General features: G+C 69.6%; 61 protein-coding genes and 3 tRNA genes (2 of these 64 only partly in view). 29 read left to right on the plus strand and 35 right to left on the minus strand.

Annotated features, from left to right (window positions below; all coding sequences use genetic code 11):
* The 11 genes from Y09_RS06660 to Y09_RS06710 form a co-directional block, all read right to left on the minus strand.
* Positions 1 to 153, minus strand: partial view of a hypothetical protein gene (locus Y09_RS06660; protein ID WP_053917034.1) — the beginning only. 198 nt of this gene lie to the left of the window's left edge; the window shows 153 of its 351 coding nt (coding positions 1-153); the start codon lies at positions 151 to 153; the stop codon falls past the left edge of the window.
* Positions 150 to 368, minus strand: coding sequence for a hypothetical protein (locus Y09_RS06665; RefSeq protein ID WP_053917035.1), 219 nt, complete (start codon positions 366 to 368; stop codon positions 150 to 152). The genes Y09_RS06660 and Y09_RS06665 overlap by 4 nt, the downstream gene beginning before the upstream one ends.
* Complete coding sequence (locus Y09_RS06670; protein WP_053917036.1) at positions 365 to 889, minus strand: hypothetical protein; 525 nt, start codon at positions 887 to 889, stop codon at positions 365 to 367. The genes Y09_RS06665 and Y09_RS06670 overlap by 4 nt, the downstream gene beginning before the upstream one ends.
* On the minus strand, positions 876 to 1499 hold the full coding sequence (locus Y09_RS06675; protein WP_053917037.1) for an ERF family protein: 624 nt from the start codon (positions 1497 to 1499) through the stop codon (positions 876 to 878). The genes Y09_RS06670 and Y09_RS06675 overlap by 14 nt, the downstream gene beginning before the upstream one ends.
* The gene (locus tag Y09_RS06680) at positions 1496 to 1732 is read right to left on the minus strand and encodes a hypothetical protein (RefSeq protein WP_053917038.1); all 237 of its coding nucleotides are present in this window, start codon (positions 1730 to 1732) and stop codon (positions 1496 to 1498) included. The genes Y09_RS06675 and Y09_RS06680 overlap by 4 nt, the downstream gene beginning before the upstream one ends.
* Positions 1732 to 1920, minus strand: a complete 189-nt coding sequence (locus Y09_RS06685; RefSeq protein WP_053917039.1) for a hypothetical protein — start codon at positions 1918 to 1920, stop codon at positions 1732 to 1734. The genes Y09_RS06680 and Y09_RS06685 overlap by 1 nt, the downstream gene beginning before the upstream one ends.
* Before the next feature lie 109 nt (positions 1921 to 2029).
* Positions 2030 to 2263 (minus strand): helix-turn-helix domain-containing protein, encoded by a 234-nt coding sequence (locus tag Y09_RS06690; protein WP_053917040.1) that lies wholly within the window; start codon positions 2261 to 2263, stop codon positions 2030 to 2032.
* The gene (locus Y09_RS06695) at positions 2263 to 2610 is read right to left on the minus strand and encodes a hypothetical protein (protein WP_053917041.1); all 348 of its coding nucleotides are present in this window, start codon (positions 2608 to 2610) and stop codon (positions 2263 to 2265) included. Before Y09_RS06695 ends, Y09_RS06690 begins: the two co-directional genes overlap by 1 nt.
* A 127-nt stretch (positions 2611 to 2737) precedes the next feature.
* On the minus strand, positions 2738 to 3115 hold the full coding sequence (locus Y09_RS06700; protein WP_053917042.1) for a hypothetical protein: 378 nt from the start codon (positions 3113 to 3115) through the stop codon (positions 2738 to 2740).
* A 151-nt stretch (positions 3116 to 3266) separates the two neighbouring features.
* Complete coding sequence (locus Y09_RS06705) at positions 3267 to 3455, minus strand: hypothetical protein (protein ID WP_053917043.1); 189 nt, start codon at positions 3453 to 3455, stop codon at positions 3267 to 3269.
* A gap of 66 nt (positions 3456 to 3521) precedes the next feature.
* Positions 3522 to 3749: a helix-turn-helix domain-containing protein gene (locus Y09_RS06710; protein ID WP_053917044.1), complete on the minus strand. Its 228-nt coding sequence runs from the start codon at positions 3747 to 3749 to the stop codon at positions 3522 to 3524.
* 178 nt (positions 3750 to 3927) lie between these two features.
* Here Y09_RS06710 and Y09_RS06715 point away from each other — a divergent pair, with 178 nt between their 5' ends.
* Genes Y09_RS06715 through Y09_RS06725 form a run of 3 tightly spaced genes read left to right on the plus strand, consistent with a single transcriptional unit; the run spans position 3928 to position 5250 of the window.
* Positions 3928 to 4368 (plus strand): helix-turn-helix transcriptional regulator, encoded by a 441-nt coding sequence (locus tag Y09_RS06715; protein ID WP_053917045.1) that lies wholly within the window; start codon positions 3928 to 3930, stop codon positions 4366 to 4368.
* Positions 4369 to 4390: 22 nt separating this feature from the next.
* Positions 4391 to 4708 (plus strand): ImmA/IrrE family metallo-endopeptidase, encoded by a 318-nt coding sequence (locus tag Y09_RS06720; protein ID WP_053917046.1) that lies wholly within the window; start codon positions 4391 to 4393, stop codon positions 4706 to 4708.
* Positions 4708 to 5250, plus strand: coding sequence for a hypothetical protein (locus Y09_RS06725; RefSeq protein ID WP_148639565.1), 543 nt, complete (start codon positions 4708 to 4710; stop codon positions 5248 to 5250). The genes Y09_RS06720 and Y09_RS06725 overlap by 1 nt, the downstream gene beginning before the upstream one ends.
* Positions 5251 to 5292: 42 nt before the next feature.
* On the opposite strand, the gene Y09_RS06730 is transcribed toward Y09_RS06725, so the two are convergent.
* Both Y09_RS06730 and Y09_RS06735 read right to left on the minus strand, forming a co-directional pair.
* Positions 5293 to 6408 carry a site-specific integrase gene (locus Y09_RS06730; RefSeq protein WP_053917048.1) on the minus strand — a complete coding sequence of 372 codons (1116 nt, stop codon included), beginning with the start codon at positions 6406 to 6408 and terminating at the stop codon, positions 5293 to 5295.
* Positions 6409 to 6491: 83 nt separating this feature from the next.
* A tRNA-Glu gene (locus Y09_RS06735) sits at positions 6492 to 6564 on the minus strand.
* A 153-nt stretch (positions 6565 to 6717) separates the two neighbouring features.
* Between Y09_RS06735 and Y09_RS06740 the strand changes: the two genes are divergently transcribed.
* On the plus strand, positions 6718 to 7083 hold the full coding sequence (locus tag Y09_RS06740) for a metallopeptidase family protein (protein WP_053917049.1): 366 nt from the start codon (positions 6718 to 6720) through the stop codon (positions 7081 to 7083).
* Between the two features lie 79 nt (positions 7084 to 7162).
* Here the strand turns inward: Y09_RS06740 and Y09_RS06745 are convergent, their stop codons facing one another.
* Positions 7163 to 7831 (minus strand): response regulator transcription factor, encoded by a 669-nt coding sequence (locus Y09_RS06745; protein WP_053917090.1) that lies wholly within the window; start codon positions 7829 to 7831, stop codon positions 7163 to 7165.
* Positions 7828 to 8961 (minus strand): sensor histidine kinase, encoded by a 1134-nt coding sequence (locus tag Y09_RS06750; protein ID WP_234695656.1) that lies wholly within the window; start codon positions 8959 to 8961, stop codon positions 7828 to 7830. Before Y09_RS06750 ends, Y09_RS06745 begins: the two co-directional genes overlap by 4 nt.
* A 156-nt stretch (positions 8962 to 9117) precedes the next feature.
* Here Y09_RS06750 and Y09_RS06755 point away from each other — a divergent pair, with 156 nt between their 5' ends.
* From Y09_RS06755 to Y09_RS06780, 6 genes are all read left to right on the plus strand, one after another.
* Complete coding sequence (locus Y09_RS06755) at positions 9118 to 10053, plus strand: ABC transporter ATP-binding protein (protein ID WP_053917051.1); 936 nt, start codon at positions 9118 to 9120, stop codon at positions 10051 to 10053.
* Between the two features lie 30 nt (positions 10054 to 10083).
* The gene (locus tag Y09_RS06760) at positions 10084 to 10818 is read left to right on the plus strand and encodes an ABC transporter permease (protein ID WP_053917052.1); all 735 of its coding nucleotides are present in this window, start codon (positions 10084 to 10086) and stop codon (positions 10816 to 10818) included.
* 129 nt (positions 10819 to 10947) lie between these two features.
* The gene (locus Y09_RS06765; RefSeq protein ID WP_053917053.1) at positions 10948 to 12603 is read left to right on the plus strand and encodes an alpha/beta hydrolase; all 1656 of its coding nucleotides are present in this window, start codon (positions 10948 to 10950) and stop codon (positions 12601 to 12603) included.
* A 142-nt stretch (positions 12604 to 12745) separates the two neighbouring features.
* Positions 12746 to 12818, plus strand: a tRNA-Thr gene (locus Y09_RS06770).
* Positions 12819 to 12942: 124 nt separating this feature from the next.
* Positions 12943 to 13377, plus strand: a complete 435-nt coding sequence (locus tag Y09_RS06775; protein ID WP_053917054.1) for a Fur family transcriptional regulator — start codon at positions 12943 to 12945, stop codon at positions 13375 to 13377.
* 102 nt (positions 13378 to 13479) lie between these two features.
* Positions 13480 to 14991, plus strand: coding sequence for a catalase (locus Y09_RS06780; protein ID WP_053917055.1), 1512 nt, complete (start codon positions 13480 to 13482; stop codon positions 14989 to 14991).
* Between the two features lie 98 nt (positions 14992 to 15089).
* Here the strand turns inward: Y09_RS06780 and Y09_RS06785 are convergent, their stop codons facing one another.
* A complete protein-coding gene (locus tag Y09_RS06785) occupies positions 15090 to 15473 on the minus strand; it encodes a universal stress protein (protein WP_010550469.1) in 384 nt (127 codons plus the stop codon).
* Positions 15474 to 15538: 65 nt separating this feature from the next.
* Positions 15539 to 16210, minus strand: coding sequence for a 1-acyl-sn-glycerol-3-phosphate acyltransferase (locus tag Y09_RS06790; RefSeq protein WP_053917056.1), 672 nt, complete (start codon positions 16208 to 16210; stop codon positions 15539 to 15541).
* A gap of 208 nt (positions 16211 to 16418) precedes the next feature.
* On the opposite strand from Y09_RS06790, the gene Y09_RS06795 reads away from it, so the two are divergent.
* From Y09_RS06795 to nrdE, 4 genes are all read left to right on the plus strand, one after another.
* Positions 16419 to 18041 carry a Gfo/Idh/MocA family protein gene (locus Y09_RS06795; protein ID WP_053917057.1) on the plus strand — a complete coding sequence of 541 codons (1623 nt, stop codon included), beginning with the start codon at positions 16419 to 16421 and terminating at the stop codon, positions 18039 to 18041.
* A gap of 639 nt (positions 18042 to 18680) precedes the next feature.
* Positions 18681 to 18938 (plus strand): glutaredoxin-like protein NrdH, encoded by a 258-nt coding sequence (gene nrdH / locus Y09_RS06800; RefSeq protein ID WP_010550466.1) that lies wholly within the window; start codon positions 18681 to 18683, stop codon positions 18936 to 18938.
* Positions 18939 to 18958: 20 nt separating this feature from the next.
* Positions 18959 to 19357, plus strand: a complete 399-nt coding sequence (gene nrdI, locus Y09_RS06805; protein WP_010550465.1) for a class Ib ribonucleoside-diphosphate reductase assembly flavoprotein NrdI — start codon at positions 18959 to 18961, stop codon at positions 19355 to 19357.
* A 5-nt stretch (positions 19358 to 19362) separates the two neighbouring features.
* The gene (gene nrdE / locus Y09_RS06810) at positions 19363 to 21495 is read left to right on the plus strand and encodes a class 1b ribonucleoside-diphosphate reductase subunit alpha (protein ID WP_053917058.1); all 2133 of its coding nucleotides are present in this window, start codon (positions 19363 to 19365) and stop codon (positions 21493 to 21495) included.
* Positions 21496 to 21573: 78 nt separating this feature from the next.
* Here the strand turns inward: nrdE and Y09_RS06815 are convergent, their stop codons facing one another.
* Positions 21574 to 21960 carry a hypothetical protein gene (locus tag Y09_RS06815; RefSeq protein WP_053917059.1) on the minus strand — a complete coding sequence of 129 codons (387 nt, stop codon included), beginning with the start codon at positions 21958 to 21960 and terminating at the stop codon, positions 21574 to 21576.
* Positions 21957 to 22496 carry a hypothetical protein gene (locus Y09_RS06820; protein WP_053917060.1) on the minus strand — a complete coding sequence of 180 codons (540 nt, stop codon included), beginning with the start codon at positions 22494 to 22496 and terminating at the stop codon, positions 21957 to 21959. The genes Y09_RS06815 and Y09_RS06820 overlap by 4 nt, the downstream gene beginning before the upstream one ends.
* 113 nt (positions 22497 to 22609) lie before the next feature.
* Between Y09_RS06820 and Y09_RS06825 the strand changes: the two genes are divergently transcribed.
* Complete coding sequence (locus Y09_RS06825) at positions 22610 to 23026, plus strand: hypothetical protein (protein ID WP_053917061.1); 417 nt, start codon at positions 22610 to 22612, stop codon at positions 23024 to 23026.
* A gap of 559 nt (positions 23027 to 23585) precedes the next feature.
* Here Y09_RS06825 and Y09_RS06835 read toward each other — a convergent pair.
* Positions 23586 to 24977, minus strand: coding sequence for a DUF418 domain-containing protein (locus Y09_RS06835; protein ID WP_053917063.1), 1392 nt, complete (start codon positions 24975 to 24977; stop codon positions 23586 to 23588).
* 205 nt (positions 24978 to 25182) lie between these two features.
* On the opposite strand from Y09_RS06835, the gene nrdF reads away from it, so the two are divergent.
* From nrdF to Y09_RS06850, 3 genes are all read left to right on the plus strand, one after another.
* Positions 25183 to 26151, plus strand: coding sequence for a class 1b ribonucleoside-diphosphate reductase subunit beta (gene nrdF / locus Y09_RS06840; RefSeq protein WP_053917064.1), 969 nt, complete (start codon positions 25183 to 25185; stop codon positions 26149 to 26151).
* Between the two features lie 77 nt (positions 26152 to 26228).
* Positions 26229 to 26933, plus strand: coding sequence for a hypothetical protein (locus tag Y09_RS06845; RefSeq protein WP_053917065.1), 705 nt, complete (start codon positions 26229 to 26231; stop codon positions 26931 to 26933).
* Positions 26930 to 27550: a 4'-phosphopantetheinyl transferase superfamily protein gene (locus tag Y09_RS06850; RefSeq protein WP_053917066.1), complete on the plus strand. Its 621-nt coding sequence runs from the start codon at positions 26930 to 26932 to the stop codon at positions 27548 to 27550. The genes Y09_RS06845 and Y09_RS06850 overlap by 4 nt, the downstream gene beginning before the upstream one ends.
* A gap of 98 nt (positions 27551 to 27648) precedes the next feature.
* On the opposite strand, the gene Y09_RS06855 is transcribed toward Y09_RS06850, so the two are convergent.
* Both Y09_RS06855 and Y09_RS06860 read right to left on the minus strand, forming a co-directional pair.
* Complete coding sequence (locus Y09_RS06855) at positions 27649 to 29013, minus strand: M1 family metallopeptidase (RefSeq protein ID WP_053917067.1); 1365 nt, start codon at positions 29011 to 29013, stop codon at positions 27649 to 27651.
* A complete protein-coding gene (locus Y09_RS06860; RefSeq protein ID WP_053917068.1) occupies positions 29010 to 32990 on the minus strand; it encodes a Pls/PosA family non-ribosomal peptide synthetase in 3981 nt (1326 codons plus the stop codon). Before Y09_RS06860 ends, Y09_RS06855 begins: the two co-directional genes overlap by 4 nt.
* Before the next feature lie 442 nt (positions 32991 to 33432).
* On the opposite strand from Y09_RS06860, the gene Y09_RS06865 reads away from it, so the two are divergent.
* Positions 33433 to 33717, plus strand: coding sequence for a GlsB/YeaQ/YmgE family stress response membrane protein (locus Y09_RS06865; protein WP_053917069.1), 285 nt, complete (start codon positions 33433 to 33435; stop codon positions 33715 to 33717).
* A 125-nt stretch (positions 33718 to 33842) separates the two neighbouring features.
* Complete coding sequence (locus tag Y09_RS06870) at positions 33843 to 34184, plus strand: hypothetical protein (protein ID WP_053917091.1); 342 nt, start codon at positions 33843 to 33845, stop codon at positions 34182 to 34184.
* Between the two features lie 19 nt (positions 34185 to 34203).
* Here Y09_RS06870 and Y09_RS06875 read toward each other — a convergent pair whose 3' ends face one another.
* Entirely contained in the window at positions 34204 to 34857 is a 654-nt protein-coding gene (locus tag Y09_RS06875) for a YigZ family protein (RefSeq protein WP_053917070.1), read from the minus strand.
* 149 nt (positions 34858 to 35006) lie between these two features.
* Here Y09_RS06875 and Y09_RS06880 point away from each other — a divergent pair, with 149 nt between their 5' ends.
* On the plus strand, positions 35007 to 35696 hold the full coding sequence (locus tag Y09_RS06880; protein ID WP_234695657.1) for a hypothetical protein: 690 nt from the start codon (positions 35007 to 35009) through the stop codon (positions 35694 to 35696).
* Positions 35697 to 35863: 167 nt separating this feature from the next.
* Here Y09_RS06880 and Y09_RS06885 read toward each other — a convergent pair whose 3' ends face one another.
* The 3 genes from Y09_RS06885 to ectA all read right to left on the minus strand — a co-directional run bounded on the left by Y09_RS06885 (position 35864) and on the right by ectA (position 38332).
* The gene (locus Y09_RS06885; protein ID WP_053917072.1) at positions 35864 to 36256 is read right to left on the minus strand and encodes an ectoine synthase; all 393 of its coding nucleotides are present in this window, start codon (positions 36254 to 36256) and stop codon (positions 35864 to 35866) included.
* Positions 36257 to 36474: 218 nt separating this feature from the next.
* The gene (ectB, locus tag Y09_RS06890; RefSeq protein ID WP_082358671.1) at positions 36475 to 37797 is read right to left on the minus strand and encodes a diaminobutyrate--2-oxoglutarate transaminase; all 1323 of its coding nucleotides are present in this window, start codon (positions 37795 to 37797) and stop codon (positions 36475 to 36477) included.
* A 94-nt stretch (positions 37798 to 37891) separates the two neighbouring features.
* On the minus strand, positions 37892 to 38332 hold the full coding sequence (gene ectA, locus Y09_RS06895; RefSeq protein ID WP_053917073.1) for a diaminobutyrate acetyltransferase: 441 nt from the start codon (positions 38330 to 38332) through the stop codon (positions 37892 to 37894).
* A gap of 443 nt (positions 38333 to 38775) precedes the next feature.
* Between ectA and Y09_RS06900 the strand changes: the two genes are divergently transcribed.
* The 5 genes from Y09_RS06900 (at position 38776) to Y09_RS06920 (ending at position 43102) form a co-directional block, all read left to right on the plus strand.
* Positions 38776 to 40284: a sodium:alanine symporter family protein gene (locus Y09_RS06900; protein ID WP_053917074.1), complete on the plus strand. Its 1509-nt coding sequence runs from the start codon at positions 38776 to 38778 to the stop codon at positions 40282 to 40284.
* 185 nt (positions 40285 to 40469) lie between these two features.
* Positions 40470 to 41645 carry an acyltransferase gene (locus Y09_RS06905; RefSeq protein WP_159419641.1) on the plus strand — a complete coding sequence of 392 codons (1176 nt, stop codon included), beginning with the start codon at positions 40470 to 40472 and terminating at the stop codon, positions 41643 to 41645.
* A gap of 26 nt (positions 41646 to 41671) precedes the next feature.
* A tRNA-Lys gene (locus tag Y09_RS06910) sits at positions 41672 to 41744 on the plus strand.
* Positions 41745 to 41843: 99 nt separating this feature from the next.
* Entirely contained in the window at positions 41844 to 42596 is a 753-nt protein-coding gene (locus tag Y09_RS06915) for a hypothetical protein (protein WP_053917076.1), read from the plus strand.
* Between the two features lie 17 nt (positions 42597 to 42613).
* Positions 42614 to 43102: a hypothetical protein gene (locus Y09_RS06920; protein ID WP_053917077.1), complete on the plus strand. Its 489-nt coding sequence runs from the start codon at positions 42614 to 42616 to the stop codon at positions 43100 to 43102.
* A gap of 33 nt (positions 43103 to 43135) precedes the next feature.
* Here Y09_RS06920 and Y09_RS06925 read toward each other — a convergent pair whose 3' ends face one another.
* From Y09_RS06925 to Y09_RS06965, 9 genes are all read right to left on the minus strand, one after another.
* On the minus strand, positions 43136 to 43768 hold the full coding sequence (locus Y09_RS06925) for a metallophosphoesterase family protein (RefSeq protein WP_053917078.1): 633 nt from the start codon (positions 43766 to 43768) through the stop codon (positions 43136 to 43138).
* A complete protein-coding gene (locus Y09_RS06930; RefSeq protein ID WP_053917079.1) occupies positions 43758 to 44510 on the minus strand; it encodes a hypothetical protein in 753 nt (250 codons plus the stop codon). Before Y09_RS06930 ends, Y09_RS06925 begins: the two co-directional genes overlap by 11 nt.
* 2 nt (positions 44511 to 44512) lie before the next feature.
* Entirely contained in the window at positions 44513 to 44962 is a 450-nt protein-coding gene (locus Y09_RS06935; protein ID WP_053917080.1) for an HD domain-containing protein, read from the minus strand.
* An 18-nt stretch (positions 44963 to 44980) separates the two neighbouring features.
* Positions 44981 to 45478 (minus strand): hypothetical protein, encoded by a 498-nt coding sequence (locus Y09_RS06940; RefSeq protein WP_053917081.1) that lies wholly within the window; start codon positions 45476 to 45478, stop codon positions 44981 to 44983.
* Between the two features lie 94 nt (positions 45479 to 45572).
* The gene (locus tag Y09_RS06945; protein ID WP_053917082.1) at positions 45573 to 46727 is read right to left on the minus strand and encodes a tyrosine-type recombinase/integrase; all 1155 of its coding nucleotides are present in this window, start codon (positions 46725 to 46727) and stop codon (positions 45573 to 45575) included.
* Positions 46724 to 46909, minus strand: a complete 186-nt coding sequence (locus tag Y09_RS17490) for a helix-turn-helix domain-containing protein (protein WP_053917083.1) — start codon at positions 46907 to 46909, stop codon at positions 46724 to 46726. The genes Y09_RS06945 and Y09_RS17490 overlap by 4 nt, the downstream gene beginning before the upstream one ends.
* Entirely contained in the window at positions 46884 to 48359 is a 1476-nt protein-coding gene (locus tag Y09_RS17495; protein ID WP_053917084.1) for a replication initiator, read from the minus strand. The genes Y09_RS17490 and Y09_RS17495 overlap by 26 nt, the downstream gene beginning before the upstream one ends.
* Positions 48356 to 49795, minus strand: a complete 1440-nt coding sequence (locus tag Y09_RS06960) for an FtsK/SpoIIIE domain-containing protein (protein WP_053917085.1) — start codon at positions 49793 to 49795, stop codon at positions 48356 to 48358. Before Y09_RS06960 ends, Y09_RS17495 begins: the two co-directional genes overlap by 4 nt.
* Before the next feature lie 107 nt (positions 49796 to 49902).
* On the minus strand, positions 49903 to 50322 hold the full coding sequence (locus tag Y09_RS06965) for a hypothetical protein (protein ID WP_053917086.1): 420 nt from the start codon (positions 50320 to 50322) through the stop codon (positions 49903 to 49905).
* A gap of 133 nt (positions 50323 to 50455) precedes the next feature.
* Between Y09_RS06965 and Y09_RS06970 the strand changes: the two genes are divergently transcribed.
* From Y09_RS06970 to Y09_RS17180, 3 genes are all read left to right on the plus strand, one after another.
* Positions 50456 to 51223, plus strand: coding sequence for a GntR family transcriptional regulator (locus Y09_RS06970; protein WP_053917087.1), 768 nt, complete (start codon positions 50456 to 50458; stop codon positions 51221 to 51223).
* Between the two features lie 305 nt (positions 51224 to 51528).
* On the plus strand, positions 51529 to 53475 hold the full coding sequence (locus tag Y09_RS06975) for an N-6 DNA methylase (RefSeq protein ID WP_053917088.1): 1947 nt from the start codon (positions 51529 to 51531) through the stop codon (positions 53473 to 53475).
* Between the two features lie 407 nt (positions 53476 to 53882).
* Positions 53883 to 53967, plus strand: partial view of a hypothetical protein gene (locus Y09_RS17180; protein WP_159419642.1) — the start only. Its footprint extends 920 nt past the window's final position; 85 of the gene's 1005 nt are visible here — the first part of the coding sequence; the start codon lies at positions 53883 to 53885; the stop codon falls past the right edge of the window.

A 53967-nucleotide genomic window follows, 5' to 3' on the forward strand; every position in this document is an offset into this window, starting at 1 on the left:
CTCACCGTTCACGTACGCGGTCGCGTACGCCTTCCGATGCTCCGACCATGCGATGACAGCGGCGTGGTCGAGGTGCTCGATCTTCCGGGACAGCTCGTCGAGCTCGCGGCCGATTCTGGACAGCTCGAGGACGATGTTCGTCGTGCCGCTCACGCCGCCCCGCCCTTTGGGTGGATCTTGATGCGGTACTCATCCGACCAGAGAGCGACGAGGATGGTCATGCCGTACTTCTCGGACCAGCCACCGGCGGTGATGCCGAGCTTGTACTGCCACCCGCCGCCGAAGCGCCCCATGAACTCTCCCTTGGACCGCTTGCGGCCGCCGTAGACGGAGACTCGGCCGATGCGGTGCTCGGTGCGGGCGCTCATGCTTGGACGTCCAGCATCGGCAGGCCCGTGTCGCCGAGCAGGTCCCGCAGATCCCCGGACCGGATCGCGTCAGCGACCACGTCCTTCCCGTCGCTCTTCGCATCCCACCGGAGCGACTGATACGGCGCACCCGCCGGCGCCTCCACGATCCCGGGGAGGATCTCCCCGTCCTTCGTGACCGCGCCGTCGTCCGTGACCTCTACGATCGAGGCGAGGACGTCCTTCGACGCCCACGGCTTGAGCCGCTTCACCGTCTCGACCATCTCGGGATGCGCGGCCTCGAGGTGCTCAGCGAGGGCCTGCTCGTCGGCGATCTTCGGCCCTCCGGCGCGCTGGGCGAGGGTCACCGACGCGACCTTCTCCCCGCCGAGGGTGACGGTCCACGACTTCGCCCCCGAGTCCTCAGCAGAGGTCTCGAGCGCGTCGAGGTGGTCGGCCTTCTCGGCCTTCATCGCGTCGGCGACGATGTCCGCGATCAGCTTGAGCGCGGCGTACCGCAGGTTCCTGTCACGCAGCAGCATTGGGGTTCTCCTTCGGCTTCGCGGCTTCCTCACGGACCCGCTGAATGAACGCACGGATCAGATCCGCGCGGCTGGTGTTGGCGAGGTTCTCGCCGGTGCCCCTCCCGAACTCGGCCACAGCCCAGTTCGGATCGAGCTTGAGCTCCCCGCACATCTGCCGGAGCTCGGCGCGAGCCCGGTCCGCGTCCGCTGTAGCGGGCTCGGAGTAGGACTGCGCGTCCGGATCCGGTTCATCGGTGGGGAGAGTCAGCGCCTGCAGCAGGTAGGTGCGGAACGCGACCGACATCGCCTTCGGCACGGACTTGTCGCCCATGTCCTGCGACTCACCGACCGAGACGCCGGTGATGATCGACCCGTCTGGGCCGTGCCAGTGGTACGCGACCTCGACGACGGTGGAGGTGGCCTTCCCGCCGTACTGCCGCTCGACCTTCCGGACTTCGGGCACGATCACGGCACCGACCTCTCGGAGGGCGGGGCCGACAGCGTTCATCACGTCGTCGATGCCACGGAACTGGAACCGGAAGTGGTCGTTCCGCTGGTGCTTGCCGAGGCCGCGCACGCGCTCCATCACGGCGACCATCGACTGCGCAGCGGTCATCTTGTCGCTCACGCCGTCACCTCCTCGCGGGGAGCGAGGACGGACACGAGCCCGCCCTCCACTTCGACCTCCGCGATGCTGTACCGCTCGCGATCCCGCCACTCGAACGGCGGGAGCCCCGACCGGTCGTGGTAGTTCAGCTCGATGCGGTGCACGTACTCGGTGTGGTGCAGGGACATGCTGGCCGGCTCGGGCATCTCGTTCGCCTTGAGCCAGGCCATTGCGGTGGTGAACAGGTCGGTCATCATTGGTTCTTCCCCTTCCGGGAACGTTGGTTGTCGATTCGCCCAGGGATGTGCTTCGCCGGGTCGCCGTACTCCCACCAATCCCGCTCCTGGCGGGACTGCGCGATCCGGCGCTCCCTGGCGAGCTCGTCGGAGTAGTTGGCGCGGCGCTCGATCGCGTCCCAGATCGCCTGCTGCAGGTCGTTCATCGGCCCCTCCACGCAGACGGGAGGACGGCGGCGCAGAACCCGGCAGCACCGACCAGGACGGCCAGCCCGACCACGTTCGAGAGCGCGTCGACGGTGGCGACTAGGGCGCTCATGCGGCACGTCCCCGCCCGTACTGCGACGCCGACCGTGCATTCCGCGGGGGGAGCAGTACCTCAGGGTCCGGCTCGAGCGACTTCAACGCCTCCGCAGGGATCCGCCACGGCGACCCGGGACGGGCCCGGAACGCGCCCGGGAGTACCTTCCGCTTGCAGTAGTCCGAGACGGTCGCGGGCTTGAGCTTGAGCTGCTCCGCGACCTCCCGAGTGGTGAGGTAGGTGCTCATCACTCCACCGCCTTCCAGATCGTCGACGCGCACCGCGCACCGTCGAGGCGGACCATCTCGCCCGAGTCGTCCACTAGCCCGTCGTCGACGAGCTGCGCCCGCACAGTGCGGATCCGCTGCGGCGACAGTCGCCGCGGCACGATCCCCAACCGGGCGAGGTGCGTGTGCTCCCGGTGGATGTAGTCGTCAGGGAGCGGGCCGAGCTCGCGGAGGATCTCGAGGACGGCGCGGCGGGTGCCGTTCACGTCGGTCACCTGCTCGGCGGCGAGGACGGAGGTGAGGCGGTCGTTCTTCCGGGCGAGGCCGGCTTGCATGCTCGCGTAGATAGGCGTGTCGGTGGCGGTCATCGCCACCCCTCCTCTCGGTGTCGCCGCACCCACGGCGGCTCGTAGTCCTTGATCTCGTCCCGGTATTCCTGCGTGTAGCCGACTGGGCGGCGGCAGACCTCACAGGAACCGGATGCGCAGCACTCGTTCATCGGGTCTCCTCGTCTCGTCGGGCGGCACGGGCGAGCATGTCGGCAACGTGTGCGGCATGCAGTCGGTCCGCATCCCTATGCGCGTTGTCCTCGGCAGTCATCGGGCCCTCCGGCCCCACGCCGTAGACCTGCTCGCCGCACTCGCACGTGAGGGTGACGCCGAATCCGACGGAGCGGTAGCCCTGTCGATGCTGGTCGATGATCTGCGCGGCGTCGGTCGGCTCCTGCGCAGCGGCCCACAGTGCGCCGATCTCGAAGCCGATGCGTCGGCTACTGCGGGCGTGGCCGGGAAGCGGGCGGCCGTCCGCCTGGTCTCGGGACCATCGCCGCTCGGCTTCTGCGCGCGCGGCCGCGATGAAGTTGTCGGTGGTCATCGGGGGTCCTCCTCGTCGAGGTAGTCGAAGTGGGCGGCCGAGGTCTGCTCGGTCCAATGGGTGGTGACGGTGCGGGACAGGTCCATGCGGGCCTCCTGGGCATACGAGAAAGGCCCCCGCCGTGTGGCGGAGGCCCTGGGGTGGGGGTGGGTCAGCGAGTGCCGGCGAGCGCCGTCGGGTCGGGGTGGATCCCCAGCACGCGGAGTGCGGCGTAGAAGTCGTTCTCGGTCTGCATGCGCTCGGCGCGGTGGGCGAGCTTGCGGGCGATCTTCTTGACCTGCCCGCGGGAGAGGTTGGGGGCGGCAGCGGCGATGCGCTTCTCGAACCCGGTCGTGGACATGAGTCCTCCTGGGGGAGACGTCGTCGGCGAACCAACGAGCGGGGGTGCTGCAGGGGTGGGGTGGGGTCAGGCGGCGTCGACGCCGGGGATCACGTACGTGACTGCGTCGAGGGGGACGCCGAGCTGGACGGCGATCTCACGAGCCTTCGTGGGGGAGGGCTGCTTCCGACCGGCTTCGAGGTTGGAGAGGAAGCCGGGGGTGATGTCGCAGCGGATCGCGAGGTCCGACTGCTTGATGCCGTATGCCTCTCGGAGGGCCTTCACGGCGGGTCCGAGGATGAGTCTCTGGGTCATGGCAAGAGCATAGGCAACTAGAGGAAAGCATGTCAAGCAGGGAAAGGAAAGCGGCCGGAAGTCGCGCCTGACCTGCACTGCAGGGGTCGAACTACACGCGTGCATTTCCTAGGATGGGCAGCCTCGGGCAGAACTTGCCCGCTAGACATTTCCAGTACTTGCCACGGAGGCTCCTGCCATGACCACCGGAGACGAGATCCGAACCGCCCGACAGCGCGCCGGACTCACCCAGCAGGAGCTCGCCAGCAAGATCGGCGTCTCCATGCGGACCATCGGCAACTGGGAACGCGGCGAGACCGTTACCCAGCGGCACGCAGCCCGCATCGCCGACGTCCTCGGCGGTCACCTCACAAGCGCCCCGAAGCCCGCCATCGAGGACTACAGCGACGCCGCCCTCCTGGCGGAGATCGCACGGCGCTTCGACCGCACCAGGAGCACCCGTGACCGCGACGCAGACCGCCAGGCAGTGGAAGATCGACCTGTCCCTCATGGCGCAACAACTCGACCGTCAGACCCCCCTCTCAGACTGCTGTCAGAAGACGCGCCACAGTTGGAGGGCCTGCCGTATGCAGCAGACGAGGAACAGCCGGGGGACGACTCCGGCGAGGACGACGACTGACCTCATCCTCCACGCCGAGGACATGGGCGCCACCGTCCACTGGGCCCTCGACCTCCCCGAGCGAGGCCGCTACTACCCCAACGGCGTGATCGTGATCCGGCACGGGATGACGGAGCGGCGCACCGTCTCCACCCTCGCGCACGAGCTCGCGCACCACTACTACGGCGACCCGCTGTGCACGCCGGCCGTGAACCGGCGTGCATGGCGGTGGGCTGCGCGCCTCCTCGTCGGCGAGTGCGACTACGCTCAAGCCGAGCTGCTCGACCCCACCCCGGGCGCGATCGCCCACCACCTCGGCGTCACCGTCGACGTCATCCACGCCTACCAGAAAGCCGCCTGATGCGACCCCGCACGATCACAGCCGCCGCCGCCGCTGTCCTCCTCCTCGCCGCCTGCAGCAGCCCTGAATCATCACCACCACCCACGACCGAAGCCACCACCACCGAGGGAGCTACGGTCGAGGAGGCAGCGCCTGAGGAGACGACGCCGGCACTCCTCGAGTACGAGATGGGACAGACGCACACGACCGAACTCGGCAGCGAAATCACTGTCCACGAGACCCGACTCGACATCCCCTGGAACTACCCGCCCGACGAGGGTGGGCTCTGGCATGCGGCCGACGTCGAGTACTGCGTCGGAGACACCACGCCGGATCCCCTCGCATTCCAGGACTTCACGTGGTCGTGGGTGATGCGCACCGACGAGGGGCACACGCTGGGCCACCCGGGCAGCTGGGAGGACGCGATGGTCTCGCCCCGCCTGGATCTCACCTCGTCTACTCCGATCCCGAACGAGTGCTACCGCGGCTGGGTGCTGTTCTCCGGTCCGGAGGACGCGACGCCCGTGTCGGTACGCCTGGACAACATGGACTGGGCGATCTGAGACGACAAGAACGCCCCCACCCTGTCCGGGTGGGGGCGTTACTCATGCCGTGAGGGTGCGCTGCAGCTCCTCGAGCCGCGCCGCATGCGTCTCCGTCGGGCGGGTCCTGGACGGGACCAAATGGCCGTACACGTTGCTCGTCGTGGAGATGTCCGCATGGCCGAGGGCACGCGACACCTCGAACAGGTCCGCGCCCTGGGCCAGCATGTAGCTCGCGGCCCAGTGCCTCAGCGAGTGGATCTTCGGGACCGGCGACAGGCCCACCGCGGTGCACGCCGGCTTCCAGTGCGACTCCCAGAACGTGGAGTGCTTCACCGAGCCGCCGCGCGCGTTCGTGAACACGAACGCATCCGCCCCGCCCCGCTCGCCGAGCATCGCGATCACAGCAGGGGTCGTGACGATGCGGCGCGACGCCCGACGCGTCTTCGGTGCCCCGAGGATCCGGCCGTGGTGCTCGTCGTGCTTCCATGCCTGCCGTACCGCGATCCAGTCGGGCCCGACGTCCCGCCACGTCAGGGCGGTTGCCTCGCCCCAGCGGAGCCCCGTCGCGCCCAGCAGCCACACCAGCGGCTTGTACCGGTCCGTGATCGCGGCGTGCAGGGCGAGGAACTCCTGATCGGTGAGCAGCTCGAGCTCGGCGTGGGTCTTCGCCGGGAGCCGCACGCCCTTCGCGACGTTCGTGCGCACCCATCCGCGAGTCTCGGCGTGAGCGAGGATCGTGGAGATCAGGCCGTGCTCGTTCCTGATCGTCTTCGGGGCCGGCGGGCGCTTCGTCTTCTTCGAGGCGGTGCGGGCGCGGGTAGCGACCCACGACTCGATGTCGGCCCGGTCGAGGAGATGCACGGGTAGGCCCGTGTCGATCCCGGATCGGGCGAGGACACGTCGGTACTCGGCGGCGGTGCCGGGGGTGACGTCGGGGGCTTGGGCGATGTAGTCCTCGAGCGCCTTGTCCAGGGTGGGGACGGCGCGAGCTTCGGCGCGTCCGCGCTTCGCCCTGGCGGCTGCGCCGCCGATCCGTTCGACGAGGGCCTTGAAGTAGTCGGCCTGCTCGGGGGTGTCGAACGTCTCGGAGACGACGGTGCCTCCGGGCTTCTCGCGGAACATGACGCGGTGGGCGACGGTGCCGTTGGCGCGTTGGCGGTGCTGGATGGATGCCATGGGGGATGCCTCTCGTGTTGCCGAGAGTGTTGCCCGCAGGTCTGACATTCGGTGTTCCGTGCCTGTGACCAGCACCGGAGCAGTACCCCCAACGGGATTCGAACCCGTGTCGCCGGCGTGAAAGGCCGGTGTCCTGGGCCTCTAGACGATGGGGGCCCGGGGCGGTCGGAACCGCCCGTGCCAGAGCATACCTGCGGGCCCGGCACCGACGCTCGCGGGTTCGGGCGAGGTGCGTCCTATCCGACACGGATCCGACCGGCCCGGAGGCCGACGGCCCCACGGCGCGGGCGGGCGTGGTTCGATGACCGCATGATCCAGATCAGCCGAGCGGAGTTCGAGGAGGCGGTCGACGACGCCCTGGACTCGCTGCCGGACGAGGTCGCCCAGGCGATCGCGGAGGCGAACGTCGCGATCCTCGTCGAGGAGGAGCCGACGCCCGAGCAGGCCCGCGGTGCCGAGCTGCTGGGCCTGTACGAGGGGGTGCCGCTGGATCGGCGCTCGGTCTTCGACGGGTTCCGCCAGCCGGACCGGATCTTCGTCTTCCGCGGCCCGCTGCAGCGCCATGCCCGCTCCCGCGAGCACCTGGTCCGCGAGATCGCGGTGACGGTGCTGCACGAGCTCGGCCACCTCTTCGGGATCAGCGACGAGCGCCTCCACGAGCTGGGCTGGGGCTGATCGACGTACTGGCGAGGGAAGAGCCGGTAGGAGATCAGCCGATCGAGCTGGGGGTAGGGCGCGTACCGCCCCGCTTCCTTCAGAGCTGGTCGGCGTCGAGGTCAGTCAGCGCGGCCTCGTGGGCGATGATCGCGATCTGCACGCGGTTGGTGCAGTCGAGCTTCGCGAAGATCTTCGAGACGTGCGCCTTCACCGTCGCCTCGCTCATGAACAGCCGCATCCCTATCTGGGCGTTGGACAGCCCCGCCCCGACGGCGCCGAGCACCTCGGTCTCGCGCTCGGTGAGCTGGTCGAGGCCTGGGTGGCGCTCCTGCCGGGAACCCGGGTTCGCGTCGGAGAAGTGGGAGAGCATCCGGCGGGTCACGGTGGGGGAGAGCATCGCCTCGCCGCCGGCGACCACGTGCACGGCCCGGGCGAGGTCCTGCGGCGGGGTGTCCTTGAGCAGGAACCCGCTGGCGCCGGCCTCGAGCGCCTGGAAGACGTACTCGTCCATGTCGAAGGTGGTCAGCATGATGATCTTCGGCGCGCCGGTCAGCGCGGTGACCGCCTTCGTCGCCGCGATCCCGTCGAGGGTGGGCATGCGCACGTCCATCAGGAGCACGTCGGGCCGGTGCTTCTGCACCAGCGGCACCGCCTCGGAGCCGTCGGCCCCCTGGCCCACCACCTCGATCCCCGGATCGGCGCCGAGGATCATCGCCAGCCCGGCCCGGACCAGGGAGTCGTCGTCGATCAGTCCCACGCGCGTCACGTCGCCGTCGGCCACGGGATCACCGCCCTCACTTCGAATCGTCCGTCGTCGGTCGGGCCCGAGGTGATGGACCCGCCCGCATGGGTCACCCGCGTCTCGATGCCGGACAGGCCCATCCTGGCCCCCGGCAGATCCGTCGTGAACCCCTTGGGGAGCACATTACTGACCTCGATCACGAGGTCGGTGCCGGGCTCGCCGATCAGCGCCACCCGGGCCCGGGTGTGCAGCGCGTGCTTGTGGATGTTGGTCAGGCCCTCCTGGACCACGCGGAAGGCGGTGCGCGCCAGGGGATCGGGGACCGGGTCGTCGATGAAGTCGAACAGGTCCACCGACACCCCCGCCTCCTGCGAGGTGGTCACCAGGCGCCGCACGTCCTCCCAGGTGGGCTGCGGGGCCAGCGGCGCCTGCTCCTCGTCCCCGCGCAGCACCCCCAGCACCTCCCGCAGCTCGGACAGCGCCGTGGTCGCGGTGCCGCGGATCAGGGAGGCGGACTGCTGGACCTGCGCGCGGCCCATGTCGGGGTTCACCTCGAGCGCTCCGGCCTGCAGGGCGACCAGCGAGATCTTGTGCGCGACGATGTCGTGCATCTCGCGGGCGATCCGGGTGCGCTCGGCGCGGCGGGCCTGCTCCTCGGCCGCGGCCCGTCCGGACTCCGCCTGCTCGGCCCGCTCGCGCAGCTCCGCCAGCAGCGCGCGCCGCACCGCCGTGTAGAGACCGATCGAGGTCGACGCCGCCACGACCAGCGTGGTCAGCACGATCGTCATCAGCGCCGCCTCGGGCTGGTCGCCCATCAACAGCAGCGGGGTGAGCGTGGCGGTGCCCGCCGCGAGCAGCGCGAACAGCAGCGTCAGCACGCGGTTCGGGCAGCGGGTGGAAAAGGTGTACGTGGCGATGATCAGCACGGTGATCGAGCCCGAGAAGGCGTTGGCGATCTGCACCAGCGGCAGCAGCCACGGCCAGTGCCGGTGCCGGGCGAGCAGCGCGACGCCCAGAAGCAGCGCGACGACGCCCTGCCAGCGGCCGATCGCGGAGGTGGCGAGCAGCGTCGTCGCCGCCGCCTCCGCGGCGACGGCGACGACGATCAGCCCTTCCTGCCAGCGACGACGGGCGGGCGCTCCTGGGTGGTCCACCCGGTCACTGTAGCGGCGCGCACCTTCCGCGCCGCCGCACGGGACGGGGTCGGCGACCATCGTCGGACGGGGACCGTCAAGGAGCCGACGTTCGTCGCCCGCGCACGGACCCGTGGTCGCTGTCGCCGCGCCGCGGCGGGGGAGGAGCGTGGAGCCATGACCTCCACCACCGCCACCGGCCCGACCCTCGAGGTGCGTGCGCTGAGCAAGCGCTACGGCGCCCGCGCCGCCGTCGACGCCCTCTCCTTCTCCTGCAGCCCCGGCACGGTCACCGGCTTCCTCGGCCCCAACGGGGCGGGGAAGTCCACCACCCTGCGGATCCTCACCGGTCTCGCCGAGGCGGACGACGGCATGGCCCTGATCGGCGGCCGTCGCTACCGCGCGCTGGAGCATCCCGCCCGCACCGTCGGCGTGATGCTCGATGCGCGCGCCCTCCACGGCGGCCGCACCGGGATCGAGACCCTGCGCCTGACCGCCCGCACCCTCGGAATGCCGCGCGACCGCGCCGAGGAGGTGCTCGAGACCGTCGGCCTCGAGCAGGCCGCGACCAAGCGCGTGGGCGGCTACTCCTACGGCATGCGCCAGCGGCTCGGGATCGGCGTCGCGCTCATGGGCGACCCCTCGGTGCTCGTGCTCGACGAGCCCGCCAACGGCCTGGACCCCGAGGGGATCCGCTGGATGCGCCGCCTGCTGCGCTCCTTCGCCGACGCCGGCGGCACCGTGCTCCTCTCCAGCCACCAGCTGCGCGAGGTCGAGGCGACCGTGGACCGGCTGGTGGTGATCTCCGAGGGGCGCCTGGTGCGCGAGGGCCCGCTCGAGGAGCTCACCGCCGTGACCGGCACCCGCGTCGCCGCGCTGGACCAGGCGGCGCTGCGCCGCGCCCTGGACGCCCACGGCATCGCCTTCGAGCTGCGCGCCGGCGGCGAGCTCGCCGTCAGCCTCGCCCCCGAGGACATGGGCCGCCTCGCCCTGCGCGAGCAGCTCGTGCTCACCTCCCTCGGCGCGGGCGCCGGCACCGGCCTGGAGGAGGTGTTCTTCGCGCTGACCGGGCACGAGGAGTCCTCCGCCGACGAACCCGCCCCCGCCCTCTGACCTCCGCCCTCCGACCGCCAGGAGACCCTCGTGCGACCCGACATCGACCTGCGCGCCTTCCTCGACACCCGAGGCGCGAAGATCCTGCTGACCCTGTCCCTGCTCGCCGTGGCCGGCTTCGCCGCGCTCGGCGGCCTGATCCAGCCCGCGCTCGTCCCCGACCGCACCGCCGATCTCGAGACGACCTTCTTCGTGATCTCGCTGCCGCTGACCCTGATCATCCCCGCCCTGACCGTGTGGATCACGGCGGGGGAGTGGTCCGACGGCTCGATCCAGATCACCCTCCTGCAGCGCCCCGGACGCCTGGCCGTCCTGGCCTCCAAGGCGATCGCGGCGCTGGTGGTGTTCGTCGCGCTGGCGGCGGTGAGCATCGGCCTGGCCGCCGCGAGCACCTGGATCGGCGGGGAGCTGATCGGCGAGGGGGCGGTGCTCTCGAGCATCGAGGGGGTGCTGACCACGCAGCTCGCGAACCTCGGTGCGACGTTCCTGTTCTCCCTCGCGATGGGCATGCTGCTGCAGTCCACCGTGCTGGGTCTGGTCGCCGCGATCGGCATCCCCTTCGTCATCGGGACCGCCTCGAACCTGGCCATGGCCTTCGGCTCGCAGACCCTGGCGGACGTCATCGCCGCGGTGGACCTCTCCGGCGCCTCGCTCGCCCTGGCGAACGGGGAGGCCGGTGCGTTCGAGCTGCTGCCGCTGGTCCTGCTCGTCCTGCTCCCCGCCGCGCTCGGGGCGCAGAGGTGGCGGCACCGGGAGATCGGCTGACGGCGGACGCACCGCCGAGGCCGGACGCTCCGCGGACGACGACGGGGCCCTGACGTCGGGAGATCGGCGGGGAAGCGTCCTAGGATGGCCGGGCCCCACGGATGCTTCCCCCATGGACAAGGACCCCGCATGACGCCCCTCCCCGGCACTCGACGCCCCCTCGCCCGCCTCGCCGCCGCGGCGGCCGTCGCGACGATGCTCCTGGCGGGCTGCACGGAGGGAGCCGCTCCGGAGGAGGACGCCCCGGCCGGCAGCGAGGCGAGCGATGCCGGCGGCGCGAGCGACGCCGGCGGCGCGGGCGAGGACTCCGCCGACGAGGGCCCGGCGCTCGAGGAGACCGGGACCTCCGCGGCGGTCGACCTGCCGACCGACCCGGCCGAGGACCCCGCCTACGAGGCCTACTACTCGCAGCAGATCGAGTGGGGCCCCTGCGAGGACGTGGACGCCGAGGGCGCCGAGTGCGGGACGATCACGGTGCCGCTGGTCTGGAACGATCCCGAGGCCGGGGACATCGAGATCGCCGTCGGCCGCCTCGCCGCCGACGGGGAGTCGAAGGGCTCGCTCGTGACCAACCCGGGCGGACCCGGCGGCTCGGGCGTGAACTTCCTGCCGTCGGCGGAGATCCTGATCTCCCCCGAGGTGCGTGCGAGCTACGACGTCATCGGCTTCGACCCCCGCGGCGTGAACCGCTCGGAGGGGATCGAGTGCCTCGACGACGCGGAGACCGACGAGTACCTCGCCGCGACCGGGGACCCCGCTGCGGAGGATGCGAGCGCACTCGCCGAGGAGTGGGGTGCGCGCGTGGCCGAGGCCTGCGAGGCGAACTCCGGCGACGTCCTGCCCTATCTCGACAGCTACTCCGCGGCCCGTGACATGGATGTGCTGCGCGCGGCGCTCGGGAGCGAGGAGCTCGACTACCTCGGCTACTCCTACGGCACCTATCTCGGCGCGAGCTACGCCGAGCTGCACCCCGAGCGGGTGGGGCGCTTCGTGCTGGACGGCGCGATCGACCCCGACATGTCCATGGACGAGTTCTCCGCCGGCCAGGCCGAGGGCTTCGAGCACGCGACCGAGGCCTTCCTGGCCCGCTGCCTCGAGGCCGGCGACGCCTGCCCCTTCCGCGGCGACGAGGCCGAGGCGAAGGAGCAGCTGCTGAGCTTCTTCGAGAGCGTGGACGAGACCCCGCTGGACACCGGGGACCCCGAGCGGCCGCTGACCGGGGCCCTCGCCCGCTCCGCCGTGCTGACGCTGCTGTACGACGACGCGCAGTGGGAGTACGGGCGCGAGGCGCTCGCCGCCGCGATGAACGGCGACGGCTCCCAGCTGCTGTACATCGCGGACCTCTCCTCCGAGCGCCGCGACGACGGGACCTACCGCACCAACGCCGCCTTCGCGATCACGGCCGTGAACTGCCTGGACCACCCCGGGGTCGCCGACGAGCAGTGGGTCGAGCAGGAGGCCGAGCGCCTCGCCGAGGAGTTCCCGACCTTCGGCCCGATGCTCGGCGGGGACGGCTGCGCCCAGTGGCCCGAGGAGCCCGTGCGCGAGCCCGCGCCGATCACCGCCGAGGGCGCCGGCCCGATCCTGGTCGTCGGCACCACCGGCGATCCCGCCACCCCCTACGCATGGTCGGAGGAGCTCGCCTCGCAGCTCGACGACGCGACGCTGCTGACCTACGAGGGGGAGGGCCACACCGCCTACGGCCGCTCGGGCGGGTGCATCGAGGAGCAGGTCGACGCCTATCTCCTCGAGGGGACCGTGCCCGAGGACGGGCTGCGCTGCTGAAGCGCGCGAGGCGGTCGACGGCTCGGCGCTCCGCCGCGGACCGGCCGTGCCGACGAGCGTGACGCGGATCGCGCCGGGACGCTTTGCGCCTGGCCAGCCAGGTCACGTACAGTGATCCGGTCCGCCGCGCGTGCGCGGCGACGCCGCCTTAGCTCAGTCGGTAGAGCGATTCACTCGTAATGAATAGGTCGCCGGTTCGATTCCGGCAGGCGGCTCCGGATCACGGGCCCGGCCCCCTCGAGGGGGCCGGGCCCGTTCTCGTCGGCGGGGGAGGGGCCGGCGTGGACGGGCCCGCTCGCTTTCTTGAGATTGTCCAGAAAGCGGGCTAGACTGGGGGCCATGACGACCACCGACCACACCTCCGCCCTGCGGAGCGTCGGCCTGCGCGTGACCGCTCCGCGGCTCGCGACCCTGGCCGCGGTCGAGGCCCACCCGCACTCCGATGCGGAGGCGATCGCCCAGGCCGTGCGCGAGAACCTCGGCACAGTCTCCCGCCAGGCCGTCTACGACGTGCTCAACGCCCTCTCCGACGCCGAGCTGCTGCGACGCGTCTCCGTCGGCGGGCGCTCCATGCGCTACGAGATGCACCGCCACGACAACCACCACCACCTGGTGTGCCGCAGCTGCGGACGTCTCGAGGACGTCCCCTGCGCCGTCGGCGCAGCGCCCTGCCTGATCCCGCACGAGGACCACGGCTTCTCGATCGAGATGGCCGACGTCGTCTACCGCGGGACGTGCAGCGACTGCCGCGAGCGCGAGGCCGCCACCCCCTGAACCCCCTGACCCGGCTCCGGCCGGATCGGGGTCCTTGACCGCCCACGACTGTCAGAGCGTTTCGTCACGACCTGTCAGAAAAACCACCCCGAGGAGAACTCAATGACCCACCTGGATCCCACGGCCCATCACGACTCGACGATCCCGTCGACCACCGAGTCCGGCGCCCCCCGCGAGTCCGATGCGCATTCGCTGAGCGTCGGCGCCGACGGCCCGCTGCTGCTCCACGACGTCGCCCTGGTCGAGAAGCTCGCCCGCTTCGATCGCGAGCGCGTCCCGGAGCGCAGCCCCCACGCGAAGGGCTCCGGCGCCTTCGGCGAGCTCGAGGTGACCGAGGACGTCTCGCAGTACACCAAGGCGGACCTGTTCCAGCCGGGTCGGAAGACCCCGCTGCTGCTGCGCTTCTCGACCGTCGCCGGCGAGCTCGGCTCGCCCGACACCTGGCGCGACGTGCGCGGCTTCGCGCTGAAGTTCTACACCCAGCAGGGCAACTACGACCTGGTCGGCAACAACACGCCGATCTTCTTCCTGCGCGACCCGATGAAGTTCCCCGACTTCATCCACTCCCAGAAGCGCACCCCGGACTCCGGCCTGCGCGACAACACCATGCAGTGGGACTTCTGGACCAACTCCCCCGAGAGCGCCCACCAGGTCACCTACCTCATGGGCGAGCGCGGCCTGCCGAAGTCATGGCGGCACATGAACGGCTACGGCTCCCACACCTACATGTGGATCAACGCCTCCGGCGAGAAGTTCTGGGTCAAGTACCACTTCCACACCGATCAGGGCATGGAGTTCCTCTCGAACGAGGAGGCGGACCGTCTCGCGGGCGTGGACGGCGACTACCACCGCCGCGACCTGTTCGAGTCGATCGAGAACGGCGACTTCCCGAGCTGGACCGTCTCCGTCCAGGTGATCCCGTACGAGGACGCGAAGACCTACCGCTTCAACATCTTCGACCTCACCAAGACGGTCTCCCACCAGGACTACCCGCTGATCAAGGTCGGCCGGATCACGCTGAACAAGAACCCCCGGAACCACTTCGCGCAGATCGAGCAGGCCGCCTTCAGCCCCTCGAACACCGTGCCCGGTATCGGGCTGTCCCCGGACAAGATGCTGCTGGGGCGCTCGTTCTCCTACCCGGACGCCCAGCGCCACCGCATCGGGACCAACTTCAACCAGCTGCCGGTCAACCAGCCGGTCGTGCCCACCAACTCCTACGACAAGGAGGGGCACATGGAGTTCCTGCACTCCGGCGATGCGCCGGTCTACGCCCCGAACTCCTACGGTCGCGGCTACCAGGACGCCCAGGGTCCGGTCGAGAACGGCTGGGAGTCCGACGGCGAGATGGTCCGCGCGGCCTACACCCTCCACGCCGAGGACGGCGACTTCGTCCAGCCCGGCATCCTCGTTCGCGAGGTCTTCGACGACGCTCAGCGTGAGGGGCTGGTCGAGACGGTCTCCGGTGCGCTGAGCACCGTCGAGGAGCCGGTGCTGTCCAAGGCCTTCCAGTACTGGAAGAACGTGGACCAGGCGATCGGTGAGCGCATCGTGCAGGCCGTCATGGCCGACCAGGGCGATGACCAGCCGGGCGGCGCCCCCACGGACGCCTGAGGGTCCGGCCTCCAGGGTCGTCCGCGGGGCGACCCCGGGACGCCGACGCGGCCCGTCCCCTGCGGGGGGCGGGCCGCGTCGGCGTCCCGGGGGAGGGATCAGACGACGAGCACGTCGCTGGGGGAGGAGAGCAGGAGCTTCTGCACGGTCAGGCCCAGCAGGTGGCGGGCGAGGTCGTTCTGGCGGCGCACGCCGAGCACGAGCAGCTCGGCCCTCTCCTCCTCGACCACCTGCAGCAGGACGTCGGCGATGTCGTCCTCCGTGGTCTCCTGGCGGAAGGCGACGCGCACGGTGGTGCGGCGGAGCTCGTCACGGGCGATCTCGAGCTGCTGCTCGTCGGCGTGGCGGGGGTCCTCCTCGACGCCTGCGCGCAGCACGTTGACCACCACCAGCGGCCCGCCGCGCTGCTCGGCCTCCTCGCGTGCCGCGGCCAGCGCCTTGAAGCCCACCTCGGTGGGGATGAATCCGACGACGACGGCCATCTGCTCTCCTGGCTGGGGTGCTCTCGGGCGACGGCCGCGACCTCGGTGTGCGGCCTGGTGCGATCCTACTGGTCCCGGGACCGTGCCGAGGGACCGTCGGCCCGGCGCTGACCGGACAGCGCCTGGATCTCATCCATGATCCGGGCGGTCAGGAGGCGTCGGCGCGCCCCCTTGGAGGCGGAGGGGTCGATCTCCTCGAGGGTGATCGGGGTGCCCACCCGGATCGTCATCTCGCCGCGGCGGGGGATCAGGGAGGAGAACATGTGCTGGGTGCCCTTGACCCCGACCGGGATCACGGGGCAGCCCGACTCGAGCGCGAGCCAGGCCGCGCCCTGCTTGCCCGGATGCAGCAGCCCGTCCTTGGAGCGGTGCCCCTCGGGGTAGACGGCGAAGCCCTCCCCGTTGCGCAGCACCTCGAGCCCGGCCTGCAGCGCGCCCTTGCCGGAGGAGAGCGCCTCGCGGTCCACCGGCACCGCGCCGACGGCGTCGAAGAACCAGCGCAGCACCACGCCGTGCGGGCCCTTCTGCGTCCACAGCGACTCCTTGGCCACGAAGCGGATCGCTCGAGGCAGGACCACCGGGATCATGAAGCTGTCGATGTTGGCGAGGTGGTTCGAGGCGATCACGAAGCCGCCCTCGGGCGGCACGTTCTCCAGCCCGCTGACCCGCGGGTTCCACAGCAGCCTCACGATCGGGCGCACGAATCCCCGCACATCGGTGTAGAAGCGTCCGACCACGGGTCCTCCTCAGGGTTCGATCAGCGCCCCACGATAGCGCCGCGGGCGGGGGCGACGGAGCGGCGTCCCTGTGATCGTCGTCCCTGCCCGTGTGGTAGAACAGGCGTGCGATCGTGCCCGGTCCAGGTGCGATGCCGGAGACGGCCCGGCGCCCGTCGTCCCGACGGCGCAGCCGCCCCTCCCTGCCGAGCCCCCGAGGAGCCTGTCGATGCCGAAGATCCTGAACATCGCCGTGGTCGGCGCCGGAACCATGGCGCAGGCCGTGCACCTGCCGGTGCTGCGCCGGCGCTGGGACCGCTTCAGCGTGGCCGCGCTGGTGGACCACTCGCCCCGTCGGCGCCGCGAGGCCTCCGAGGTGTGGGGCATCGAGGAGGAGCGCCGCTACGAGACCGTCGCGGATCTCGTCGCCGCGGTGCGCGCGCGGACCCTCTCCCTGGACGGCGTGCTGCTGTCGACCGACGGGCTCCACGTCGACGACCTGCTCGCGATCGTGCGCCGCGGCATCCCGGTGATGGTCGAGCCGCCGCTGGGCTACTCCGAGGAGGAGATCGCGAAGGTCGCCGAGTTCGAGCGGATCGCGGGACGGCGCCTGGTGATGCTGGCCCATCCCCAGCAGTACGACGACTCCGTGGCCCGGATGTCCGAGCACATCGCGACCAAGGATCTGCGGATGGTGGACCACGAGGTCCTCATGCCCGCGAGCCAGCCCCTGTTCGGCCAGGCCCACGTCACCACCTCCTCCTACGACCTGCCCACGGAGCAGCGCACGGCGCGGCGCAAGGCGCTCCAGGCCGCCGTCGAGGCGGGCACCGGCGACGGCGCCACCCAGCGCGACCGGGACCTGTACGTCAAGGGTCTGCTCACCGGTGTCGCCCATCAGATGGCGGTCACCGAGGCGGCCTACGGCCCGATCGAGAAGCTCGTCGCGGTGCGGCACTGGCCCAAGGGAGTGATCCCCGGATCGATCGAGCTGCTCGGCGAGCTCGGCAGCGGGGCGCAGGTGCGCCTGGTGTGGCACTACCTCCCCTTCGCCCCCGAGTACTCCGAGACGCTCCAGGTGCTCTCCGCCCGGCGCCGCATGCGCCTGGACCTGCCCGCGCCCTCACACGGCGACGCCCGCTCAACGGTCTCGCTGCGGGAGAAGAAGTCGGGCGTGGTCCAGGAGGTCGCGACCACCGCGCCGAAGGGCTCGGCCGAGCTGATGTGGGAGGCCTTCCACGCCTTCGTCGAGAAGGGTGAGGCGCCGCTGGCCGGCGCCGCCGAGGCGCTGCGCCAGGTGGTGCTGCTGCGCGAGGTGCTCGCCACCATCGTGGAGGCCGACGGCCGCAGCCTCGAGGCCGAGCCGGAGCAGGACTCCGGAACCGAGGAGGCGCCCGGGGCAGAGGAGGGGGCAGAGGCTGAGGAGCCGTCGGCCCAGACGGAGGAGCCGTCGGCCGAGGCGGCGACCACGGGCGCGGTCCGCGCGGACGAGGAGCCCGCCGACGGGGCGTCCGCCCCCTCCGCGACCGTCGAGGTCGAGCTGCCCGGGGCGGAGCCCGCGCCCGAGACCCTCGAGCAGCCCGTGACCGATCCTTCCGGCGAGCGGCCTGCTGCCGCGTACGCCGAGGCGGAGCCGGCCGCCGAGCCGTCGTCCGATCCGACTCCCGGACGGGCCCCGGAGGCGAGGCCCGTCGCGGAGCCCGCGCGCGAGACCCTCGAGCAGCCTGCGGCGCCGAGCACCGAGGAGGTCGTCGACGCCTGGTCCGGCGGCGCCGAGGGCGCACCGGTCGCGGCCGAGGACGCACCGCCCGCGACCGCGGACCCCGCCGTCCCGGAGGACCCGCGCCGCTGAGACGTCCCGTCGGCGCTGCCGCGCCGTCGGCCCCGGCGGCCCGCAGACCGTCGCCGAGAGCCCCCGTCGTCCCCGTCCGGGGAGGGCGGGGGCTCTCGGCGTCGGCTCCCTGCATCCGAGCCCCGGTCCGGTGGTCCGCGCCCCGGATCCGGCGCCCCGGCGGGGGACGGCCGGGGGATGGACGGGGGACGGCGGGGGACACGCCGACGACACGCCCGCGACACGCCGGGGCGCGCGCGGGACACGCCGGGAGACACCTCACTCGGAGGCCAGTTCCGACCGCTCCGGGAGGGCTGCGGAGGGTGCCTGTCCACCGTCGGCGTCGGCCGCCCGGAGCGCCGTCCACAGCGGGTTGTGCACGTATCAGCGGTGCTCGCACGGGAGGCCGCCGCTCCGTCCCCAGCGAGCACCCCTCCATCCACATGCTGTCAACAACGCGTTGTGGATGACACTCCTGTAGTTCAGTACATCTTGTGGTCGTCGCGCCGAGCCACCACTAGGTGTAGTGTTGATGTCGTCGCGGCGCACAGGGCTCCTGCGGGAGTCCACAGCCTCGCGACACGGTCCTCGGACCTCCTGAACATCTCCTTCTCGCCCCTGTCCTGCGCCTCGGCGCGACGCTCCTGAAAGGCACTTCCCTTGGACATCACCGTGTACTCGAAGCCCCTCTGCGTGCAGTGCGATGCCACCAAGCGCGCGCTGAACAAGGCGGGCGTCGCCTACGACGTCGTCGACATCACCGAGGACGCCGACGCGCTCGCGAAGGTGAAGTCCCTCGGCTACGTCCAGGCGCCCGTCGTCATCACCGGCGAGGACCACTGGTCGGGCTTCCGCCCCGACAAGATCAAGGCGCTCGCGGGCGTCGGCGCCGAGCAGCGCCGCACCGCCGCGATCTGAGAGGCCGGGGAGGCGTCGGCGTGACCCGTCTCGTCTACTTCTCCTCGGTGTCCGGCAACACCAAGCGCTTCGTCGAGAAGCTCGGCCTGCCGGCCCATCGGATCCCGCTCTACCCCAAGGACGATCCCCTCGTCGTCGACGAGGACTTCGTCCTGCTGGTCCCGACCTACGGCGGGGGCAACGGCCGGGGCGCCGTGCCCAAGCAGGTCATCAAGTTCCTCAACGACGAACGCAACCGACGGCACATCCGCGGTGTGATCAGCGCGGGGAACACCAACTTCGGGGAGGCCTACTGCTTGGCCGGGGACATCATCTCCGCCAAGTGTCAGGTCCCCCACATGTACAAGTTCGAACTGTTCGGCACTCCGCGCGATGTGACGCGGGTCCACGACGGATTGGAAGAGTTTTGGCGACACTGACCGAGATGCCCCCGGTCGAGCACAACAGGCAGCTCGACTACCACGCGCTGAACGCGATGCTGAACCTGTACGGCCCGGACGGCAGCATCCAGTTCGAGAAGGACCGCGAGGCCGCGCGGGAGTACTTCCTGCAGCACGTGAACCCCAACACGGTGTTCTTCCACTCGCTGCGCGAGAAGATGGACTACCTCGTCGAGAACGACTACTACGAGCCGGAGGTGCTCGAGCAGTACGAGTTCTCCTTCATCGAGTCGCTCTCCGAGCAGGCCTTCGCGAAGAAGTTCCGCTTCCCCACCTTCCTCGGCGCGTTCAAGTACTACACCTCGTACACGCTGAAGACCTTCGACGGCAAGCGGTACCTCGAGCGTTTCGAGGACCGCGTGGTGATGGTCGCCCTGACCCTCGCGCGCGGCGACGAGCAGCTCGCCCGCAACCTCGTCGACGAGATCCTCGACGGCCGCTTCCAGCCGGCCACCCCCACCTTCCTCAACGCCGGCAAGGCCCAGCGCGGCGAGCTCGTCTCGTGCTTCCTGCTGCGCATCGAGGACAACATGGAGTCCATCGGCCGCTCCATCAACTCCGCGCTGCAGCTGTCCAAGCGCGGCGGCGGTGTCGCGCTGCTGCTGAGCAACCTGCGCGAGTACGGTGCGCCGATCAAGCACATCGAGAACCAGTCCAGCGGCGTCATCCCCGTCATGAAGCTGCTCGAGGACTCCTTCTCCTACGCCAACCAGCTCGGCGCGCGTCAGGGCGCCGGTGCGGTGTACCTCAACGCCCACCACCCCGACATCCTGCGCTTCCTGGACACCAAGCGCGAGAACGCCGACGAGAAGATCCGCATCAAGACCCTGTCCCTCGGCGTCGTGATCCCCGACATCACCTTCGAGCTCGCGAAGAACAACGAGCCGATGTACCTGTTCTCCCCGTACGACGTGGAGCGCGAGTACGGCAAGCCCTTCGCGGACGTGAACGTCTCGGAGGTCTACCACGAGATGGTGGACAACCCCCGCATCTCGAAGAAGAAGATCAAGGCCCGCGACTTCTTCCAGGTCCTCGCCGAGATCCAGTTCGAGTCCGGCTACCCGTACATCATGTTCGAGGACACCGTGAACCGTGCGAACCCCATCGCCGGCAAGGTGACCCACTCGAACCTGTGCTCCGAGATCCTGCAGGTCTCCACGCCCTCCACCATGAACGTCGACCTCACGTACGACGAGATGGGCCGGGACATCTCCTGCAACCTCGGCTCGCTGAACATCGCCAAGGCGATGGACTCCCCGGACTTCGCCCAGACCATCGAGACCGCGATCCGCGGCCTCACCGCGGTCTCGGACACCTCCGACATCGAGTCCGTGCCCACGATCGCCGAGGGCAACCGGAAGTCCCACGCCATCGGCCTCGGCCAGATGAACCTCCACGGCTATCTCGCCCGGGAGCGGGTGTTCTACGGCTCGGAGGAGGGCATCGACTTCACCAACATGTACTTCTACGCGGTCACCTATCACGCGATCCTCGCGTCGATGAGACTCGCGAAGGAGCGCCAGGAGAAGTTCTACGACTTCGAGAACTCGAAGTACGCCACCGGCGAGTACTTCCAGAAGTACACCGAGCAGGTGTGGGAGCCGGCGACCGACAAGGTCCGCGAGCTGTTCGCGAACTCGAACGTGCACCTGCCCACCCAGGACGACTGGAAGCAGCTGCAGGCCGAGGTCGCCGAGCACGGGATGTACAACGCCTACCTGCAGGCCGTGCCGCCCACCGGCTCGATCTCGTACATCAACCACTCCACCTCCTCGATCCACCCGATCGTCTCCAAGATCGAGATCCGCAAGGAGGGCAAGATCGGCCGGGTGTACTACCCCGCGCCGTACATGACCAACGACAACCTCGAGTACTACGAGGACGCGTACGAGATCGGCTACGAGAAGATCATCGACACCTACGCCGCGGCCACGCAGCACGTGGACCAGGGCCTGTCGCTGACGCTGTTCTTCAAGGACACCGCCACCACGCGCGACGTCAACCGGGCGCAGATCTACGCCTGGCGCAAGGGCATCAAGACCCTGTACTACATCCGCCTGCGCCAGATGGCGATCGAGGGCACCGAGGTCGAGGGCTGCGTCAGCTGCATGCTGTGACGGCCTGACCCGCGGCACACGGCCCGCTCCCGGAGAGATCCGGGGGCGGGCCGTTCGTCATGCCCGGCGGGTGCGGCGTCAGTCCAGGAACGTGTCGATCGCGGAGTCGGCAAGGGTCGCCCCGACATAGCTGCCGACCAGGTCTCCGGTGATGCCGCCGACGACGCCGCCGACGCCTGCTCCGGTGACACCACCGGCCGCCGCGCCGGGAACTGCGCCGACACCGCCTGCAGGTGCCCCCGCCGCCGCTCCGCCGCCGCCGCCGAACAGTCCACCGACCCCGGTGCCGATCGAAGTGCCGGCCATCCCGCCGACGAAGCTTCCGGCGAACGAGCCGACGAAGTTCACGCCTCCGTCGAGGATGGCCCGCGAGACCCTCTCCCCGGTCGAGAGATCGGTCCGCGTCGCGTCATCGTGCCAGCGATCGATACCGGCCGTCACGCCCGTGAAGATGTCTCCGATCACGGGGATGATGCGGGGACGCTGCCCTTTCCCATGGCGAACTCGCCGAAGTTCTTGGCGAAGCTGTGCGCGAGGCCGATGAGTCCCCCAGCGCTGTCGGCGCCGTCGATCCCGATGTTCTCCTTCAGGTTCTGCCAGAACTCCCCGAACGAGACATCACCCCAGTCGGCGCCCAGGAACGAGGCGGCAGATGACATGCCTGCTTCCATGGGGGCCGGGCCCCCGGTCGGCGCCGCGGGCTCAGAACCACCTTGTGACCCCGCAGGGGCGGAGGCGTCTTCCTGCTCCTCGACGTGGGCGTCGAGATCCCCGCCGCGGGTCCTCAGCGACTCGGCGGCGGTGGTGAGCTGACCGCGGACCGACGAGTCGAAGGCGGTGGCGAAGCCCTCCGCATCAGGTCCGATCCAGTCCGTGCCGAGGACTGCGCCGACCCGCGTGGAGAGCGACTCGAGAAGAGTGCTGAGGGATTCTGCGCGCTCGGTGAATCGGCCGGCGAGGTCGGTGACCTCGGCAGTGTTCATCCCCTGGAATACGGTCATGGCTGCTCCACCCGTCCGGCACGCATGGTTCGACTGGTCACGTCGACGGAATCCGGTGCAGGGCGAGGACGACATGGGGAGAGGTCCCCATGCGGTGATGGGAGGATGCCGGCATGGATCTCTCGCTCGCCCTGATCGCGCTGGCACTGTTCCTCCTCGGCGGTGCCCTCGCAGTCCTCGCGATGCTGTGCCGTGCCGGTCGAGGACGGGTCTTCCGCGCCTGGGTCGACACTCACGGCGTGGGGCCGGGCCGAGGATTCGCCTACGCGGAGACCACGGTGCTCGTGCTGCTGCCGCTGTGCACGCAGACCATCTTCGTGGCCGGCGGGGTGGTGGGGCTCGCCTCCGTCGAATTGCTGCGTGAGACGACGACATCGGCCCTGGTGCCTGCCGCAGTGGTCCTCGAAGTGCTGATCTGGGTCGTGGTGCTCCTCGTGATCGGCTACCGCTCCGTGCTTCCGCTGTGGATCTATCCTGCGTGGCTGCGTCCGCCGCGACGTCGTGACCGGGAACTCATCCGCGCACGGTGAGGAGGGGCCGCAACACGTCACGCGCTGCGTCGGTCGGATCTGCCCCGATGAAGCGCCCACTGCCTTCCTCGGACACGATCAGATAGCGACCGCGCACCTGCAGGAGGACTGCTCGGCGGTCGCCGTCGACCCGGCGGCGGACGAGCTGGACGGCCCGCGGCGGAGCTGCCTCGAGCGCCGGATCCGACACCGGGGGCAGCACGGTCGCCGACTCCAGCAGATAGCCCCATGCCCTCTCTCGGGAGCTGCTCGAGCTCGCCCTGGTTGAGCTCGAAGACCCCGCCGTCGCCCCGCAGATCATGCGCCGCGCCCGGCGCCTCCCACCCGACGCGCTCCCCGTCGGCCTCGACGATATGGTGCGGCCGTACCTGGACCATGAGCTCGACGAGCGCCGACTGCAGGCGGGGCTCATGCTGGAGCGCTTGGCTGAGGCTTCCGGCAAGGGGTGAGTCGGCCGACGCGGGAATCGGGGGGAGATCAGGCCGCCGAGTGCTGCATGTGGACCGTCATCGCGCCTCGGTGACGGTCCGGAGGCAGCACTCGGTGGTCTGCGACGGGCTCAGCGCGTCGCCGGCGTCTGGTCGATCTTCCCGTAGGTCATCCGGCGCAGCAGCTTCTCCGCCGGGCCGCGCATCCCGCGCGCGCCCATCCAGGCCGCGATCGGCAGCGACACCAGCCACACCGCGAAGGCGATCGCGATCGACGGGGCGGTCGAGAGCGTCCCGCCGAGCCCGAGGCCCCAGGCGGCCATCAGCGGCGCGAGCAGCAGCGACTGGAACAGGTAGAAGGTCAGGGAGCGCTGCCCGACCGCGGCGAGGGTCCGCTCGACCGCGCCGGGCTCGCGGGTGCGGGCCGGGGCGGCCTCCGCGCGGGGCACGCCGTAGGCGCGCTCGGCGGGGGAGAGGTCCCGGTCGGCCGACGGGTCGGGTCGATGCGCCTCGTCGACGGCCGTCCTCCCCTCGAGGCGGAGCGCGAGCAGCCCGAACAGGGCCGCGTATCCGATCCCGCAGGCGATGCCGGTGAGCGAGGTGAGCCCCGTCAGCATCCACGGCGCCGCGGCGGGCAGCTCGTAGAGGCCGAGGATCGCGAGAGCTTCCGGCACGCCGCCGAGCCAGCCGATCGCGATGCCGATCACCGCGGTGCGCCGAAGCAGGCGCACGTGACGCCACGGCTCGTCGAGGATCCGTCGGCGGGCCGCGAGCCAGCCCAGCAGGATCGGCAGCGGAGCTCCCATCAGCGCTGCGAAGGGCAGCGACACCGCCCACAGCCCGAGCCGGTACAGCATCGAGACGAGATAGGGAGTGTCGTAGGCGACGGGGCGGACGAAGCCGGTGCCCATGTCCGTCGCCGCCATCTCGGCAGTCACCTCGGCCGGCACGAAGTACGTCAGCGCCACGCCGCTGAGCATGCTGAACAGCGCGAACAGCGCCATCACCGCCGCGAGCACGATCACCCAGATGCGCAGGGTGCGGGAGCGCCGGCCGAAGAACCACCACACCAGCACCAGCGCGCTGACCGCGTACACCCCGAGGATGTCGCCGTAGAACAGCAGCGCAGCGTGCAGCGCCCCGAGCAGCAGCATCGCCCAGTGGCGGCGGCGCATCATCACCCGCACCGCGCCGGGGGCGAGGCCGCGGTCGATCCTCGATCGGTAGAACTGCACCATCCCGTAGCCGAACAGGAACGCGAACAGCGGCATCGCCCGGTGGTCCACCGCGACCGTCATCACCGCCTGCGCGATCGAGTCCAGCGGCCCGTCGGCCGGGATGTGCGGGGTGCCGCCGACGGACTCCGAGGAGCGCCACAGGTACCAGGAGACGTTGGCCACCGCGATCAGCGCGAGCATCAGCCCGCGCGCGACATCGGGGGCGAGGGATCGGGGCGGCGCGACCGCAGGGGCCGATGCGGACGAGGGGTCGGGAGCGTGCGCGGAGACGGGAGCGGAGGTCACGGCAGGGCCTTCCGGAGCGGCGGACGTCGTGCCCGTCACGCTAGTGCGCCAGCGCCCGCACGCCCCACGACGAAAGTCATGGATCGGGCTCTCGATCGGTGGTGGGAAGCACCTCTCCGCGGCGGGCCGGAGAGCCCCGTGCGAGCCTTCGATGCCTAGACTGGAGAGCACCCGACGACGACCCCTGAGGAGCAGTGAGGCTGCGGTGAACGACCACCTGAAGACGACGGTCCAGGCGATCAACTGGAACCGGATCCCGGACCCGAAGGACCAGGAGGTCTGGGACCGCCTGACCGGCAACTTCTGGCTTCCCGAGAAGGTGCCGCTGTCCAACGACGTCCAGTCCTGGAACCGGCTGCCCGAGTCCGAGCAGCAGCTGGTGATGCGCGTGTTCACGGGCCTGACCCTGCTGGACACGGTGCAGGGCACCGTGGGCGCGGTCTCCCTGATCCCCGACGCGATCACGCCCCACGAGGAGGCGGTGTACACCAACATCGCGTTCATGGAGTCGGTGCACGCGAAGTCGTACTCCCAGATCTTCTCGACGCTGTCGAACACCAAGCAGATCGACGAGGCCTTCCGCTGGAGCGAGTTCAACGAGCCGCTGCAGAAGAAGGCGAACATCGTCATGGACTACTACCAGGGCGACGACCCGGAGAAGCGCAAGGTCGCCTCGACCCTGCTGGAGTCCTTCCTGTTCTACTCCGGCTTCTACCTGCCGATGCACTACTCCAGCCGCGGCGAGCTGACGAACACGGCGGACATCATCCGCCTGATCATCCGCGACGAGGCCGTGCACGGCTACTACATCGGCTACAAGTTCCAGAAGGCCGTGGAGAAGGCCGACGCCGCCCGCCAGGCGGAGCTGAAGGAGTACACCTTCTCGCTGCTCATGGAGCTGTACGACAACGAGGAGGAGTACACCGAGGACCTCTACGACCCGGTCGGCTGGACCGAGGAGGTCAAGACCTTCCTGCGCTACAACGCGAACAAGGCGCTGATGAACCTCGGCTACGAGGCGCTGTTCCCGCAGGACCAGGTCGAGGTGAACCCCGCGATCCTCGCCTCGCTCTCCCCGAACGCGGACGAGAACCACGACTTCTTCTCCGGCTCCGGCTCGAGCTACGTCATGGGCAAGGCCGTCGAGACCGAGGACGACGACTGGGACTTCTGAGCCCCATTCGCCTCGGAGGCCCGGAGACGCAGCACGCTGCCTCTCCGGGCCTCCTGCTGTCCGCCTACGCTGGGGCCGTGGCCTCCCGTCGGCACCCCACCGAGCTCCAGCAGCGCGAGCACCTCGCGCTGCGCTTCGGGCTCGTGCTGCGCCGCGACGCGGGGGAGCTCGCCCGGCGGGAGCGGACCGGCCGGGCGACGGCCGCCGCGCTCGCCGTGCCCTACTACGCCCTGCTGCACCACGGGAACGTCGTGCCCCGTCAGGCCCTCGCGCAGCGCGGGCGCCTGGACGGCGTGGTCGCGGTGCGCCTGCCCGGACCCGGCGCGGACGCGGCCGAGGTGACCGGCTGTGCGGAGCTGATCGCCAGGGTGCTCATGGCCGAGCACGAGGCCCGCGGCGCGGTCTACTCGATCCGCACCGAGCGCTGGGACGCGACGACGGGGGAGGGGCTGCTCCGGATCGACGCGGCGAGCGCGCTCGGAGGGCCGACGGACGTGCCCATCGCGGACGGCGACCTCGACCCGCTGCTGCACGCCCTGTTCCGGACCGTCGATCCGCACGGGCGGGGCCTCGCGATCGTGCGCGACCCGATCGCGGTGCGGGAGTACCCGGCGACGACCTGGCGCTGGCTCGTGCCGCTGCGGGAGCAGTCCTCGCTAGAGGAGTTCGCCGAGCTCCACCGCCGGATGTCCTTCGCGGTGCTGACGGCGCTCGTCGGCGCCCCGCCGCGCGATCTCGCGCCGCTGAAGTCCGTGCCCGACTGGTACGTGGACCTGCCGTGAGCGCCGGTCTCCCCGCCGACCTGCTGCGTCTCCACCCCGTCACGGCCGACGCTGATCGCGCCCTCGCCGCCCACGTCGCCGACGTGGTGGGCGTGCAGCCCGACGAGATCCGGGTGGGACGGCACTGCCCGGCCTGCGGCGCGGTCTCCCACGGCCGGCCCTGGGCGCGGGTCGTCGGCACGGCCGACGGGGGCGCGGAGACCCCGGGCGGGGCTGACGGGGGCGCGGGGACCCGGGGCAGAGCCGACGGACGGGCGACCGCAGGGCGAGGCGCTGCCACGAGCACGCGTCCGGTGCTCGGCGTGAGCCTCTCCCGCTCGGGCCCGCACCTGCTCACCGCCGTGCGCGTCGGCGGCGGGATCGGGGTGGACCTCGAGGAGGCCGCGGCGGTCGACCGCGGCTGGGATCCCTCGCTCGTGCTGCACCCGGCGGAGGTCGGCCAGGACCGCACCGCCGAGGACCGGGCCCGGCTCTGGGCCGGCAAGGAGGCGGTGCTCAAGCTCCTCGGCACCGGGTTGCGCACCCCGATGCCCGAGGTGCGCCTTGCGGAGCATGATCTGCGCGAGGCCGAGGCGCCCGACGGGTTCGTGATCCTGGTGGCGCTGTCGCAGAGCTGACCGCGCCGGAGCCGTCGGCGCGGGCGAGGCCGCGCCGACGCGGCCTCGCCCGCGCGACCGCCGACCTCGCCGTGCCCGTCGGCCGGAGAGCCCGGCCGTCAACCGCGCGAGAACAGGGCCCGCAGCCCCCGATGGGTGGGCTCGCGGGAGACCGGCTGATCGGTGAGGTCCGGCAGCTCCTCGTCGTGGAGCCACGCGGCGAACAGGTCCGTGAGGTCCTCGCCGCTCTCGCGCGCGGCATGCTCCTCGAACATCTCGGTGGTCACCGAGCCGCCGAGGTTCTGCGCCAGCCACGAACGGATCAGCGGGAAGAACGTCTCGTCGCCCACGCGGCGGCGCAGGGCGTGCAGGGTCAGGGCGCCGCGCTTGTACAGCCGGTCGTCGAACATCAGCTCCGGACCGGGATCGGCGACCAGCAGGTCCTCGGGCAGCTCGGCGAGCGCCGCGTGGTGGTGGCGAGCCTCCTCCTCGACGGTGGAGCGGCCGGTCTCCTCCGCCCACAGCCATTCGCTGTAGCAGGCGAATCCCTCGTGCAGCCAGATGTCCTGCCACCGCTCGAGGGTCACGGCGTTGCCGAACCACTGGTGGGACAGCTCATGGGCGATCAGCCGCTCCGCCTCCCAGTCCTCGGCCAGGTGGTTGCGGCCGAAGGTGGACAGCGCCTGCGACTCCAGCGGGATCTCCAGCTCGTCCTCGGTGATCACCGCGGTGTAGGAGGGGAAGGGGTAGGGGCCGTACAGGCGCGTGAACAGCTCGAGCATCTCGGGCTGCCGGGCGAAGCCCGGCGCGAGCTCCTTCGCGCCCACCCCGGCGGGCACCAGGGAGCGCACCGGCACCGACGCCCCACGGTGCGGCACCTCGGTGTACCGGCCGATCTGGACCGTGGCGAGATAGGTCGGCATCGGCACGTCCTGGCGGTAGCTCCAGGTGGTGGCGTTGCCCTTGCGGCGCTTGCCCTCCAGCTCGCCGGAGACGGCGACGTGATAGGCGGGGTTCGCGGCCAGGCTGATCTCGTAGACGGCCTTGTCGTCGGGGCGGTCGTTGCAGGGGAACCAGGAGGGGGCGCCGTGCGGCTGGGCGGCGACGATCACCCCGTCCTCCAGCTCCTCCCAGCCGGTCGGCCCGTGCAGGCGCGAGCGGACCGGGCGCGGCTTGCCGCCGTAGCGCACCTCGACAGTGGCCTCCTGCCCCGCGGTGAACGAGGACTTCAGGGTGAGGTCGCCGCCGTGGTGGCTGTGCTTGATCGGCTTCCCGTCGAGCTTCACGGAGGAGACCTGCAGGCCGTAGAGGTCCAGGTGCAGCGCGCCGGTGTCCTCGTGCACCTGGCAGCTCAGGGTCGCGGTGCCGTCCAGGCGGTTCGTCTCGACCTTGTAGGCGAGGTCGAGCGCGTACCGCTGCACGGAGTAGGAGGCGTCGCCGTGCCCCGGGAGATAGGGGTCGCTGCCCGGCCGGGTGGTGCTCATGCGCGCTCCTCCATGTGCTCGCGCTCGCGCGCGTCGTCCTCGTCGTCGTGCTCATCGGCGTGCTCGTCGGCGGTGCCGTTCAGCGGGGCGTCGTCGTCGGCCCAGGGGCCGATCGGGTTGCCGGTCCAGCGGGTCCCGGGCGGCACGCGCTCGCCGCGCATCACCAGGGACACGGGGCCGACGGTCGCATGGCGGTCGATCTCCGCGGCGGGCAGGATCACGCTGCCCGGCCCCAGGGTCGCACCCTCGCCGAGGGCCACGGCGTCCATGCTCAGCACGCGGTCCTGGAACAGGTGGGTCTGGACCACGCAGCCGCGGTTCACGGTCGCGCCGTCACCGAGGGTGACCAGGTCCGTCTCCGGCAGCCAGTACGAGTCGCACCACACGCCCGCGCCGACCTTCGCGCCCAGCGCCCGCAGCCACAGGTTCAGCACCACGGTGCCGGCGGTCGAGGTCGCGAACCACGGTGCGGCGAGCACCTCGGTGAAGGTGTCGGCGAGCTCGGAGCGCCACACGTAGGCGGTGAACAGGGCGTGCTCGCCCGGGCGGTGCCGGCCGATGATCAGCCACTTCGCGATCACGGTGATCGTCGCGGCGACGATGCCGGCCACCAGCAGCACCACCCCGCCGAGCAGGACGGCGAGCAGGATCCCGAGACCGCCGCGCAGCAGCAGCGCGTACACCGCGCCCCAGACCGCCACCGGCAGCAGCAGCGCGATCAGCAGCGGCACCAGGCGCGCGGTCTCGACCAGGCCGCGCTGGACCAGCAGGTGCTTCGGCGGGTCGTAGGTGAGGGCGGAGTCGTGCTCCTCCTCGGCGCGGCGCAGCGTCCTCGGCGGGGAGCCGAGATAGGAGGTGCCGGACTTCGCGGACTTGCGGCGCGGGGCGGCGGAGAGCACCGCGACCAGGGACTGCTTGGGCACCTTGCGGCCCGCGGCGAGCATGCCGGAGTTGCCGACGAAGGCGCGCTTGCCGACCTTCACCCGCTCCACGCGGATCCAGCCGCCGCCGAGCTCGTAGGGCCCCACCAGCGTGTCGTCGGCGAGGAAGGAGTGGTCGCCGACGGTGACGAGGCTCGGGATGAGCAGGGCGGTGGAGATCTCCGAGCCGCGGCCGACCTTCGCACCGAGCATCCGCATCCACATCGGGGTGAGCCCGCCGGCGTACAGCGGGAACAGCCAGGTGCGGGCCTCGTCCAGCAGGCGCAGCGTCGCCCAGATCGACACGCCCGCCGCCGAGCGCATCGGATGGTGCCCGGGGGAGATGGCGAGGGCGAGCAGGCGGGTGAGCACCAGCACCGCGAGCGCCACGGCCGCGAAGCCGGCGAGCGCCGCGAGCGGCAGCCACGGCAGGGCCGCGAGCACGGCCTGCCCGAAGCCGTCCGCGCCGCGCAGGGCGGGGAGCAGCACCGCCCCGCCCACCAGCACGCCGAGGCCGGGCAGCGCGGCGATCAGCAGGGACAGCGCCCCGTAGACGATCTCCCACTGCGGCCTGCGCGGCGGCGCCTCGTCGGACCAGGGGCCGCGCGCCGCGCCGCGGGGTGCGGCGGGGGAGCCGGACCAGAACTCGCCGGCCGGCACCTTCCCGAGCACGGCCGAGCCGGGCGCGACCTCGGCGTCCTTCCCGATGCGGGCACCGGGGCCGAGGGTGCTGCGGGCGCCGATGCGGGCCCGCTTGCCGATGCGGACGGGGCCGATGCGCAGCATGTCCCCGTCGATCCAGTAGCCGGCCAGGTCCACCTCGGGCTCGATCGAGGCGCCGTCCCCGATCTCGAGCATCCCGGTGACGGGCGGCAGGGCGTGCAGGTCCGCGCCCTTGCCCAGCTTCACGCCGAGCAGCCGTGCGTACCAGGGGAACCACACGGCGCCGGAGAGGGAGGTCGCCCCGAGCTCGTCCTGGACGTGCTCGGCGATCCACAGCGCGAGATGCACCCTCCCGCCGCGGGGATGGGTGCCGGGGGTGACGCCGCGCAGCAGCAGCCGTGCGAGGAGGGCGGCGAGGGCCATCCGTCCCGGGGGCGGGACGAGCACGATCGTCATCGGGACCACCAGCCACAGCGGGAAGGCGATGATCCACGGCACGTCCGTGACCGCGGCGAGCACGGTGGAGACGAGCATCAGCCAGGTGATGCCGCGCAGCGCGGCGAGGCCGCGCAGCGGCAACAGCGCCAGCAGCTGGGCGAGCTGGGTGCGGCGGCGCAGCGGGGCGACGGTGCGGTCGCTGCGCACGGCGGTTGAGCCCATCGCGTCCAGGTGCGCGGCGAGCGCCGCGACGGAGGACTGCTGGTACACGTCGCCGACGGTCAGCTCGGGATGCTGCTCGCGCAGCCGGCTGACCACCTGCGCGGCGGTGAGGGAGCCGCCGCCGAGGTCGAAGAAGTCGTCCCCCACGGAGGTGACCTCGGCGCCGAGCACGTCGGCCCAGATCTCCGCGATCCAGGCGGCGGTGCCGGAGAGCTCGGCGCTGCGCTCGGAGGAGCCGGGCAGCGGCCAGGGCAGCGCGTCGCGGTCGATCTTGCCGGAGGTGCGGGTGGGGAGGTCCTCGACGACGGCCAGGCGCGGCACGAGCGCGGCGGGCATCCGCCGGCGCAGCAGGCCGCGGGCGATCTCGGCGTCGTAGGAGTCCTCGACGGTCAGGTAGCCGACCAGGAGCTTGTTGCCCGAGCGGCTGGAGCGCACGGCGGTCGCGGCGCCGACCACGCCGGGCAGGCGCAGCAGCTGGTCATCGATCTCGCCGAGCTCGATGCGGCGCCCGCCGAGCTTGATCTGGTCGTCGGCGCGGCCGGCGAAGAGGAGCCCGTCGGGATCGTTGACCACGATGTCGCCGGAGCGGTAGGCGCGCTCCCAGCCGAGCGTGGGCATGGGCGCGTACTTCTCGGCGTCCTTGACCGGGTCGAGATAGCGGGCCAGGCCCACGCCGCCGATGATCAGCTCGCCGCTCTCGCCGGGGGCGGCGGGGTTCCCCTCGCCGTCCACGACGGCGAGGTCCCAGCCGTCCAGGGGCAGGCCGATCCGCACCGGCGCGGTGCCGTCGAGCATCGCGCCGCAGGCGACGACGGTCGCCTCGGTGGGGCCGTAGGTGTTCCACACCTCGCGGCCGGGGGCCTGGAGGCGGGCGGCGAGCTCGGGCGGGCAGGCCTCGCCGCCCATGATCAGCAGCCGCACCTCGCGCAGCGCCGAGTCGGGCCACAGGGAGACGAGGGTGGGGACGGTGGAGACGATCGAGATCCGGTTCGCCTCGAGCCAGGGGCCGACGTCCACGCCGGAGCGCACGAGCGAGCGCGGCGCGGGCACCAGGCAGGCGCCGTACGCCCAGGCCAGCCACATCTCCTCGCAGCTCGCGTCGAAGGCGACCGACAGTCCCGCCATCACCCGGTCGCCCGGCCCGATCGGCGCCTGCTGCAGGAACATCTGCGACTCGGCCTCGACGAAGGCGGCGGCGCTGCGGTGGGAGACGGCGACGCCCTTGGGCCTGCCGGTGGAGCCGGAGGTGAAGATGACCCAGGCGTCGTCGCCGGGGGAGGGATCCCGCGGCGCGGCGGACGCGCCGGCGGGGACCTGTGCGGTCCCGGCCCCGGTGGGGGTGATGACGAGGTCGTCGCCGATGACGGCGAGGGCCGCGGACTCCTCGAAGACGACGCGGGCGCGCTCGTCGGGGTCGTCGGCGTCGACCGGGACGTAGGCCGCGCCGGCCAGCAGGATCCCGAGGATCGCGACGTACAGGTCGGTGGTGCCGGAGCTGACCCGCACCCCGATCTTCGTGCCGGGCCCGGTGCCGATCGCGGCGAGACGGCCGGCGACCTCGGAGGCCGCCTCCTCGAGCGCCGTGTAGGAGAGGACCTCGGCGCCCGCGTGGACGGCGGGCGCGTCGCCGTGCGCCTCCACGACGCGGCGGAAGATCTCGACGAGCGTGCTGGGCGCCGGGGCGCGGTCCCCGGCGAGGAGCGCAGGGAGGAGGGCGGGGTGAGGGTCTGTCACGCCCTGATTGTCCCCTACCGACCTGTCGGACCGGGGGACGTGACCAGGCGGGGCGAGGAGACCTCGGGCGCCCTGTGACCTGCGTGGACGAGGTGACTCGCACGCATCGCCCCTGTTCGCGACCGGTCCTGTCCCGGCGCCGTCGCGCGCTCGCCCCGGTCCCGCCTCGGCGTCGTTCCCGCGCTGTTCCCCGTCCGTTCCCGCCGTGATCCCGCGGTGTTCCCTCTCCGATCCCGCAACGCTCCCTCTGCGGAGGGGCGGACGCGCGCGGACCAGCGGAGGCGCCGGGCGGCAGGGGACGATTCATGGGAGGCGGCCGGACCGGGAAGGCAGTACCGGATCACCGCTCCGACCGACGGGTCGGTCGCGAATGCCGGGACATGAACGCACAGAGCGTTACATTGGATACGCACACCCTTCCCCGATCTCAAGGAGTTTCACCATGGGACTCATCGGTCTGATCATCTCCTGGCTGATCATCGGCGCGATCATCGGGCTCCTCGCCCGCGCCGTCATGCCCGGCAAGCAGGGCATGGGCATTGGCAAGACCATCGTCCTCGGCGTCATCGGCGCGATCGTCGGCGGCTTCATCGGCAGCCTCTTCGGCGGCGACGGCATCTCGGGAATCATGAGCAACCCGTGGAGCATCGGCACGATCCTGCTCGCCGTGATCGGCGCGATCGTCGTCATGGTGATCTACGGACTCGCGACCAAGAACCGCGCCTGATCCCTGGGGGCGCGGCCTGTCCGCGCCCTACCTCCGCCGCGCCGTCCCGGGAACCCGGGGCGGCGCGGCGCCGTTCGTGGAGGGGAACGCTGGAAATCCCCGCACCGATGGGCGAGGCTGAGGGCATGACCTCCACCGACCCACAGGCCACCGCATCCCCGCTGATCACCGCCGATCTCGCACGCGCCGGTCGCGCTCTCGCCCAGGTCTCCGCCGCCGTGCTCGCGGCGCGCACGGGACTGGAGGCCGAGGACGTCCTCGGCTTCGAGCGTGGCCGCCAGGACCTCGACGAGGAGCGCCAGGAGATCCTGCGCGCGGGCCTCGAGGAGCTCGGCGTCGAGTTCCTCCCGGCCGACGACGAGGCCGGCGTCGGCCACGGCGTGCGCCGGAAGTTCAACCCTCGCACCGTCAAGCGCATCGAGAACTGGGAGAACGAGGGTGGCCCCGCGCTCGAGGACGACATCTGAGCCGCCCGGCGGGAGGTCGTCACAGTGGCACGTCGGCCGTGCGACGGCCGGTGACCTCCACCGTGCGTCGCCCCGCGGACCAGCGGGCCGTGTCCTCGCGCAGGGCCTCGAGGGCCGAGGGGTCCACGAGCACGGTGAGCAGCGCCGTGCGCGCCCCGTACGCGGTGGGCTCGACCGCCGCGCCGCGGGCGGCGGCCCAGATGCGCACCGCGTTCTCCGCGATCCCCGCCTCGGCCGGCGGCACCTCGATCCGTGCCTCCAGCAGCTCCGTGCGCCGCAGCAGCGTCGCCGCGGCGACGGCCTGCTCGACGCCGGCGGTGTAGGCGCGCACCAGCCCGCCCGCCCCGAGCTTCACCCCGCCGAAGTAGCGGATCACGATCGCGAAGACGTCCACCAGGTCCGCGTGCAGCAGCGACTGCAGCATCGGCATGCCTGCGGTGCCGGAGGGCTCCCCGTCGTCGTTGCTGCGGTGGACCTCGGCCCGCTCGGCCGTCTCCTCGAGCACGAGGGCGGTGCAGTGGTGGCGGGCGCCCGGATGCTCGGCGCGGGCGGCGCGCAGCAGGGCGTCGGCCTGCCCGACCTCGCTGACCCCGTGCAGCCGGGTGAGGAAGCGGGACTTCTTCTCCACCAGCTCGGTCTCGACATCGGCGGCGAGGACGAGGGGAGAGGTCATGGAGGCGAGTCTAGGCGTGCCGGCCACGGCAGGTGCCTGTCGGATGTGCCTGCCGGCCGCGGCGTCCGCCGGATAGCCTGTCGGTGTCGTCGGGGTCGGTATCCGCTCCTCGTGACCGTCCCACTGCGCGATCCCTCCAGGAGCACCCCGTGACTCAGCCGCCCTCATCCTCCGGACCGCTCGCCCCGCCGCCCAGCGGCGGGTGGAACCAGTCCGGCCCGCAGCCCGGGAGCGGATGGGGACAGGCCGGTGCGCAGCCCGGCGGCGGCATGCCCCCGGCCGGCGGCGGCGCGCCCCAGCCCGGCGGCTGGAACCAGCCTGCGGCCGCTCCGGCGAAGAAGCCGTCGAAGGCGCCCAAGGTCCTGATCATCCTCGGCGCCGTGATCATCGGGCTCAGCCTCGTGATCGGGATCGTGACGGCCGTGATCGGATTCGGCCAGGTCGCCGGCGGCGCCGAGAAGTACCAGATCCTCGAGAACGGCTCCGGCACCTACACCGCCGAGGCCGACGAGACGGTGCAGCTGTACTCCGAGGAGGGCACACCCGCTCCGCAGTGCACGATCGACGGCCCCTCCGTCGGCGAGGGCACCATCCAGACCAGCGGCTTCGGCGACGAGGGACGGGAGTGGGTCTCCTTCGACTCCTTCACCGCGGAGGAGGCCGGCGACTACACGATCGACTGCGGCGGCACGCCCGTGATGGTCGGCCCGCCCGTCTCGATCGGCGGCATCTTCGCAGGCCTCGGCGGGATCCTCCTGGCCATCGGCGGCGGCGTGCTCGGCTTCCTGCTGCTGATGGTCGGCGTGATCATCCTGCTCGTGCGTCGCGGCCGCGACTGAGCCGGACCGGCGCGCCCGCACAGCACCGACGCGTCCGATGCGGACGCCCGCCCAGCGGCCCACGGCCGGCGAGGCCGCGCCCCGGGGATGCACGACGGGCCCGGCAGGAGCAGTGCTCCTGCCGGGCCCGTCGGCCGTTCAGCCCAGGGGCTGCGCGGGCGGGACGCTCAGGCGTCCTCGGTGATCAGCGGGTACACGCCGTTCTCGTCGTGCACCTCGCGCCCGGTCACGGGCGGGTTGAACACGCACACGCACTTGATCTCGGTGCGGGGGCGCACCTTGTGCTTGTCGTGGTCGTTGAGCAGGTACAGCGTGCCGGGGGCCAGCTCGTGGATCTCACCGGTGGCGAGGTCCTCGATGGTTCCCTCGCCCTGCGTGATGAAGACGGCCTCGATGTGGTTGGCGTACCAGAAGAAGCTCTCGGTGCCGGCGTAGAGGGTGGTCTCGTGGACGGAGAAGCCCACGCCCTCCTTGGCCAGGATGATGCGCTTGGAGCGCCAGTTCTCCGACTTCACGTCGGCGTCGGTGTCCTCGATCTCGGCGAGAGTGCGAACGAGCATGTTTCGTGGTCCTTCCGGTGGGGATCTTCTGGTCGTGGTCCGCGGGCGCGCAGGGCGACCCGCGGGCGTCGGCCCGACGCGCGAGGCGACGGGCCGACGGGGCCGAGGCGGCCGGGTGCGGGGCCGTCGAGTCCGGGGTCTTCGGGACTCCGGACCCACGGGTCCCGACGCCTCGGGCTCGTGGTGCCTCGGGCTGTGGCGCCTCGGGCTGTGGAGCCTCAGGCGGCGGCGAGGGCCTCGTCGACGGCGGCCTCGATGATGTCCAGGCCCTTCTCGAGCAGCTCCTCGGGGATGGTGAGCGCGGGCAGCAGCTTCACGACCTCGTCGGAGGGGCCGGAGGTCTCCACCAGCAGGCCCTCCTCGAAGGAGCGCGCGGCGATCGCGCCGGCGATCTCGCCGGAGGGCATCTGCAGGCCGCGGGCGAGGCCGCGGCCCTTGACCACGAGCTCGTGGTCGGCGTGGCGGGCGGCGATCCGGTTGAAGCGCGACTCGACGTAGGCGCCCTTGGCCTCGGTGGACCGCTGCAGCTCGTCATCGCTCCAGAACAGCTCGATGGCCTTGGTGGCGGTGGCGAAGGCGGGGCCGAAGCCGCGGAAGGTGCCGTTGTGCTCGCCGGGCTCCCAGATGTCCAGCTCGGGCTTGATCAGGGTGAGCGCGAGCGGGTGGCCGTAGCCGCTGATCGACTTCGACAGGGTGACCATATCGGGCTCGATCCCGGCCTCCTCGAAGCTGAAGAAGCCGCCGGTGCGGCCGCAGCCCATCTGGATGTCGTCGACGATCAGCAGGATCTCGTGCTCCTTGCACAGGTCCGCGAGGCCCCGCAGCCACTCGGCGCGGGCGGCGTTGATGCCGCCCTCGCCCTGCACCGTCTCGACGATCACGGCGGCGGGCTTGTTCAGCCCGGAGCCGCCGTCGGTGAGCAGGCGCTCGAGGTACATGAAGTCGGGGACGACCTGGCCGAAGTAGTCGTCGAAGGGCATCGGGGTCGAGTGCACCAGCGGGATGCCGGCGCCGCCGCGCTTCATCGAGTTGCCGGTGACGGACAGCGCGCCGAGGGTCATGCCGTGGAAGCCGTTGGTGAAGCTCACGACGGACTCGCGCCCGGTGACCTTGCGGGCCAGCTTCAGCGCGGCCTCGACCGCGTTGGTGCCGCCGGGGCCGGGGAAGGCGACCTTGTAGTCCAGGCCGCGGGGCCTGAGGATCTTCTCGTCGAAGGTCTGCAGGAACTCGCGGCGCACGTCGGTGAACATGTCCAGGCCGTGCACCACACGGTCCTCGAGGTAGTGGTCGACGACGACCTTCTTGAGCTCGGGGTGGTTGTGGCCGTAGTTCAGGGTGCCGGCGCCGGCGAAGAAGTCGATGTACTCCTTGCCGTCCTCGGCGGTCAGCACGGAGCCCTTGGCGTGGGTGAACACGGCGGGCCAGCCGCGGGAGTAGGAGCGGACGCCGGACTCGAGCTCGGTCGGGTCGGCGACAGGGGCGCCGGCCTGGTCGGCCGGCTGGCGCTTCGCGGTGGTCTCGGTCGGGGCGGTCGTGGTCATGCCATCTCCTCGGGTGGGGTGGTGCGGTGGTCTGCGGAGGGCAGGAGGGCGCGCGGAGGCGCCCCTGCCCGGTGGTGGGGCACGGGTGGGGAGCTCAGCTCCCGGCGTGCAGGGGGCCGATCGTGTGGAGCAGCTCCGCGCCGTGGCCGGCGTCCGGGAAGTGCTCCTCGGTGATCAGCTCGGTGATCTCCTCGCTCGCGCCGTGACGGCGGGCGAAGGAGGCGAAGAGCCGCTGCGAGGCGGTGTTGTCCTCCGTGATGGTGGTCTCGAGCCGCCTCACCTGCGGGAGGTCCTCGAGCAGGGCGTCGAGCATCCGGCCGGCGACCTGCTTGCCGCGCTGGGAGGCGTCCACCGCGATCTGCCAGACGAAGAGCGTCTCGGGCGCGGCGGGACGGAGGTACCCGAGCACGAAGCCCACGCCCTCCCCGTCCCGCACTGCGAGGCGGGAGGTGGCCGCGAAGTCGCGGGCCAGCAGGAGGTAGGCGTAGGAGGTGTTCAGATCGAGCGTGCCGCTGTCGCGGGCCAGGCGCCACATGGCGGCGCCGTCGGCCAGGGACGGAGGCCGGATCTGAAGGCCGGGGCTGTCTCCCTCGGCCTGATCGGTGGGTGAAGGGTGGTCTGCGCTGTGCGTCGTCAACGGGCCCATATCGCCGTCCACGCTAGCCCGGCGACGCGACGATCGGGACCCCTCGGTCGGGGCGCGGAGGGGGTCCCTCGGTGTGTCGTGACGCAATCGTGACGATCTGGCGTCCGCTCCACGGATTGTCCGACAACCCCGTTCGATGTGTAGCGACCTGCGGTGTTGTCATGCAGGTCGGCGAGCGGATCCGAGGTGGGCGAGGGTGGAAGTGGTGTGCATCACGTGTCCGTGCTCTGGGACACGAGCCTCGCGCGCGCGGGGGCATGGAGGACTCCGGCGCCCGGCCCGTCGGGTGGATAGCCCGGGGAGCGCCTGCCGCTCCCGCTACCGTCGAGCCCATGAACCCCCTCGAATCCCTCAACGAGTTCCTCGGCAATGCCGAGGGCTGGCTGTGGACCTGGGCAGGGATGCCCGTGGTCATCCTCCTCGGCCTCTACTTCACGGTCCGCACCGGCGTGGTGCAGCTGCGGATGATCCCCGCGATGCTCTCCGCGATCGCGCAGAAGCCGGTGCAGGAGGAGGTCGAGGACCCCGCCACCGACGCGAAGCGCTCGAAGTCCCTCAGCGCCTTCCAGGCCTTCTCCGTCTCCGCCGCGGCCCGCGTGGGAACCGGCAACATCTCCGGCGTTGCGGGCGCGATCTTCCTCGGCGGCCCCGGCGCGGTGCTGTGGATGTGGGTGATGTGCGTGCTCACCGGCGCGGCGAGCTTCATCGAGTCGACCCTCGCCCAGCTGTGGAAGACCCGCGCGGACGACACCTACAAGGGCGGCCCCGCCTTCTACATCCACCGCGGCCTCGGCTCGCGCGGCTTCGGCGCCTTCTTCGCGGTGCTGTTCATCTTCTGCTTCGCCTTCGCCTTCACCTCGCTGCAGGCCAACACCATCGTCGACGCCGTCACCGGCGCGGTTGCCCTGTACACCGATCCCGACGGCCTGCCCTGGCTCGCCCCTGTGCTGGGGATCCTGCTCGCGGCGCTGACCGCCGGGGTCATCTTCGGCGGCATGCGCCGCGTGGCGACCGTCGCCCAGAACATGGTCCCGATCATGGCTGGGCTCTATCTGCTGATCGGCATCGTCATCGTCGGCCTGCACCTGGGCGAGCTGCCCCGCGTGCTCACGCAGATCGTCACCGAGGCGGTCTCCCCGCAGGCCGCGATCGGCGGCGGGATCGGCGCCGTGATCGTCAACGGCGTCCAGCGCGGCATGCTCTCCAATGAGGCCGGCATGGGCTCGGTCCCGAACGTCGCCGCGACCGCCTCGGTCAGCCACCCGGTCAAGCAGGGCCTCGTCCAGACCCTCGGCGTCTACTTCGACACCCTGCTGATCTGCTCGATCACCGCGTTCATCGTGCTGGTCTCCTTCCCCGACGTCTCCACCGGAGGTGAGGGCCTGATGATGGTCCAGGAGTCGCTCTCGAGCACCCTCGGGCCGTGGGCCGCGATCCTGCTCGCGGCGATCATGTTCCTGCTCGCCTTCACCTCGGTGCTGGGCAACTTCTCCTATGGCGAGGCGAACATGCACTTCCTGACCTCGAAGCGTGGCTGGCACGTGGCCTTCGGCGTCGCCGTCGTGGCGCTCGTGCTGATGGGCTCCGTGATCGCGGTCGACCTCGCCTGGACCATCGCGGGCGTCTCGATGGTGTTCATCGCGCTGATCAACCTCGTGGTGATCGCGCTGCTGGCCCCCACGGCGGTGAAGCTGCTGAAGCACTACAACGCCCAGCGCGCCCAGGGACTGGACCCGATCTTCCTCGCCTCCGACCTGCCCGAGATCAAGAACGTCGAGGTCTGGGTCGACGAGGACGTGTGCGACTACCAGGACGCCCGCGAGGAGGCTGCCGCCCGCTGACGGTCGGGATCGCGGCGGGCCGACGGGCTCGTCGCCCCATGTCCGAAGGGCGTCGACCCTGCCTCGGTGGGCGTCGACCCCGCCTCGGAGGTTCGTCGCGCCCGCCCCGATGGGCACAGAGTCTTCACGCGCCGCGCCGAGGACGTGCACCCCCTCGGCGCGGCGCGCTCGTAGCCTCGTCCGCGATGACGAGCAGTACCAGCAGCACCGCGAGCCCTGCGACGGGGACGAGGGCCCTCTCGAGCCCTGCGACCGCGACGGGCCCTGCGCACGCGACCAGCGCCGCGGCGCCGACGGGCGAGCCCACCCGGGAGCACTGGATGGATCTCCTGCGGGGCACGGCGATCCTGCTGGTGATCGCGCACCACCTGCGCCTGGTCCAGCAGATCTGGGACGGCGGCACGCCCTGGGCGATGGTCGAGCTGTCCGAGGCGCTCGCCCCCTTCCGGATGCCGGCGCTGCTGTTCGCCTCCGGGCTGCTGCTGGCCCGCTCCCTGCGCCGCCCGCCCGGCCGCTTCCTCGCCGGGAAGCTCCGCGGCCTGCTGTGGCCGTGGCTGCTGTGGTCCGCGGTGATGCTGCCGATCCTCGGCTGGGGCCACGCCGACGAGCCGCTGTGGTGGCTGAACGGGATGTACACCTGGTTCCTCGCCGCCCTGTTCTGCTACTACGTGATCGGGCTGCTGACCCGCCGGATCCATCCCGGATGGGTGGCGCTCGCCTCGGTGGTGGCGTGGACGGCGCTGCCTCTGCTGGGGGCGGCGCACGACTTGGTCGGGCCGCGGCCGGACAAGTTCGTGTTCTATGCGGTGTTCTTCTTCGCGGGCGCCGCGCTGCGACCGGTGCTCGCCCGCCGGCCGATGCCCTGGGCGGTGACGGTCCCCGCGCTCGCCGTCGCGGCGGCCTGGGCGCTGCACGCCGCCCGGATCGACGTCGAGCCGCAGGTGCCCGTGCTCACCCAGGTCGTGGTGCTGCTGGCCGTGGTGGGAGCAGTGGGCGTGCTCCAGCGGCTCCCGCGCCTGCACGCGCTGCGCCCCGTGGAGTGGCTGGGCCGCAACTCGATCGTCCCGTATCTGGTGCACCTGCCGGTGATCGAGCTCCTCGGCCGGCACAGCGACCTGCCCGCCGGTCCGGGGACGTTCGCGCTGTACTACGCGGTGACCATCGGCGTCTGCGTGCTCGCGGTGCTGCTGCGGCCAGTCACCGGTTTCCTCTACGCCTTCCCGGCGCGGAAGGCCGCGGCGGCGGCCGGCGAGGCGGTCTCGCAGGCCGTCGAGCCCTTCGTCGATCGCGCCGTCGACGCGATGCCTGCGGCAGGCGCGGCCCCCGTGGGCGAGGCCGCCCCTGCCCGCACGCGCCGGTAGGATGGGCTGGCCCGCTCGGCGGGCACGGGCCTGTAGCTCAGTTGGCAGAGCATCGGACTTTTAATCCGCGGGTCGAGGGTTCGATCCCCTCCGGGCCCACTGCAGGTCAGACCGGAGAAGTTTTCTCTAGGGGAAGGTCTCCGGACCGGCGTTGACAGCAGCTTTGACAGCAACGCGGCTGTGCGGGAGCAGCGGGCTATGGTGCTGACAGCAACGCACGGCGAGCGAGCCGAGCGACAGGCGGACACCGACGGAGGTGCCATCCACATGGCAGCAGCACCAAGCAAGCCCGGCGCACTCACGCTCGATCAGGTGCACGACGTGATGTCCGAGCTCTCTCGTCAGAGGCCGGCTTTTCACTCTGAAGCCGACTTTCAGCATGCCTTCGCCCAGCTGCTCGTGAAAAGGCATCCGAGCCTCAACGTTCGTCTGGAGATCCCGTACAGGGTCATCGGTTCATCGGATCTCGGCCCGCGCACCGTCGTTGATCTCTTCTGTAGCGACTCCGCTGGAGGCGGGGTCACGGCGATTGAGTTCAAGTACAGGACGCGGCGATGGTCCGGAAGCGTCGACGGGGAAGCCTTTCAACTCTTGCACCACTCCGCAGCAGACCTCGGCCGCAGGTACTTCGTCAACGACATCTCCCGTCTGGAGCGTTGGTTCCTGTCAGATGGTGGGACTGCATTCGTCATCTTCCTGACGAACGACGGAGCGTATTGGTCTGTCCCTCCCGGGCAGGTATCGACCAACGACGCCGCCTTCCGTATCCATGAAGGCGTGAATCTGACCGGCGAACTCCGATGGGCGAACAACTTGTACCCGGGGAACACGCGCACACTCCGAGGTCGATTCCCGATGCAGTGGAGCGACTACTCGGACCTCAGCCTGTATGCCGACGGGAAGGCGGAGGGCAGCAAGCTTCGCTGCGTCGTCGCCGCTGTAGTCCGTTGACTGAAGGAGGCTCATCGATGGAGTGGACGAGGGCCGGTCTCGAAGGCGAAGGGTTCAGCGGCTTCGTGCGATTCGCTGAGTTGCAAGCAGCTCGGGTCCCCACAGCGCCGGGGGTGTACGTCATCGTGCGACAGCGCGACGGCGAGCCCGAGTTCTTGCCGAGCAATCCGGCAGGACGGTTCAAGGGCAAGGACCCGAGCGTCGCCCGTCAACGACTCGATGCGGAGTGGGTTGCAGGAGCGGAGGTCGTCTACATCGGCAAGGCATCCGGCGGCGCGAGTGGCCGGCGCGGGTTGCGCAAACGGCTCGACGAGTTCCGCCGCTTTGGAGAGGGCGAGCCGATCGGACATTGGGGAGGTCGGCTCATCTGGCAGCTCGAGGAGAGCGACACGTTGCTCGTGTGCTGGAAGGAGACCGACGAGGAGCCGGCACTCATGGAGAGCGCGATGATCCTGGAGTTCGCAACGGAGTACGGACGCCGACCGTTCGCGAACCTTCGCAACTAGAGGTGCTCGAACAATCCCGCCTTGTGGGAGTGACTACGCACTTCGGATGAGGCGGAGGATCTCGACCTCGCTTACTGGCCTCCGCCAGGCGTCCCACCCCACATGGATCTGTCGAGGAAGCTCAGCGTGCATCGCCACGTGCGAGTGCGTGTGCCCGTGGAGGAGCCAGTCGTCGGAATCTTCGAGCTGCCACACGTGGAAACGGCGGTCGTCCTGGCTGGCGGTTCTGTAGGGGAAGTGGGAGAGCATCACCGGGATCCGGCCCGAGTTGCCCCCGGGAACCGTGACTCGCGCTGCCGTGCAGACGTACTCGATCCCGTTGCGCAGCAGCTCTTGCTGAGCAGTGATGGCCCGTTCGCGGAAGTGAGGGTGTGCCCGGTCGTGGTTCCCCACGACGAGGCGGATGCGCCCGTTGAGACGACGGAGGGTGTCTGCGATCTCGGCGGTGTGCTTGACGGTGAGGTCGCCGAGGTGCCAGACGACATCCCCAGCGCTCACCACGCTGTTCCACGAGGCGACGATGTCCTCGTCGTGAGTGCGCACATGCTCGAGGGCGACGTCGTCCCGAGAGTCCGCGCCGGGGGCGTGCCCGCGATGGAGCGCCATCAGGCGGTGGCCGAAGTGGGTGTCGGCAGTGAAGAACGTCCGGACGCTATCAGTGCCCATCGCGACCGTCCTTCATCCTCGCGCGCTCCTCGTCAGGGCAGCCGTCCCAGCGGTCGCTGAAGTCCTTGGCGATGGCCAGGGCGACGGGGAGCTCGTAGCTCGCGTCGACGGTCACGTTGACTCGAAGTGCCGCCGTCTCGAGCGCCATTCGGAAGTAGTGGCAGACCGTCCGTAGTCCCCACAGCTCCTGCAAGATGCCGGCGACGTCGTCGTGTCTGAGGTGCTGTGGCACCGGTACCGCGACGACTTCTTCGGCGATTGCCATCAGCCGCTCGACGGTGAGCGGGCGATGACCGCAGTCGGACCACTCGAGGCCTTCGGAATCTTGCTCCCAGACGTCGGCCACGCTCACGTGCTCCGGGGAAGGATCGTCATCGACCAGTGGGAGGCGGCGCCATGCGTCGTCGGCGAGGGGAGGGACGCGGGCAGGATCGAGACCGAGATCGGCGCTGGACCGCTTCTCGGCATTGGGCTGGAGTCGTCGTGAGCGGAGCACCTTCGCTCCGAAACCCTGGTTCCAGATCGGTCGACACTGACCGATGCGCTCGTACACGTCCTCAGGTTCGATGCGGACGCGGTCGTAGTGCTCGTCGCCGAAGAGGGCGACGGTCCCTGCGATCGGCTCCCGATGCCACAGTCCGGTGTTCGCCAGGTACGCGTACTCCGACACTCCGTCGTCAGCGACGATGATGCCGTTCTCGTCGGGGTGGTGGTCGTGGAAGACGCGATAGAAGTCGACCATCGTCAGGCGTCGCCGAGCAGCAGCGCCCAGGATTCTGCGTACTTCTCCGCGAGACGGCTCCTGGTCGTCTCGCCGAGCAGGGCGGCGCGCTCCGGATCGGTGTTGTCGATGAGGTCTGCGGTCTTCACGACTCGAGCCACTGCATGGGCGCGGATGGCCGCGAAGTAGTCGGCCCGGGCGACGTCGGGCTTCTTCGTCAGCCGGTCCACCGCTTCGAGGACGAGCTGAGGGAATCCCTGCTCGCGGAGATCCTCGAGCGTCACGTCGGTGTCTTCGACGACGTCATGGAGCCAGGCTGCCGCGATGCTCTCGGTGCGAAGATTGGTCGGAGCGATGAGCGCTGCGCGCTCCGCGACACGACGGGGATGGTCGATGTAGTCCAGGCCAGATTTGTCAGTCTGCCCGGCATGGGCTCGGTGCGCGATGGCTTCGGCGCTTTCGATGGGATCCAAGGGGAACCTCCTGAGGGTCTATGGGCGGGTAATGGGGTCGACGCGCCAGGGGATGTTCCACTCGGGCGCGCCGTCGGATCGTTCATTGTGAAGCTGAGCATCGACGACGAGGGAGTGCTTGTCCGTACCAGTGCGAGCATTAAACTTGGTGATCGATGCTGCGCGGAAGATGAACGATCCGCGAGTGTGAATGCCCCGTCGGGCGCGACGGACGAACTCCCGGGCTTCATCGACCGTCCGGAGGAAAACTCCCTGCGACGCTCCGTTCAGGGAGCGCCACGCGGCGATGTAACCCACCTCGATCTGGCAGCTGTCAGTGTGACGCCGCCTCGGCATCCGGTCGACGTACAGGATCTGTTCCGTTAGCGAGGAGGCCGAGAACGACAGGTACGAAGGGCTGTGCGACGCGGCGTGGTCCTCACTCTTCGGATTGCTGCCGAAGAACGAGTGCGCGGACAGGTCGCCCACGGCGATGGCTCCGAGCACCTCGAGGGACGGAACGAGCGGGTGTCGCATGGAGATTCTCCTCGTCATTTCGGTTGGCAAAAACGTAGGTGGATGCACTGAAAAATGCAAGACGAGCTGCAGATTCGTACTTTCGGGTTTCCGTTTACTCGGGCTTTCGTAGTTTCGTATTTTCGGCTCCGAAGAGCGCGTCCATGCGCTTCGCGGACTCGTCATGGAGGGCCGGGATCACGTGCGAGTAGGTGTTCATCGTGACCGCGATGGCGGAGTGCCCGAGCAGCTCCATGACCACGCGAGGGGCGACGCCTTCCGCGAGCAGCAGTGAGGCGCAGGTGTGGCGGAGGTCGTGCAGTTTGACCCGGCGCAGCTTGGCCTTCTTCAGCAGTGCCTCGAAGGCGCGGTTGACGTTGCGGGGCTCGATCGCGGTGCCGGCCTGGGAGGTGAACGCGAGCGTCGCTTGGTCGATGGGCAGCCCGAGCGAAGCAAGCTTCTCTCGCTCGGTGGTGCGGTGCCGGATGAGTGCGTCGATGCAGAACCCGGGGAGCACGACGCGACGCCGGGAGGTGTCGGTCTTGGGGCTCTTCAGCCGCAGTTCGCCCCGCGACCGCTGAAGGGACTGCACGACGTTGAGGTAGCCGTTCTCGAGGTCGATGTCTCCCCAGCGGAGCCCCAGTGCCTCGCCGCGTCGTAGGCCGAGACCCACGTACAGCGTCCACAGCGCCTCCCAGGAGGTTCCCTGTGCTGTCTTGAGGAGGGTGCGGGCTTCGTCGGGAGTCAGCGGCTCGACGTCCTGCTTCGGAGGCGTGGGCACCACGACGAGCTTCGCGACGTTGCGGGGCACCAGATCCTCGCGCATCGCGTGCTGAAGCGCCGACCGCAGGATGGCGTGCATCTGCTTGACGGTGGCAGGGCTCTTGCCTTCGCGAGCCTTGACCGCGAGGAACGCGCGGACATCCGCCGCCGTGAGCTGGCCGAGTCGCTTCGCCCCCAGCACGGGGACCAGATGATTGCGGATGTACCCCTCGTAGGTCTGGTAGGTCGCAGGGCTCAGCCGTGCCTCCTGGACGTCTTGCATCCAGGTCTCGAGGAACGCCTTGACTGTCAGCCGTCCCGGAGTGGCGGCGATGCCGGCTCGAGACTTCTCCTGGAGCGAGGCGAGCTTGTCGTAGGCCTCCTTCCGAGTCTTCCCGTAGACGGCCTTGCGCTTGCGCGTGCCCTCCGGGGTGAGGACATAGGCAGCGCCCGTCCACCGGCCATCTTGGCGACGGTAGACGCTGCCCTCTCCGTTCGAGCGGCTCATGCCACGACGGGGGCCGGCTCGAGGTTCTCGACGTACGCGAGAAGATCAGCGGCCTTGATCAGTCGGGAGCGACCGAGCTTGACGCTGGGCAGCTCACCGCAGCGCATCAGGTCGTACACCCGGGTCTTCGAGACGCTGAGCCGATCAGCGACCTCCTCAGCGGTGAAGCAGAGCTTGTCCATGGTTCTTTCCTTTCTTGTGGGGTTGGCGTGCAGCGCGACGGGTGTCCTTCCACTCGCGTGCTGCATCAGCGGCGGAACGGGCGAGTTCGGCATCACCGGGGGTGAGCCAGCCCTGTCCGACGAAGCGGAACTCGTTGAGCACGACGATGTGCTCGGCGGCGTCGAGCTGATCGTCCGTCGACGCATGGTCTGTGTGTGTCTCGAGCTGCTCGCGGTCGCGGTGGTACTTGCGCCGTGCATCGCGGAGCGTGCCGAGGGTGGTCGAAAACCGCCGGGACTTGCTGGCGAAGTGTCCGCGGAAGCCGAGGGCGTCGGCCCACTTGCCGAGAAGCGCGTACGGACTGGAGAACCCCTCGTGCAGGAGCGCGCGACCGCACAGATCGAGACAGGTCTCTCGGAGCTGCTTCAGGTGGCGATTCGGAGTGCCGTCGACAGCGACATCACCGGCTGCCTTCGTGGCGTACTTGGCGAGGTAGGCCGACACCATCTCGGGGGAGACGTCGCTTTCATCGTCGGAGTGGCGCTGGACGGGCCGAGCGTCGACCTGGGGACCGAAGCGGAGCACGCGGGCGGAGTCGTGGGCGTCGACCGGAGCAGCATCGATCTCGATGTCGCGGGCGGCCTCGAGACACCGCTCGGCGAGCCACGAGGCGGGCACGTCGACAGCGGGGGAGGGGAAGGGGTCGTCGTCCGACGGGGCGCCGTCGAGCCGGACCAGCGCGTGGAGGTGGATCGCGCCGCGCTTCTGGTACTCGCCGACCTTGGCGAACTGCACGCGGAGGAGGTTCCTCGAGGCCTTCTCGCTCATGCCGAGGCGCGCGGCGACTAGGCGGCGCAGGCGGATCGTGAAACGCCGCCACAGTTCGGGGCAGTGCCACTGCCAGACCGCATGTCCCTCGTAGTCGTAGCAGTCCGGGCACAGCGCCTGACCGACCCGAGAATCGTCGGCGTCGTGGCGCTCCGTGCATCGACGAGGGCGACCGTGCTCGCACAGTCCCGGTGCCGCGTTGACGGTGCACGGCCGAGGCTGAGCACCGGGACGAGTCGAGGAGTGCACAGCGCCGAACGAGGGGGCGGTCAGTGTGAGGAACACCAGCGGATGCGTGGAGACGCTCTCCGGGACCCCCTTGTCCCCACCGGAGACCCCTGCGGAAAGGAGGTGCCACATGTCGCCCTGGTACTCGTGGGAGCACGAGGGGCAGCGGGAGGCACGGCGATTGCCGCAGCGGACGTAGAGGACGCTGTCGGGCAGTGCGCGGCTGTCGAAGGTGCTCAGGTGCTGTCCGGATCTGCGATCGAAGGTGCGAGCCTGTCCGAAGAGGCGGACGGGGCGGGAGCAGAATCCCGTCGAGGCGACCTGCTTGGACCAGTCCTCGAAGCCGTCGGAGAGCATCCGCGTCAGGGCGGTGGGCTCATCCACGTCGAGGAAGTAGAGATCGCTGGCGCTCACGATGCCGTTCCTTCCGTGTCGGACTTGGTCCGGGTACGTGCCCGAGAGCTGCGCGGCTTCTCCGTCGGCTCCGGGACCACCACGGGGATCGTCGACGGGGCGGGGAACCGCTCGGCCGCAGCCCGGATCAGGTCGTCATCGACGAAGGCGGCGCGCACGCGGACGGGTTCCGAGCCGTCCTCAGGAACCACGTAGCCGATGCCTGGCGAGGCGAGCGGGATCTTGTGACAGAGGGCTCCGGAGGCGACAGCGCCGTCGCCGAGGACCATCGAGGTCTCCTCGCGGTCACGCAGCCGGAGCCCGACCATCTGGGTGAACAGGCCGCGGTTGGGGATCGTCTCCTTCCGGGGATCCTGGATGCAGGCGACCACGGTGTAGCCGACGGCCCGGCCCTGGGAGCAGAGCAGTGACATCGCGGTGCGGGCGCGGTTCTTGAGATCGCGATCCTCGATGTACGACGTGAGCGCGGCGACCTCGTCGATCAGGACGACGACCAACGGCTCATCGACACTCGCGGTGTGCTGGCGGGTGTTCCCGGCCATCCGTTCGAGGCGAGCACTCATCGCCTCGACGGCGTCCTCGAGGACCACCACCGCTCCCGCAGGAGTCACGGCGTAGCGGGTGAACAGGTCCTTGCCCATGCCCAGCTCCACGCCGCCCTTGAGGTCGATCCCGTGGACCTGCGCTTCGCCTCGAGCGATGGCGGGACCGAGGCCGATGGTGACGCCCCAGACGAGCGATGCCTTGCCGGAGCCGGAGGAGCCGGCGACGAGGGTGTGTGTTCCGGCGATGCGGAACCACCAGTCGTCGTCCGTCGTGTCGATCCCCATCCACACCGATCGGCCGTCCCACGGTTCTCCTCGATCTGGGAGTCCTCGGATCACGGTCTCGGCGAGGGCATCGCCGAAGGTGAAGCTCAGCGTGGGGGAGAGGTCTCCGGTCACCCGGATGTGCGTTGCGCCCACAGTGGTCCGCAGCCGATCAGCGACCGCCTGAAAGTCCTCGACGGTCTGTCCGGTGAGGAGGGAGGGAGCGAGAACGAGCTCGTTGCGGTGCCAGTGCTTGCTGGCGATCGCGGGAATCCGTGTGTGCTTCTCTCCCGCTCGATCGATGACGACCGTGGAGAGTCCGCACTCTTCCATGAGCAGCGGCCAGGTCTCGATGAGATCCAGCCAGAGTTCCCGGCGCCAGAGAGGGCGGGAGACGGCCCGGTAGTAGGTCTCGGGGTAGAACCGGGCCCAGAGCGCGAAGTACAGCGCGATGGCTCCGACGATGGCGAAGGGCTTCCAGCTGCCCAGCAGGTCGGCCGCGAGCCAGGTGAACATCGCGACGACGAACCATAATCGATGGAACCAGCGCACGTGACCCCACAGGGCCGCAGTGATCCACCGCAGCTCGGCGAGGCCGAAGCGGAAGGCGAGAGAGGCGGTGTGCATTGCTCACGCACCTTCGAACGCCAGCTGCCAGCCGAGCGGGATGACCTGCCAGAGCAGGATCCCGATCGCTGCGGTGTTGAGCAGGCGCATCGCCTTCCGCTCCATGGTCACGCCGCCTCGGTGCTCGAGGTGCGGGCGGAGGCCTTGGCCTCGGCGAAGCCCGTGGCTCTCAGCGAGTACGCGATCTTCGGGAAGTTCCCGTTGGTGTCGACGTACGGCGTGAGGGTGAGTCCCTCGAAGGCGACGGCGCGGAAGGGGCCGGTGGACGGGCCCTTGGGCGGCACCGGCTGGTGGTCGGAGGAGACCTTCACGGTCACCTCGGCCTGTCCCTTCCGACTCTCCGGGTCGGGATCGAGCACTCGGACCTGCCAGACACGCTGGCCCGAGATCTTGTCTCGCAGCTGAGGGTCGACCTCGCCGGCCCTCTTCTTGTCGAAGTCATCGGCGGCGATGACCTCGCCAATCATGTACGCACCCTGGGGGAACACGTCCTCCATCTGGACGGGGAATCGGGTCTGGACTGCCATGTCTACTCCTAGTGGTTGAGCATCAGCGATAGTTATCCCTAGTGATAACTATCGCTGCGAGACTGGCATGCAGAGGGCCCGATGTCAACTAGGGATAGGATGAGAGTCCCGGCTATCCCTAGGTGAGGTGCGCATGGTCGCCAAGTTCGTGCAGATCGCCGACGAGCTGCGTGCTCGCGTGCGTGACGGGCAGTACCCCGAAGGCACGGTGCTACCCCGCCAGTCGGAGCTGGCCACTGAGTTCGACGTCAACGTGAACACCGTGTCCGCTGCGCTGAAGCTGCTTGAGCGCGAAGGGCTCGTGCAGTCGAGGCGCAGTCAGGGCACGGTCGTGCTCCCTCAGATCCCGCTGCGCAAGGTGGGGATGGACCGATACTCACGACGCCAATGGAAGAGTCCCGCAGGCGACGAGGACGGAGCGCCCCACATGGACGAGCGCGGCTGGCAGCCGGCAGCGCAGTCCACGGAGATCTCAATCGAGCCCGCCACCGAAGAGATGGCTGGACGGCTGGAGATCGACGAGGGGGAAGACGTCGTGCGGAGAGCGCGAGTGATTCGGGATGCCCGAGGCACCGTCACCCACACCCTCGTGAGCTACTACCCGTATCGCATCGCCAAGGGCACGCTCCTCATGAGCGAGGAGCAGGGGTCGGCAGGGCGCGGGGGAGCGTTTCGAGTCCTGACTGACCTAGGACACGAGCCGCACAGCATCAACGAGAGGCTGCACGCGCGCTTGCCTGACGGCGATGAGGCCCAGTCCCTCGAGATGGGCATCGGTGAGCCGATCGTCGAGATGCGTCGGCGCACGTACGACGGCAGCGGCCTCCCCATCGAGTACGCGATCGGCCTGCATCGCGCGAGCCGGTTCCAGTGGAACTACTCCTTCGAGGTACCCAGATGAGTCTCAAGTCGCAGCCAGCGTCCCGGACGGAAACCTGCCCGCAGAGGTTCTCACCTCGAGATCGTGGCTACAACCGTTGGTCAGAGCCCTCGGCTAGCCTCGGACGTGCTCTCTGCCGCCACATGGCACGGAGCGCTCAGTAGCATGCGTTGTGCCAACTGTAGCGACCGCCCTTGCCGTGCTCAGACGTCAGATGAAGCACCGAGAGAAGCTAGTCGCGAACTAGCTTCCCCGCCCACTGGGACCATATTAATACACTGGACACAATTACGAATTACATCCAGACGAGAGCTCAAGGAACACGCATGACAGAACAGAGCACATTACCTACTATTGTTCCGCCCGGGAAGGTTCTCGACTATGTGGACGGGAAGTTGCGGAATGATACCCCGGAAGAATATGTTCGCCAGGAGATCGAGAAGTCACTCGTTCGCGAATACAGGTACAAGCCATCTGACATTGCAGTGGAATGGTCCCTTAAGCTCGGAAGCAGCCGGGTGCGAGCAGACATTGCAATTTTTCCGCCCGACGTTCCGCCTTCGCAGCGTAGCCAGGATAACGTCTATGCCCTGATTGAATGCAAGAAGCCGGGCACGAACCCGGGCAGTCGAAAGGAGGGGATCGAGCAGCTCAAAAGCTACTTGGCCGCATGCGCCAATGTCGAATACGGCATGTGGACGAACGGCTCTGACCTCCAGGCGCTCAAGGTTTCGGTTGCCGGCAAGCGGAGGATTGTTGAAGAAATTGCAGACCTCCCGCGCTTTGGAGAAAAAGACGATGCGGAAACCCCGACGTTCGCACAGCTTCGGCCTGCAGCTTCCGACTCTCTGCTATTCGCGTTTAGGCGATCCCACGATTACATTTCAGGTAATCAGGGAATGCAGAAGCCAGAGGCGTTCTGGGAACTACTGAAGCTAATCTTCTGCAAGATTCAGGATGAGCGACATTCCTCGCCAGCGCCAAGTTTTTACGCAACATCGGTCGAACGCGAAGTAGCTACGGGCACCATCCGGGTACAGAAGCGTATTGCGAAGCTCTTTGATGCTGTCAAGAAGGGGTATCCGCAAATCTTTAAGGCTGCCGAGGAGATCGAGCTGGACGGACGCGTACTTTCGTACGTTGTTACGCAGCTCCAGCAGTTCTCGCTGCTCGAATCGGATGTTGACGTTAAGGGGAAAGCCTATGAGGAGGTCGTCGGCTCGAACCTGCGTGGCGACCGAGGGGAGTTCTTTACGCCGAGAAATGTTGTGCAGATGATGGTCGACATGGTCGATCCTGATGATGACACACTCATTTTGGATCCGGCATGCGGGACCGGCGGATTCCTCATCGCAGCGATGAACCATGTCGTAAAGCGCGTCAGAAATGAAGTTAAGAACTCCGGACGGCAGAAAGGTGCGCAGGATGAGGCTATCAGGACGCGCGTCTACGATTTCTTGCGCAACAAACTAGTAGGTATTGACTTCAACCCTAATCTGGTGCGCGCCACCAAGATGAATATGGTTATGAACAACGATGGCTCAGGAGGACTGTACCAAGCAAATTCTCTTGCCCCGAATGCCACATGGGGAGATGACCTCCGCAAGCGTGATCTCCTGGGGCAGGTGGACGTGATCCTTACGAATCCTCCATTCGGCTCGAAAATACCAATTGATCATCCTGCGATTCTCTCTCAATTCGACCTAGGTCATAACTGGACGTATGTAGAAGAGGAAGATCGGTGGGATCGAGGTCCGGACACTACGTCCCGTCCCCCCGAGATCCTCTTCATCGAGCGTTGTGTTGAGCTCCTTAAGCCAGGCACTGGAATAGCCGCGATGGTGCTGCCCGACGGCATCCTGGGCACACCGGGACTTGGTTTCGTGCGCCAGTGGCTCCTCCAGAACACTCAGATTCTTGCCTCTGTGGACATGCACCCCGATACGTTCCAGCCCGGGACAAGTGTGCAGACATCAGTCCTAGTGGTAAGGCGAAAGTCCGAACAAGAGATTAGGCTCGAATACGCCTCCGGTAGTCCAGCCGACTATCCTGTCTTCATGGCGGTGTGCGATCACATCGGTCATGACAAGCGAGGAGTCGCAACCTACGTTCGCGATGACGAAGGCTTTGAAGTTCTCTCAAACGTTCCCGATGCGGTCACTTCCACAACGGACGGCGAGGAGCGGGCGCATACGTCACGAGAGCGCGTGCGAGACGACAATACTACCCTGATTTCCGCAGCTTTCCGTGAATGGCGAAAGGACCAGGCATGAAGTCTAGTTCATCAACTTTCACAGCCAAGCCGCCTGAGACTGCTTCCGTCAGCAGTGCCCTGGCGATGGTGGGTGAGCGAAGGCTGGAGGCTAGTGCGTATCTCGCCGATGGATACGGAATTCGTCGACGCATCGAGCTTGCTGATGGCGGATGGCTGCCATTCGGGGAAGTTGCCGAGGTTTGGCAACCGTCTAGGCTCAAGGGCTTGACTGTTCGTGCGGGGCTTGGTTTACCGTTCCTCTCGGCAGGCCAGGTTTTCGAATCTGCGCCAAGAGTACGGAAATGGCTTTCGAGGGGGCAAACTCGAGATGCCGAGGCGCGTCGAGTTGACGCTCGCTGGCTTTTGATGTCCTGCTCGGGGGAAGTGGGGCGAGTTACCGCCGTGTATCCTCAGCATCTAGGTCCAGTGATCACTCATGATCTTCTCAGGATTGCCGCCAAAGAGGCCCATGAATACGGGTGGCTCTATGCCTACATGAAGACTTCTCAGT

Source organism: Brachybacterium sp. SW0106-09 (genome assembly GCF_001293905.1).
Lineage (GTDB): Bacteria > Actinomycetota > Actinomycetes > Actinomycetales > Dermabacteraceae > Brachybacterium > Brachybacterium conglomeratum.

Excerpts from the sequence above, each read along its gene's own strand:
- Y09_RS06665 (WP_053917035.1), bottom strand. The coding sequence starts at position 368 with ATGAGCGCCCGCACCGAGCACCGCATCGGCCGAGTCTCCGTCTACGGC.
- Y09_RS06670 (WP_053917036.1), bottom strand. The coding sequence starts at position 889 with ATGCTGCTGCGTGACAGGAACCTGCGGTACGCCGCGCTCAAGCTGATC.
- Y09_RS06680 (WP_053917038.1), bottom strand. The coding sequence starts at position 1,732 with ATGACCGACCTGTTCACCACCGCAATGGCCTGGCTCAAGGCGAACGAG.
- Y09_RS06685 (WP_053917039.1), bottom strand. The coding sequence starts at position 1,920 with ATGAACGACCTGCAGCAGGCGATCTGGGACGCGATCGAGCGCCGCGCC.
- Y09_RS06690 (WP_053917040.1), bottom strand. The coding sequence starts at position 2,263 with ATGAGCACCTACCTCACCACTCGGGAGGTCGCGGAGCAGCTCAAGCTC.
- Y09_RS06695 (WP_053917041.1), bottom strand. The coding sequence starts at position 2,610 with ATGACCGCCACCGACACGCCTATCTACGCGAGCATGCAAGCCGGCCTC.
- Y09_RS06700 (WP_053917042.1), bottom strand. The coding sequence starts at position 3,115 with ATGACCACCGACAACTTCATCGCGGCCGCGCGCGCAGAAGCCGAGCGG.
- Y09_RS06705 (WP_053917043.1), bottom strand. The coding sequence starts at position 3,455 with ATGTCCACGACCGGGTTCGAGAAGCGCATCGCCGCTGCCGCCCCCAAC.
- Y09_RS06710 (WP_053917044.1), bottom strand. The coding sequence starts at position 3,749 with ATGACCCAGAGACTCATCCTCGGACCCGCCGTGAAGGCCCTCCGAGAG.
- Y09_RS06715 (WP_053917045.1), top strand. The coding sequence starts at position 3,928 with ATGACCACCGGAGACGAGATCCGAACCGCCCGACAGCGCGCCGGACTC.
- Y09_RS06720 (WP_053917046.1), top strand. The coding sequence starts at position 4,391 with ATGGGCGCCACCGTCCACTGGGCCCTCGACCTCCCCGAGCGAGGCCGC.
- Y09_RS06725 (WP_148639565.1), top strand. The coding sequence starts at position 4,708 with ATGCGACCCCGCACGATCACAGCCGCCGCCGCCGCTGTCCTCCTCCTC.
- Y09_RS06730 (WP_053917048.1), bottom strand. The coding sequence starts at position 6,408 with ATGGCATCCATCCAGCACCGCCAACGCGCCAACGGCACCGTCGCCCAC.
- Y09_RS06740 (WP_053917049.1), top strand. The coding sequence starts at position 6,718 with ATGATCCAGATCAGCCGAGCGGAGTTCGAGGAGGCGGTCGACGACGCC.
- Y09_RS06755 (WP_053917051.1), top strand. The coding sequence starts at position 9,118 with ATGACCTCCACCACCGCCACCGGCCCGACCCTCGAGGTGCGTGCGCTG.
- Y09_RS06765 (WP_053917053.1), top strand. The coding sequence starts at position 10,948 with ATGACGCCCCTCCCCGGCACTCGACGCCCCCTCGCCCGCCTCGCCGCC.
- Y09_RS06775 (WP_053917054.1), top strand. The coding sequence starts at position 12,943 with ATGACGACCACCGACCACACCTCCGCCCTGCGGAGCGTCGGCCTGCGC.
- Y09_RS06780 (WP_053917055.1), top strand. The coding sequence starts at position 13,480 with ATGACCCACCTGGATCCCACGGCCCATCACGACTCGACGATCCCGTCG.
- Y09_RS06785 (WP_010550469.1), bottom strand. The coding sequence starts at position 15,473 with ATGGCCGTCGTCGTCGGATTCATCCCCACCGAGGTGGGCTTCAAGGCG.
- Y09_RS06795 (WP_053917057.1), top strand. The coding sequence starts at position 16,419 with ATGCCGAAGATCCTGAACATCGCCGTGGTCGGCGCCGGAACCATGGCG.
- nrdE (WP_053917058.1), top strand. The coding sequence starts at position 19,363 with ATGCCCCCGGTCGAGCACAACAGGCAGCTCGACTACCACGCGCTGAAC.
- Y09_RS06820 (WP_053917060.1), bottom strand. The coding sequence starts at position 22,496 with ATGACCGTATTCCAGGGGATGAACACTGCCGAGGTCACCGACCTCGCC.
- Y09_RS06825 (WP_053917061.1), top strand. The coding sequence starts at position 22,610 with ATGGATCTCTCGCTCGCCCTGATCGCGCTGGCACTGTTCCTCCTCGGC.
- Y09_RS06855 (WP_053917067.1), bottom strand. The coding sequence starts at position 29,013 with ATGAGCACCACCCGGCCGGGCAGCGACCCCTATCTCCCGGGGCACGGC.
- Y09_RS06865 (WP_053917069.1), top strand. The coding sequence starts at position 33,433 with ATGGGACTCATCGGTCTGATCATCTCCTGGCTGATCATCGGCGCGATC.
- Y09_RS06870 (WP_053917091.1), top strand. The coding sequence starts at position 33,843 with ATGACCTCCACCGACCCACAGGCCACCGCATCCCCGCTGATCACCGCC.
- Y09_RS06875 (WP_053917070.1), bottom strand. The coding sequence starts at position 34,857 with ATGACCTCTCCCCTCGTCCTCGCCGCCGATGTCGAGACCGAGCTGGTG.
- Y09_RS06885 (WP_053917072.1), bottom strand. The coding sequence starts at position 36,256 with ATGCTCGTTCGCACTCTCGCCGAGATCGAGGACACCGACGCCGACGTG.
- ectB (WP_082358671.1), bottom strand. The coding sequence starts at position 37,797 with ATGACCACGACCGCCCCGACCGAGACCACCGCGAAGCGCCAGCCGGCC.
- ectA (WP_053917073.1), bottom strand. The coding sequence starts at position 38,332 with ATGTGGCGCCTGGCCCGCGACAGCGGCACGCTCGATCTGAACACCTCC.
- Y09_RS06900 (WP_053917074.1), top strand. The coding sequence starts at position 38,776 with ATGAACCCCCTCGAATCCCTCAACGAGTTCCTCGGCAATGCCGAGGGC.
- Y09_RS06905 (WP_159419641.1), top strand. The coding sequence starts at position 40,470 with ATGACGAGCAGTACCAGCAGCACCGCGAGCCCTGCGACGGGGACGAGG.
- Y09_RS06915 (WP_053917076.1), top strand. The coding sequence starts at position 41,844 with ATGGTGCTGACAGCAACGCACGGCGAGCGAGCCGAGCGACAGGCGGAC.
- Y09_RS06920 (WP_053917077.1), top strand. The coding sequence starts at position 42,614 with ATGGAGTGGACGAGGGCCGGTCTCGAAGGCGAAGGGTTCAGCGGCTTC.
- Y09_RS06925 (WP_053917078.1), bottom strand. The coding sequence starts at position 43,768 with ATGGGCACTGATAGCGTCCGGACGTTCTTCACTGCCGACACCCACTTC.
- Y09_RS06930 (WP_053917079.1), bottom strand. The coding sequence starts at position 44,510 with ATGGTCGACTTCTATCGCGTCTTCCACGACCACCACCCCGACGAGAAC.
- Y09_RS06940 (WP_053917081.1), bottom strand. The coding sequence starts at position 45,478 with ATGCGACACCCGCTCGTTCCGTCCCTCGAGGTGCTCGGAGCCATCGCC.
- Y09_RS06945 (WP_053917082.1), bottom strand. The coding sequence starts at position 46,727 with ATGAGCCGCTCGAACGGAGAGGGCAGCGTCTACCGTCGCCAAGATGGC.
- Y09_RS17490 (WP_053917083.1), bottom strand. The coding sequence starts at position 46,909 with ATGGACAAGCTCTGCTTCACCGCTGAGGAGGTCGCTGATCGGCTCAGC.
- Y09_RS06960 (WP_053917085.1), bottom strand. The coding sequence starts at position 49,795 with ATGCACACCGCCTCTCTCGCCTTCCGCTTCGGCCTCGCCGAGCTGCGG.
- Y09_RS06965 (WP_053917086.1), bottom strand. The coding sequence starts at position 50,322 with ATGGCAGTCCAGACCCGATTCCCCGTCCAGATGGAGGACGTGTTCCCC.
- Y09_RS06970 (WP_053917087.1), top strand. The coding sequence starts at position 50,456 with ATGGTCGCCAAGTTCGTGCAGATCGCCGACGAGCTGCGTGCTCGCGTG.
- Y09_RS06975 (WP_053917088.1), top strand. The coding sequence starts at position 51,529 with ATGACAGAACAGAGCACATTACCTACTATTGTTCCGCCCGGGAAGGTT.